This is a genomic window from Lacihabitans sp. CS3-21 (genome assembly GCF_024343675.1).
GTDB lineage: Bacteria > Bacteroidota > Bacteroidia > Cytophagales > Spirosomataceae > Leadbetterella.
In genome coordinates, this window is record NZ_RJUD01000004.1 from 115343 (window position 1) to 173013 (window position 57671).

Here is a 57671-nt window from a genome sequence, read left to right on the forward strand (position 1 = left end):
TCGTGACTTAATTTCTCAACCGAAAGCGTGCTGTCTTTAATATTTTTGTCAATTAAGGCTTCAAATTCTAACAAAAATCTGCGTTCTCCTTTCTGTAATTGATTAGGGTTAATAACTTCATTCGAAAATCTCCGCCTCATTCTATCACGGTTTTCTACCAAACCTTTCAGTTTTTCTTCTAATAATTGTTGGTTAAAGGGCTTCAAAATATAATCGTCTGCACCCGCTTTTGTACCTTCAATTTGACTTTCAATTTGACTCTTAGCGGTCAATAGAATCACTGGAATATGCGAGGTTCTGAAATCAGACTTTACTTTTTGTGTTAAGGCAAAACCGTCCATTCCTGGTAGCATCACATCACAGATAATAACGTCAGGAATATACGACAGGATTTCTTGCCAGCCTTGTTCGGCATTTTCTGTTGCTACGACATTATAGTTTTTTCCTAATTTTTGATTCAAAAACAAGTTTAAATCGCGGTTATCTTCGATGAGAATAATGGTATTTTCAAACGAATGTTTGGTGTTGTTTTTAATTAATGGGGTTTCTATTTCTTCAAATACGCTTGCTTTTTTTGAGGATGAACTCTTAGCACTTTCTTTCAAATTCTGCTTTGATTCCATGAAAGGCAAGATAATCTTAAAAGTTGTGCCTTTGTCTTTTTCTGAATTTATTATGATTTCTCCCCCATGCAGCGTTACAAATTCTTGCGAAAGTGCCAAACCCAAACCTGTTCCCAACGAAATGTTTTTGTTTCCCCTATAAAACAAATCAAAGGCGTGTGCTTTTTCTTCCGCATTCATACCGATGCCATTATCGGCAATGTTAATTTCAATTTTATCTGTATTTTTCAAAATCGAAACATGTATCAAACCACCATCGGGTGTAAATTTGAAGGCATTTGAAATGATATTGAATAATACTTTGTCTAATTTATCGGCATCAAAAGCAAATAATAATTCTTTAAAAGGACTAATAAATTGAAGGTCAATGTGCTTTTGCTTGGCTTTTACACCAAAATCGCCCACAATATCTTTGATAAAAGAAACTAAATCATTTTGACTTAGTTCTAATTCCATTTTGCCAGCATCCAACTTTCTCATTTCTAAAAGTTGATTAACAAGCCGCAAAAGGCGATTGGCATTTTTGTTGATCAATTGAAGCGTGTTTCGGGTTTCTTTTATATCTGTATTTTTTCTTTGAAGTAAATCTTCGGTAGGAGTAAGAATAAGGCTCAATGGCGTTTTGAACTCATGTGAAATATAAGAGTAAAATCGCATCTTATCTTCGGTTGCTTTACGGGCCAAATGAGAAACTTTTTCTATTTCATTTTTTTGTTCAAGAATTGCTAAATTTTGTTCCTCCAAAATCCTGTTGGAATGTTGTTTTTCCTGCAAAAGAAAATATAAAAAAGCTCCCAAGATTACCACAATGGTTAGCAAGGCACTAATAAAATAGAGTCTATTCCGTTGGGTAGAATAAGTTTTATTTAATTCTGTAATTTTTAAAGTTTCTCGCTCAATTTCGACCTGTTGCTCTTTTATCTTCTGAATTTGAGATAACATTATATCCACATTATCAGACGTAATTACATTGGTTAGAAGTTTAGTTTCTTTTTCAAAAGGTTGTTTTTTTAGAATTTTTACGGCAGTTTGAATGGCCTCTGCACCGCCAGTGGGATATAGTAATGTGGCATTTAGGACACCATTTTTTACATCTTGCATACCTTTTGTTACTGGAATGGCATCAATACCAACGAAGAACAAATTTTTACTTTTTCCTTCTTTTTGGGCGGCCAAGTAAGCTGTTACTGCCAGAAAATCGGTATGTGAAAAAATAATATTGGTTTCAGGATGCTCCTTCAAGATACGTGGAATGTTAGTATTGATGTCCTTCAAGCCATTTTTTGTTTCTAGAACCTCTATTATTCTAAGATTTGGAGTTGCAGCAATTGCATCTTTAAACCCCCGATTTCGTTCAGTTGCGGGAGAAGATGTCATTTCTAATTGTACCTCAATGATATTACCTTCACCTTTAAATTGACTAGCAAGGAACTTACCAGCAGTCTTGCCTATTTCATAGTTATCAGCACCAATGAAGGCTGTGTAATTTCTAGATTCGGTTTTTCGGTCAACAAAAACAATAGGAATACCTGCTTTATAAATTTCTTCAATAGCAGCCGTTAGTGGCTTTGATTCATTTGGGGTGATGATAAGTAAATCAATCTTTTGCTTTGCTATGGCTTTGAGCTGCTCAACTTGCTTTTCGGTATTGCTGTAAGATTCAATAGTTTCCAACTTTATATCTGGATGAAAAGCCAATTCTCTTTTCATTTCGCTATTCATCACGTCTCGCCATTCATCGTGGCAGCATTGTAGAAACACTATTCGGAATTGGTGTTCTGGTTGATAAGAACACGAGGTGATTGCAAGTAAAATAAATGCAATGAATGAAACTTTTGAAATTGGAGCCTTCATCTTTCAAAATTATGCAATTACTCGAAAATAGCATTATTAAAAAACGAACAAGTAATATCAAAAATGTTACATTAACATGAATTCGAGTTAAGGATTAGAATAAAAAAAAGGTTCAAAATAGATTTTTGTATAAATTAGAATTTCACAATCTAATAATTAACCCTAATTATTAGATTGTGAACCATGATAACATAAATGAAGTTTTCGTTTGAGTTGATGATTAGTATCGAAAGTTTCAAAAAAGTATCTTAAAAGCAAAAATTTTGGCATTATAATCTAAAAAAATACCTAGAAATAGATTTTCTCAAATGTCGGGTTCTGTAATTATTGCGATAATGATTGGATTTCACCTTGGAGCCCATCGTTGTTTTAAACTTTCCTAATTTCAAGTCATTAAAAAGAAATTCAGCCTTTTGTTTCCACATTTGGTTAATTGGAATCTTTGTATTGAATTACAGTGAAAGTGGCAGTGCCTTTTATGCTTTTTTTAAAGAGTGGAGATAGGAAAGTGTGCCATTTGATGGCTTTCAAGACTACATAACAATAAAAGTTTGTCGAATTCAAAGGATTACAATGATCATTCTATGGCTTTAGTTTATTAAATTCCAAATTGCTGTTGATACTCACTTTTTAGAAAAAACACTAATACCAGATTCTTCAATGACTTTTTCCCATTTGTAAATACTTATATTGCTAATTCTGTTTTTACGAACAGATTCTCTAATGCTATGCTGTCTGCAAAATCTTGCAACTACCTGCGTCTCCACAAAATAACATGCTCAATAACAGCATGTTATTTTTTTTATTCCAATTTAGATCAGCTAAAAAATATTTCACAATAATTTATTATTTCGACTTTCGTTTTCTTAAAGAAGAAACAATCTTGCTTGTATCAAAAAACATTAATCATGTGGGTACATTTCCCTAATTTGTAATAAAATGCCAATATTGAATTATTATTTTGAAATTGATGAATTTGGCACACTATATGATGTAGTCTAAATAATAACTAATGCTTTCAAAAGATTACCTTTTGATTTTTACCTAATAAAATGAATAGTTTAAAACTTTTTCTTCTAATATATCTGCCTTCCGTAGCTTTTTCTGAAGATTATAATCCATCGATTTCAAATTCTAAGTTTGTTTCCCACATTTCTTATGAGATACCCAAGGGATATAACTTAAATTCTCTATCAAATAATAAAATAGTTCAACCAATATCTGAGCCTGATGAGATAGAAGTTGGAAAATGGACTTTACTCCCTGGTAGTATTTTGATCATAAAAAAAACGAATGATACTTATTGGTTGTTGCAGACTGACGAAAACCGAAGCTATTATGTGCTCAGAGGTCTAAATTTCTTGTTTAATTCCGACGTTCAAATTTCCAAACCAATTAATAAAAACAAACTATCTAACGAAATAACAAGTGAAAGAGGATTAATGCCAGCAAAAAATGGTAATTTACCTAGTAAGTGGGAAACGAAATGGTGGACAACGAATGGTTTCTTTAGAAATGCGAAAGGTGAGTTCGTAAAGGCTACAGGGGACAATCAAAACCCGCCAATAACGACGCCACCTGTAAATAACGAGAATGTAGTAGTATCTCCAGTTCCTCCTGTAGTTATAACCACTGTTGATTCCTCTCTCGCTGTAAATGAACCACCTAAAGAAGAAAATATTACACCTTCTAGTGAAAAAATCAAGATTCCAGTTGGTGCTATTATGTGGGACGGCTGGCACAGAGACTACTGGAATGATGAAAATCCTCCTTATGATATATTGATTAATCATGTTTCCAAATCAAGATTAGTAGCAACAGAATGGATGGACAAATTTAGAGTAGTGCCTTTTTATGGTCAATATCAAGAACCCGAAAATATCAAAATAAGATATAATGTAAAGTGGAGTCCAGAATTAGGTAGGAATACTTATGATGAAATGGAAAGAAGTGTTCAAGTGAGATACGATAAAACTCAAGCGGATACCGAAAGAGAAATTCAATATTATGCAGAAGCTGGTTTCGATTTCTTCTGTTTCAATTATTATAATAGCGATAGTCCATTAAGCGAAGCTAGGATTCAATTTGTGAATTCTCCAAATAAAATGGGCATAAAGATGACTTTTATGTTGGCATCCAACAGAAGCAAGGAGGAAATTAATTATATCACTGACTTAATGCTAAAGGACTATTGGTTTAAGATTGACAATAAGCCAGTTCTTTATTTTAATACCCGCGACATGCAAGATTTAGAAAAGTATAAAGCGGCCTATGGATCAAAGGGTGGAGGTGAGATTTATGTTGTTTATTATAGCATGGGCGGATATCCAGGCGAATTTGTCCAATACCAGCAATTTAAAGCAAATGCTGGAAGTTCTTATTCCCTTTTTATAGGTCAGGCCACAGCTGACATGTTGATAAAAGCTGAGGTAGAAGCTAGGAATACTTGGATGGGACAATACAAAAATACACAAATAAACCTAATACCAGTTTTAACTACTGGTTTTGAAAATCTTCATAATAGGAGTAGTTTGGATCTCGTACAAGGTCCTTACGTGGAAAAGGCAACTCTACCACAGATAGAACAAAAACTTGAATTGATGAAGGGATTTATAAAAGAACATCCTGAAAAAGTTCCTGCAATTCTTTGGTACGCAGGTAATGAAATATTAGAGAGTGGAAATCCAATAGTCCCTACAAAAAGAAGGGATGGCAGCATAGATACAAGTATGTTGGATACGATAAAAAAACATTTAGAATAACACAAATTCACTAATCCCATCCCTTAATTAAGGCCATTTAGCACCAATAAGCTAAATGGCTTTTGTTTTATAGTATGGAATTTGCCAAAGTTATTTTTTAATCATAATTTCATGAACATTTATTCAAAACCTTATTATGAATCGCAAATCATTTCTTAAAACTTCTGCTTTGGCGGCAGGGGCAATAATTTCTAGACCGCTGATAACATTGGCGTCTCAATCCAAATATAAATTGGCTCTAATAGGCTCGGGCTGGTGGGGAACCAACATCCTCAGAGAAGCTATTAGGTCAGGAGAATGTCAATTGGTGGCTCTTTGTGATGTAGACGAAAGGCAAGTTAAAAAATGCCTAGAAGAAGTAAATAAACTTACCAATGATCAGCCAAAAGTATATAAAAACTACCAGGAATTGCTTCATAAAGAAAAGCCTGAGATAGTAATAAATGCAACTCCAGATCATTGGCATGCCCTTATAGCAATAGATGCCATGAAAGCTGGTGCACATGTGTATTTAGAAAAACCCATAAGTCATACCGTTAATGAAGGAAAGGCAATCTTGAAAACGGCAAGAGATACACAAAGAATATGTATTACAGGTTTTCATAGACGATATTCACCTCATAATGTGAGCGGTCAAGAATTTTTGAAGTCGGGAAAAGTTGGGCAAATAAAAGAAGTAAAAGCCTTCGTTACTTATAATTTTGGGCAAGGAAAAGTGGTCTCTGATGAACCCATTCCCGAAGGCTTAGATTGGGATACTTGGTGCGGGCCCGCTCCGCTTGTTGCTTATAATCCATCTATTCATCCTAGAAATTGGAGACAAAGAGTAGAGTTTGCCAATGGCCAATTGGGAGATTGGGGTCCGCATTGGTTTGACCAAATACTCTGGTGGTCGGAAGAAACCGCCCCTAAAAAGATTTTTTCGGTGTCAACTGACAAAATAAATACAAATAACAACAATACACCTGAAAGTCAAGTAGTTGTTTATGACTTTGAAGGATTTACTTGTACTTGGGAGCACAGTCAATTAAACGGTCGTCCAACTTCTAAAACTGAAAATGTTGGTGTTTACTTTCATGGAACTGAGGGTACTTTTCATATGGGATGGATTGGTGGTTGGTCATTTTATCCAAAAAACAAAAATGCTGAAGTCATACATGTTGATGCAAAATTGAACCAGCCAGATCAGCAAAATATTGATTTGGTTTGGGCAGATTTCTTGAATTCTATTAAAAGCAAGAAACTCCCATTCGCTGATATTGAGATTGGTTACCAAGCTACAAATATGAGTCTATTGGGTATGGCGGCATTGAAAGCAGGAAAAAGTCTTGATTGGGATGGTAAATTGGGGAAAATAACCAATGATTCGGATGCCAATAAGTTATTAGAAAGGCAGTATCGAAAAGGTTATAATTATCCAAAATACAAATAATGTTTTAATCGATTTTCAAAGATTCCAACCTTTCTTTGACTGAAATAGCCATTCCTTTGTCTAGCAGATTTGGCAGTTCTTGGAGAGCTTTACTTATAAGCTCTCCAACTTTTGTTTTATCGCCATTTAAATTAGCCAAAACTGCTTCTGCAAGAAATATTTGGGCTTTGGGCACAAAAGGACTTGGTTTAAAGTTAGACCAATATTCTTGAGTCTTAGAAAGGTCTTTTCTAGCGAGGCCATAAAAAATACTAGCATCCAACCAAGCTACTCCTCTGAAGGGTTCTGGAATTTCTGTAATGTTGTCTAAGTAATTATTCAAATATATTTCCGCCTTTTCTAGGTCATTTTTGTCAAAAGCAGCATGAAACAAATAACTGATTAGATAAACTTTAAATGGGTCATTGAGCTTATCTGCAAGATAATATGCTCGTTCTAAATCATTTTCATCAATATCCGCATATCGAACTCCAGCATTTGTCTTTGACATTATTTTTAAGAACAGAATCTCCATTTCAGAAGTATCATCATTTTTCATTAGTCTTTTTATTCTTCCTCCATCAGAATAAAAAGTACCCGCTTTGAATGGAATGGCTGTAACTAGGAAAATCAAAAATGAAAGGAATGAAGTGATAATCAAAACTATACCAAAAAACCTGAGAGCATTATTCTGTTCATTTAAGGGAAGAAAATACCATAAAGTAAAGATGAAAAGAGAAAGTAAAATACTGGCTAATGGACCACCTGCGACATAGTTTATAAATCTCTTACGTAAATTTTCCTCAGAAGTGGGCAAACAGACTACCATTCCTCCAGAAAGATTAAGACTTTTATTCCATTTGAATTTCCATTTTTGATTTTCTTTTTCGAAGAAAAATGGTCCGATGATAAACATCCGAAAATCAAATCCCATCATTTTACCAGCAACTGCATGACCAATTTCATGGAATCCAACTACTAAAAAATAGATTGGAATCAAAAAAACGAGCAAACTAAAAACGTATATTTTAGGTAAATCTTTGGGAACAGAACTCAAGCCATACTTGCCAAACAAATACCCCAAAGCCCCACCAACAAGTAGCATTACAGCTATTTTAAAAATTTTATTCATAAACGTCTGGTCTAAAAAATATCACAAATAAAGACAAATGTTTCTGGAGCATAAATTAAATATGTTAACTGGTCGATAATTTACATGAATGATGAATTTGTGAAGACTTTTCTGAAAGGCATTTTTGAAACCTTGGGTAATTAGTTTTCCTTTGTACTTTGAAAAATACATGATGAACGAAAGAAGAAAAATTAAAGAAGAGGAAATCAATCTCATTGTTTTTTTACTAAATAAGGTTGGACTAACTGCAGTTGAGTATCCTATCAATGAGTTAGTAGAAGAGTATGAAGGTTATGTGATGGGAAGTATTGGTTTGGGAAATCCAGAAGTTTGTCCATATGCTGGAGACCTCATTCAAGCAAAATATATTGATACTGATGGCAAAGAAGTGGCCATAACCTTGACAATGGATGAAAACGGCCAATTACTGGATTTGGACTTTTGGAAGGTAGATTTTTCGAAACTTTTAGTATACCCAAAACCTGAGGATTTGTTTTTTGTAGAAGAATAAAAAGCTGTAAACAAAAAAAGTATCAGTAGTGACCTCTATTTTCAGTAGACAATTTTGTCAGCTTTCAATTAGAAAATCGGACTACTAATACTTTCTTTTTAAGCCTTCTAGCTTTATTTAACCACCTTCATTGTTCCATTCATTAATCTCCAGTGACCTGGAAATGTACAAACATAAGGATAATTGCCCACCGTTTCAGGTGCTTTGAAGGTTAACTTAAAACTTTGGTCAGGCGTAATCAATGGCGTAGAAAATAGAACTTCTGACAAAGCCGGAACATAATTTTTCTCTGCTCCTTTTTCATCCATCATCATTTTGTCTGCAGCAATTCCCACTTTTTCCATGGTTTTTGGTTTAACTATCACCAAGTTATGTTGCATAGCGTCTGGGTTTTCAAAGGTAAGTTCTACCGTTTGACCTGGCTTTACTGTAAATTCCGTTACATCATACTTCATAGCCTCTCTAATGGCTTTAATCTTCACTATCTTAACTTCACCATTGGGTTTTGTATCTTCTATTACTTTCCAAGCAGTTAAAAGTCTGGTTAGTCTTGTATCAGGTGTTTTATTGAGATTTGTCAAGAAAACTTTATCCGCAGGTTTTACCTTTACGTCTTTCAACCTGTAATTCCAACCCTCAGAAATGGCCTTCAAAATTGAATTTTTACCGTGTAAGTCTAAACTTTGTGCACGTTTCAGTAAAGCCACCAAAGAATCTACAGGAGCCACAGAGGCATAAGAACGAATAGATCTCTCCAAAGCAAATGCATTCATGTTTGCTGGTGCTCCAAAAGTGATTTTTTTGCTAGAATTGTTGTTTTTTTCATTTCCCTCTGCAATTTCATTGTTTTTGTCCATTGAAACTCTGAGGTTATAATCTCCCACAATGTCGGCAAAGAATGAAATATTACCTACCCAAGGCCCATTGATATTCTTGGTTATCGAAACTGTTTCGCCAGCTTTAATGCCTTCCTTAAAATTTCTACTCAATTGGTCAACTTTTATACCCATTCCTTCAAAAGTCATGTCCAATTGAACAAATTTATCAGCTGGCAAATCTTGTGTTCCCTGATTTTTAACATCTACTACCACTGAAATTCTTTCTCTAGCTGAAGGATTTGCTGGGTCAATTTTTATTTCAGAGATGACCAAATCTACTCCCTCAACCTTGGTTTCTGCTTTGGCTTCCTGCATCATTTTGTTATGGTCATGAGCCATTGGAGCTGCAGCAGTGGGCTTTGCCAATTTAGCGGCTTTGAGCTGATTGCCAAGCTGTTTTTTCATAAGTTTTCCGTTGTTGGCAGATAACACAGTTGCAAAAGCATCTGGAAGCCATCGGTCTTCAACTTCAGTTGACTTGGCCATTCTGTCGAAAAATGCCTTCTCGGCAACAGCATTAAGAGGAGACTTTGAAAGTAACAAAAGGGTATTCAACACAACCAGAGGCTCTTTATCATTCAAAAGATCATTTTTAAGAACAGTTTCAACAGATTTTGCTGAGAAATCCATCACCTTTAAACCATTTTTACGAATATCTGAAGAAGAATGTTTTAATGCAATTTCTATCACATTTTGATCAATCGCATTTAAACCTTTAAGTGTCCAAAGTGCATTGATAGCCGGAGCATTAATACCGATTTCGTCCACAGATTGGTCTCTTAAAATCTCAATTAAAGCAGGCACAACATCTTTTTGTCCTCTTTCTACTAAGAGTCTTTGAGCTTGCATTCTCCAAAACATATTGTTGTTTTTCAAAGCCGCCAAAAGATCAGCACTATTGTTTTTAGAAAGCGACAATGGCTTATATGCTGGAGCTTCTTTTGCTGAAACTCTGTAGATTCTACCATGTGTAAAATCTCTCAAATCAGTGTCGTAGGCATTACCTGCACCATTTTTAAAGTCTCTTGGCACAGGATTGTGCTGAATGATATAGCTGTACCAGTCTGCTACCCAAACCGCCCCATCAGGACCAGTTTCAGCAAAAACTGGTGAAAACCACTCGTCGGCCCCAGCCATCAAGTTGAAACTTTCTTTGTCAAAATAATCCGTTCCTTTTTTTATCAAATTATTTTGGTGAAGAACGTGTCCAGTTGGTTCTGCTACAAATGCTATTTTGTTCCAATATTTTTTAGGGAAAGACCTCGCAGTATAAAAATTATGTCCAGCCGCAGCTGTAAAACCTCCAAAAGCATCCACTTGCCTTACTTTAGGTGTTATTGGTTTCATATCGCGGTGGGTATCTGTACTTCTGCTGCCATTATCCACGTTATTTTTTGAGTTGAAATAGCTATGCGGAATTGCCATATACCAACCATGTGAATTGTTGGCAGTTGAACCAAAAACATCGTTGGTTTCGTTAAAACTCATGCCCCAAGTATTATTTGAGGTAGTGGTCATCCACTCCATTTTGCTTCCATCAGGTAAAAACCTAAAAAAAGCTTGACCAAATTTCAAGGAGTCAGTTTGAGCCAATTTTCCATTAAAGCCAGAATAACCCACGCAACCCCAAATCCAGTTGTCGAATCCATAATGAAGATTTGAAGGCCCAGCATGGGTGTCGAAAGTACCGAAACCTGTGAATAGCACTTTTTTAACATCTGCTTTATCATCACCATTTGTATCCTGCAAGAATATCATATCTGGGGCTTGAGAAACTATCAATCCGCCATTGGCAAAAATCATCCCAGTTGGTATACTCAATCCGTCGGCCCATTTGGTAAATTTGTCAGCCTTTCCGTCTTTGTCTGTATCTTCACATAATAATATATAGTCTGAACCACCCTCAGGTTTACGTTCGTTGGGATAATCTTTGGTTATTAGTACAAACAATCTTCCTTTTTCGTCCCACGAAAGTGCAATTGGGTGCATTACGTTTGGTTCAGCGGCAAACATTTCCAATTTAAATTCTACTGGAATCTGAATATGCTTCATTGATTCTTCTGGTGATAAAGGAAATTGTTGCAATTGAACACCTGGACGTTGCTCATAGTTGGGCAGTTTTGCCTCACGATATCTGAAAGGTTCAGGGTTTCTGGCATTAAAAGCGGCTAAGGCTTCCTCATTTACCGACCACAAAATGGCTTTGTAAAGCATTTCTTGGAAACCTTCGTTTAACCAAGTTCGTTCGTCATGGCCGTAGGCCGTATAAAATACCTTTCCCTTTCCATGGGTTCTTGTCCAAGTGTAAGGCTCCGTTTTTGTATCTGGCTTATCTTTAAACTGGTCAGCTTTTATTTCCCTTGTGGCCAAAATGTTATTGTCAGCCTCTAGTTTAGTATGCAAATAAGTTTCATCAAATGCAGTAAAAGGCTTCAAACCTTGCATAACAGGGTGATTGGGTTGTATGGTCTGCGTAGTGATGGAGTCCATAGTATGTCTCCAAAACTGCCCTCCAACCAATTTTATAAACTCCGGAGAGTTTCTGAAACAATAAGATGCACAGTGAATGGGTAAAAATCCTTTACCTGATGCTACAAAATCAAGCAATGCTTTTTCTTGAGAGGGACTGATTTCGTCCCAATTGGCAAATAGCATTACCGCATCATAATTATTCAGTGTTTGGGGGTTTAAGTCTGCCAAATCATCGGTATAGGTCACATTGATACCTTTAGGACCCAATGCTGCCATCAACGATGGTACACGCTCGATGGGTTTGTGATGACCATTATCGCCTAAGAAAAGAACTTCCAGTCTTCGAGCTTTTTGAGCGAAGGTGGAAACAAACGAAATGGTTAACAGAAAAATGAGTATTTTTCTCATTGTTTTTTATTTATATGTTGAAAAAATCTGGTACTCTAATCAATTCACCTCCTTGCATGGCCGATTCATGAGCCAATATGCCCACAGAGGTCCAGTTTGCAGACTGAGCCGCATTAGGAAATGGGTCACGGTCTTCAACCAAGGCGGTTAAAAACTCATGAGCTAAGTGTGGATGGGATCCACCATGACCGCCACCCTGTGCAAAACTCAAATGGGTATTTTCGTCAGAATCATAAACGCCTTTACCTGTAAACGATTGGATTTCTTTTGGAAGCAAATGAGCATAATCTGGAGTTTCTACTTTCTCAGGAATCTCCGGTTCAGGTTTTTTTGCCGTATGAATCACATTCGGTTCGCCTTCTATCAGTGCCCATTCGAATGATTTTTTTGAACCATACACCTCAAAACTCTCACGATATTGACGGGCCACATCAAAAAGAGAACGATACACATAAGCACTTAAGTCACTGTTTTTGAACTTAATATGTGCCGATTCAACTGCAAATGGCGAGTTGTGTATTTTTACTAAATCTTCCGAAATTGTTCCAGAACCAAAGCAAGAAACATATTCGGCTTCAAGTTTTAACAAACCAGCAACAGGGCCAACGCAATGGGTAGCATAATGCATAGGTGGCAATCCAGGCCAATAGTCAGGCCATCCTTCCATGTCTTGTTGATGCGATGCTTTTAGAAACTGTACCTTTCCCAATTCTCCTTTTTCATACAATTCTTTGACAAACAAAAACTCACGGGCATATACCACAGTTTCCATCATCATGTATTTTTTGCCTGTTTCTTGCGTAGCTTTTACGATTTTCATACAATCTTCCACGCTCGTGGCCATAGGAACAGTACATGCGACATGTTTGCCCGCATATAATGCCTTGAGAGATTGCTCAGCATGATTGGGAATTGGTGAATTGATGTGTACTGCATCAATTTCAGGATCACGCAATAGCTCGTCGTAGTCAGAATATCTTTTTTCGATACCGAATGTATCTCCGATTTTATTCAGACTTTCAACGTTACGTTGACAAATAGCATACATATTAGCGTTTGGATGACGCTGATAAATAGGAATAAATTCTGCTCCAAATCCCAAGCCTACTATGGCGATATTTATTTTTTTACTCATTTTATTATAGTATTAAGATATTCATAACTGTCTTTCATTAATTGCTCTTCTGAGTCGAACATTTTCCTCCAAATATTTGCTGCTGCAAGTTTTTCACTAAATGCTTCAATACTCAGCATTCCTTCGTAATTTATTGATTTTAAAGCTTCTAGAACTTCTGGAATCTCTACTCGCCCATGGCCTAAAGTTCCTCGGTCATTTTCTGAAAGTTGTACATGTACCAATTTATCCCCAATTTTTTTAATGGCCTCGGTCATGTTTTTTTCTTCAATATTGGCATGAAAAGTATCAAACATGATTTTGCAAGCGGGATGATTAACATAATTGACCAAATCTAAAAGCTCGTCAGAACAAGAAACCAAATAACTCTCGAATCTATTCAAATATTCTAATCCGAGTGTAATTCCCATGCTATCCGCATATTCTGATAAATCCCAAAGACCTTCTTTTGCCCAAAGTTTTTCTTGTGCAGTTGCTTTTGAACCCGTAAAAACTCCTAATGCGGAATGAAATGGTCCTGTGAGTAAATCTGAACCCAATATCATGGCACAGTCTAATGCCAATTTATTTCTTTCCAAAGTACTTTTTCTTTCGGCAGGATCAGAACTGATAAAACTTTCACCCGGGCCATTGATGGTAACTGCTATTCTCGCCAATTCCAACTCATCCAATTTTTTTCTCCAAGTGTACCAATGCTCAGGATTTGTATTGAAAATCGGTATTTCCACCCCATCGTATCCGATTTCTTTTATTTGCTCCAATACTGGGAATAAACGCTCATCAATTTCGGTTCCCCAAAGTAAGAGGTTCATCCCGATTTTGTTCTTCATAAGTGTATAGTATATTTAAGTACAATATTATAGAAGAAAATTGCAATTTTGTTCCTTTATATTTGCCAGAACTACCAGTATTTTGACTATTTTTGCATAAATAGTAAATTTGGCGAACAAAAAACAGTACTTAAAATGCCAGTTGTTCTTGAAAAAAATATCGGTAGTCAGCAAGATTCTGTCACAGTTTTAGACTTGAGAGAAAGCTTCTTTGATCCAAATTGGCACTTTCACCCTCATTACCAATTGTTTACAGTTTTGGAAGGCACAGGCACTCGCTTCATTGGCGATAGTATTCAATATTTCGAAGCTGGCGACACCGTTTTTCTTGGGCCCAATTTACCTCATCTTTGGCGGAGTGACAAAATGTATTTCGAAAACAATTCCACCTTGAAAACTCATGGCATTGTTCTTTATTTTACCGAAGATTTCCTTGGAAGTGATTTTTTTGAGAAATCTGAAATGTCAGTTCTGAATGCTTTGCTGAAAAATTCGAGTAGAGGTTTGGTTTGGTCAGGTAAAACAAAGCAACACGTTATTGATAGGCTTTTGGAGTTACGGAACATTAAGGGCTTTAAACGTATTTTAATTTTACTTGATTTATTGCATTCTCTTTCTCAATCGAAAGATTATCAATTTATTACGAACGAAAACTACACCAATCTGCATAAACTCTCAGAAACCGAACGAATGCAGAAAGTTTATGAATATGTGAGCAAAAACTTCAAAGACACTATCAAATTGAGTGATATTGCTGAAAAGGTAAACATGAGCGAGGCTGCTTTTTGTAGGTATTTTAAAAAACGCACAAATCGGTCTTTTGTGGATTTTGTAAATGAAATTCGGATTGGGAATGCTTGTAAACTACTCAGTCAGAATACCCTGAATGTTTCAGGAATTTGTTTTGAAAGTGGTTTTAATACCATTTCAAACTTCAATTTCCATTTTAAGAAAATTGTTGGAAAAACACCTTCTGAATACGCTCGTGCGTTGAAAAATTAGTTTTTATGCCTTGTTTTTGATTTCTCTAATATACAATTGTTCCACTTTTGTTCTAGCCCAAGGTGTTTTTCGAAGAAATGTCAAACTTGATTTTATACTTGCGTCGAATTTGAAGCAGTTTACTTTTACCTCGTCATACATGGCCTCCCAACCGATGTTTTCTACCAAATAATTCAAGATTTTTTCTAGTGTGATACCGTGTAATGGATCCATTTTAAACAAATTTTAAAAGTTTTTGGTAGGCCAAGGCCACGCCAATGGCTATTCCGAAGCTCAATAAGGTGCCTATCAATATATATTCTGTCATTTTTACTTCATGGCTTTTGGTCAAGTCACCGATTCTAAAAACCGACTTGGCCGCCAACAAGAATCCAACGCCTTCCCAATGGTTCAAAACGATAAATACAAAAACCAAAATCCGCTCCATCATTCCAATGTATTTTCCAGCGGTATTTGTGGCTTCATTTTCTTGTTTCCATCTTGAAATCAATATTTTAATGACAACCGACGCTACATAGCTAATGATTATAAATGCAGTAAATAGCAAAAGTGTTTTTGGTTTGAAAAAAAACGGGAAGTTAATTTGAAACGAAAAATACAGTTTTGTGATCAGAAAAATGACCAAAAAATGCAATAATTGATCTAATAAAAATAATCTTCTAGTTTCAATTTTGTCTTTCAATAAAAGTTTTGCTAAGTCAATCAAATAGTGCGAAATAGGTATCAAAAGCAATGCTATCCAATATTTAATATCAAATTGTAAAACTACCAAAAGCAACACAAAATGAATGCAGATGTGATAATACAGGTATTTAGATTTATATGTTTTTCTGTTCTTGTTTTCAATCCATTTGTCGGGTTGAAGCATAAAATCTCCCAAAAGATGTGCGAGTGTGATTTTTAATACCCAAGCTATCATAGTTCACTGATTTTGAGTTTATAATAATTTAAAAGTCTCTGAATTTCGTCGTATCCTGCTCTTTTCAAACCCTCACTTATGGTGCCTTGTGCTGTTTTGTTGAGCAAATTCGCCAAGTCTTTTTGGTTTAAATTCTGGTTTTCAATTTTTAATTTGATCAGTTTTGCTGCGGTCTCTGTCCATCTATCTATGGTTAGTGAGGCCAGTTCTATCATCAAATTCAGCGTTTCGTTCAAGTCTTTATTGGGCGTTTTGATGGCAAGTGTTTGCTTTTTTAATTCTTCAAAGCATTCTCCTGAGTTCAAAAACGCAGTTCCGTTTGATTCTGTAATTTTAGCGGCTTGATAGGTTATTTCTCCAATACCAATTCCAATCCTTACATCCAGGTTTTTCCACTGCTTTATTTTGGCTTTAATGAGAATTGCTGCCATTAAAGCGTCTTCAGGCTTGGTATTTAGTTGAAAACTATCCCCTCTAAATATCTCCCAATTTTTCGGCTCCTTTCCGTACTTTTTGAGTACTTTTTTCAATGCAGGCATCCATTCAGAGGGTTCTACCTGCCTTGAATTAATCAAGTCTCCTGTTATTATTGCTTCCATATTATTTAAAAAACACCCAAATATAATACCATAATGCCTATTTTCAAAAAATATCTGCTAATTAGCAGATATTTATAATTATCGGTCAATTAGCCGATATTTTTAATTATCGGCTTTTAAGCAGATATTTTTAATTATCGGCTCTAAAGCAGATATTATTTAAAAATATAGACTAAAATACACTTTAAAGGATGTTTTTCTATCTAAATATACCCAGAATAGGCATTCGGTAATCTTAACCTTATCTTTGTACCAAAAAACATCCTGAATGGATTATTTCAAAGATTTAGCGGATTTACTAAAAATAGAGAAACTTGAAGATCAAGCACAATATAAAAAACTTACAGAGTCGGCTTCTATCGGCGAAAGGCGGGCAAATGGCCTCACATGGTATCCTGTGGCCATCAGAGGGCAAGAGTTAGGCCGAGGAGACTATCTTACGGTAGAATTTGAACGCACCACACACCAAGACTTACCTCATCAGTTTAGGTTTGGAGTACCAGCGGTTTTGTTCTCCAATCACGACGCAAAGATTGACAGACTCGATGGCACCATAACCTATCAAGGCGGAAATAGGCTCAAAATAAACTTCAGAACGGACGAATTACCAGATTGGAGCAGAGACGGCAAATTGGGTATTGATGTACTTTTTGATAATAATAGCTATGAAGAAATGTTTTCTGCTCTAAAAAAAGCTGAAAATGACGAAGCTGAAATTTCAAAGGTTTTGATAGGAGAAAAAGCCCCAACTTTTCACCTAAAAGAAAATAAATATCATAACGCTCACCTGAATACTTTTCAGAACGAAGCTGTTAATAATGTACTCAATGCCAATCATTTGTCCATAATTCACGGACCTCCAGGAACTGGTAAAACTACGACTATCGTACAGGCAATTAAGGCATTAGTAGATAAGAAAAATGAAAAAATCTTGGTGGTTGCTCCGAGCAATACTGCCGTCGATTTATTGACTGAAAAGTTAAGTGCCGCAGGTTTAAATGTAATTCGACTTGGAAATCCAGCTAGAGTTTCTGAAGATCTTCAAGCACAAACTGTGGAAGGTAAAATAAAAAATCATCCTTCGTTTAAAGATATAAAGACTTGGAAAAAGCAAGCCAATGAATACAAAAACATGGCCCATAAATACAAGCGAAATTTCGGAAAAGCTGAAAGAGACCAACGGAAGGCATTGTTTGATGAAGCACACAAACTGATGAAGGAAGTGGAGAAAATTGAAGAATATATAATTGAGGATCTATCGAATAAAGCTCAGGTAGTTACGGCTACATTGGTGGGTTCCAATCATTATTCTATGAAAAACATCATCTACGACACCGTTGTGATAGACGAAGCAGGTCAGGGAATAGAACCCGCTTGTTGGATTCCTATTTTGAAAGGCAAGAAATTGATTCTTGCTGGTGACCATTGCCAGCTCCCTCCTACTATTAAGTCACAAGAAGCATCAGCGAAAGGCCTTTCAAACACCCTACTTGAAAAATTGACGGTAAAATATCCAGAGGCAGTCACACTGCTACAAACACAATATCGTATGAATGAACAAATTATGGCTCATTCATCAAAAACATTTTACGGCAATCTCTTGAAAGCTCACGAAAGTGTTGCCAGTCATCAATTAAGTGCTGCATATCCTCCAGTTCAATTTATAGACACTGCTGGTTGTGGATTTGAAGAAAAGTTAGAAGGTACAAGCTCCACTAATCCAGAAGAAGCGGCTTTTCTTGTCAAAAGATTAGAAGAACTGGTGAAAGATTTCGTTGAAAAAACGATGCCGAGTATAGCAGTTATCAGTCCATATAAGCAGCAGATTCAGTTATTGAAAGAATTCATCCATGCGTCCAGCATCCTCCAGCCATGGCAAAATAGTATAACCATTAATACCATCGATAGCTTCCAAGGCCAAGAGCGTGATGCCGTTTTTATATCCATGACAAGGTCAAATACCGATGGCGAAATAGGTTTTGTGGCTGATACTCGCCGTATGAATGTGGCCATGACGCGTGCCAGAAAACTATTGGTGGTAGTTGGTGATAGTGCAACAATTGGAAACTTCCCTTATTATTCTGATTTTATAGCTTATACAGAAAAAATACAAGCTTATAAAAGTGCATGGGAATTTATCAATTGAATAGGCATCGCTCGATAAATTTAACACTAAAAAATTGGTATAATTATTGAAACTACAACAAAAATTGTAATTATTGCATTTTAAATATAATTCATTCCCTCATACCATCTTAAGTAAATTAAATGTCGACAACAACTCCGATACCTATAAGTATCTTAATTCCAGCCAGAAATGAAGCCAAAGGGATTAATCGCATGCTCAAATCCCTAGATACCTTAGATTATCCAAAGGAATATTTACAGATATTATTAGCAAATGACAATTCGACCGATGAAACACTTAAGATAATGCAGGATTTTGCTGCTGAAAAACAATGGATTACGGTAGTTGATATTCCTGAAAGAAAACCAGACGAAGATTTAAAAGGCAAAACGAGAGTTTTGGCGATGCTGGCTCATCAAACCACAGGTAAATATTTATTTTTCACAGATGCTGATGTGGCCTTGCCAAGCCAATGGATCAATGGAATGCTTTCAGAACTTCAAAATAACCTCCCTAAAAGAGCCGATAATACGAAAGGGATTGGCGTAATGGTGGGCGTAACGGGCATGAAACACGATAGCTTTGCATCCACTATGCAGGCCTTAGAGTGGTTTTGTGTAGTTACAGTCAATAAATTATTTTCTGATAGAAACATACCCACCACCGGCATGGGCAACAACATGGCTGTGCTAAAGGAAGCCTATTTTGAGGCTGGCGGTTATGAAAAAATCGGATTTAGTATTGTAGAAGATTACACTTTATACAAAAAAATAATCGCTGAAGGTTACGATTTCAGACAAGTTTTTATTCCTGAGGTGGTGGCATACACCGTACCACCAGAAGATTATTTTGAACAGCGAGACAGGTGGATTCAGGGTGCTATAGAATCTAATTCTGGCCCACTGTATTTGGGTATTATGCAAGCAATCTCTCTTCCTTTATATGCCACAATAGCCTTTTTTTCATGGAAAGCTGCTCTGACGGTTTTTCTAATTACTTTTAGTTTTTATAGTTTTTTAGTATTGCGGTTTGAAGCTAGGCTCAAGTTATCTGGATATACTAAATATTTGCCTCTTTTTGCCCTCTATTTACCCACTTCATGGTTACTACAGTTTTTACACTATCTATTTGCTAAAAAAATAGTTTGGAAAGGCAGAGATTATTGAAATATCAAATCTGAAATTGTATTTGATATAAATATTTTCTCTTTTTTTATTCGAAAAAATGAATTCTGAAGTAGATTTTTATCATTTTTGCAAATATTTCCAAAAACGAATGAGGGCATTAGAATTAATCATCGACAATCTTGACACTGTTTTTCGCGGCGACGCATGGCATGGCCCTTCTGTCATGGAAATTATCAATAGTTTACCATTAGAAAAGGTCACGCAGTTTCAGAACTTTTCAAGTCAAACTATAGCTCAGCACATTTATCATTTGGCCGCTTGGAGAAAGTTTACCATCGAAAAACTCAATGACAATATCCACTATAGCCTCGAAACTGAAGAAGACAATTGGGGACCTACGGAATATAATAATCCCGAAAAATTCAATGAATTGGTTGAGTTTTTGAAAAATCAGCATTTTGCTTTGATAACTGAGTTGGAAAAATATGATGATGATATTTTGGAGAAAAACGTACCTGGAGAATACTATAATTTTTATAAACTACTAAACGGATTGATTCAACACGACACCTACCACTTGGGTATGATATGGGTGTTGTGGCAATAAAAACCTTGTTGATATGGCGAACAATACAAACATTAACATCGAAAATTTAAAAAATCTTTTTAATACCGCATTTCATGGTGGAGCTTGGCATGGTCCATCGGTTTTGGAACTAGCCAAAGGTCTAACGGTAAAAGAAGCCTCTTTTTCAGCTGGCAATATTCATAATATAGCCGAACTTTTATATCACATTACAAGTTGGAGGCTGTTTGCAGTAAAAAAAATGCAAGGTGACGAAAATTATAATATTTCAGACGAAAAGGCAAACTGGGGAAATATCGGTAAAATTGATCAGTTTGAGCTGGAGACACTCATGATGGAACTTACCCTCAGCCACGACGAACTCATAAAAGAACTTGAAACAAAGGAAGATTCGTTTTTGCAAGAAATAGTACCTGGTGCTGAATATAACTTCAATACGCTTCTAAATGGAATTATCCACCACGATTTATACCATTCTGGACAAATAGCCATTATTAAGAAATTAGCCAGCAAAGGTGGAAAGGCAGTCGGTGACGATTACACCGAAAGTAGCCGATATTTTGAGGATGATTTAGAAGACGATTTTATCTAATAATAAGAATTCATAAAAAAGCCCTCCAAAGTTTTTATATTTTGGAAGGCTTTTTAGTTTCTGTTGATTTCAAAAATCAATCTGCCTTTGTAAACTTTGAGGTTTTACCAATGAGCGATATTCCAATATATCCTCTTACATCCAATTGAGTCGGACTTACCAACTTCATATTGCTAGAATACGTTTTTCCACTTTTGGGGTCATAAATAGTCCCGTCTGTCCATGCTTTTTCACCATCTTTTTCAAAATTTTTCAAAAAAACCAAACCCAATAGTGGAGCACTCTTAAGTTTGTCATTTGGATTAAATTCGTCCGTACGGGGCTTTCCGTTTTTATTTGGATCTTTTAGCCAAACTATTTTTCCAAATAATTTACCATTTGTTTCATAAAACTGAAGCTTAGCACTTTTTTCGTCGTTATACCAAGTACCTTTGGTGATGTCTTGTGCAGATAACTTAAACACGAGTACTAAAACGAGAACGAACACAGAAAATAATTTTTTCATTTGGTTATTGATTTGTTTATTTCAAAAATAAGGGTTGATATTAAAATTCCAATAAAGCTTCCCAAAAAAACATCTATTGGAAAATGAACTCCGAGATATATACGACTGTAACTAACGATTATTGCCCAGCACAAAAGGAAATATGTCCAGAAATTCCTCTGGCCAAATATTTTATAAATACTAAAAAACAAAGCAAAACTATTGGCTGCATGTGAGCTAACAAATCCATATTTGCCGCCGCAATTTCCTACCAGAATCATTTCACTTAAAAAATCATGACAAGGCCTAAGTCTTTGAAAATAAGGCTTCATTATACCCGAAGCAATAAAGTCACTTAAGCCAACAGCCAACAAAATGAATACTACATATTTCAAACCATCTTTTGAGCCATAGTTTTTGAATAAATATACAACTATGATAAAATACAAAGGAATCCATACTTTAGATTTTGAAAAAAACAGCATTAAAGCATCCAGCCAAGTGGTATGGAATCCATTGAGATATAGAAATAACTGCTTATCAAATTCTAAAATAGTTTCAATCAATTTTATGCGAATTTTAATAGTTTTCTTACTTCATCCATAGTTTGAGCGGCTATTTCTTTTGCTTTTGCTTCACCGTTTCTGAGTTTTGCTTCCAACTCTTCTGGATTTTCCATGTAAAAATCAAAAACCTCTCTTTGTTTTTTGTACCTAGAAAGAATCAACTCTAAGAATTCCTTTTTAGCATGACCATAACCATAACCACCAGCTATATATTTTTCTCGCATGGCAGCAATCTGACTTTCGTCCGCCAAAAAAGAGTATAATTTAAAAACTATACAAGTATCAGGATTTTTCGGTTCTTCCAAAGGTGTGGCGTCGGTTACAATTCTTTTTATTTGCTTGTCCAGTTCTTTCTCAGGCAAAAATATGTCAATGTAGTTGTTATAAGATTTACTCATTTTCTGACCGTCGATGCCAGGAATGGTCATTACTGACTCATTAATCAATGGCTCCGGCAAAACAAATACTTCTCCAAAAACTCTATTGAATGTGGCAGCTATGTCTTTAGACATCTCTAAATGCTGTTTTTGGTCTTTACCAACAGGCACAAAATTCGCCTGATATAGTACAATATCTGCGGCTTGCAACACAGGGTAAGTAAACAATCCTGCATTTACATCCGATAATTTGTCTGATTTTTCTTTGAAAGAATGGGCATTGGCAAGCATTGGATATGGCGTGAGACAACTCAAATACCACAAAAGTTCGGTATGAAATCCAGCTAAGCGAGATTGCCTATAAAAAAAGTTTTTTTCAGCGTCAAATCCACAAGCTAACCAAGCTGAAGCCACAGCCGAGGTATTGGCTTGCAACAAAGCCGCATCTTTTACGGTTGTTAAAGAGTGTAAGTCGGCTATAAAAAGGAAGGACTCGTTTTCGGGATTTTGTGACAAAGCCACAGCAGGCTCTATGGCCCCCAAAATATTCCCTAAATGTGGCCTTCCGCTTGCTTGTATTCCAGTTAAAATTCTAGACATTTTTTATTTTCGCTTTTTTAATCTTACTTTTTCACAAAATTAGACATTTATTATATGATAAGAGAAGCTACTTTTGAATTTTTGAGAAATTTAGAAGAAAACAACAACCGTGAGTGGTTCACCGAAAATCGGACTATTTATGAGCAAGCCAAAGCCGATTTTGCAGAATTCAGCGATACAATGCTTGGAAAACTAAAAGAAATAGAGCCTGATTTTGGTAATACCCAGGTGAAGGACTGTATTTTCAGGATTAATAGAGACATTAGATTTTCGAAAAACAAAGCCCCTTATAAAAATAATTTTTCCGTAGCATTTGGTCCGGGCGGAAGACATTCTGGTAGAATAGACTACTATTTTCAATTACAAAACAACGAGACCTTTATTGGTGCTGGCATGTGGCAGCCCTCTACTACCAACTTGGCAAAGTTTCGTCAGGAATTAGATTATAATCCCGAACTTCTAAAAGGAATAATCGAGGACCCAAAATTCAAACGTACTTTTCCTGTAATCCATGGCGAAAAACTTAAAAGGCCACCCAAAAATTACTCAGAGAATCATCCTGAGATAGAATTATTAAAGTGCAAAGAGTTATTTTTTGTTCGTAAATATCCTAACGTTGAAATTTTAAAAACCGACTTTGCTGACGTACTTTTTGAACACATGAAAGTTATCAAGCCCTACATTCATTATCTCAATGATTTGTTCTTCTCTGAAAATTGTTGAATCAAAATTAAATATTGCTATTGAATCAAATTGCCAAATATATTGTAAAAATGAGCATAGTTTGATTTTAGAACCTGGCAGCCGTTATTTTAACCTCAAAATGGGTAAAATTTAATTTTATTTATAAAAATGACTCATTTTTAATTGCATTATTCCAATTTTTTTATATATTTTTTGAATTATTAGTAATTTTTTAACCTATTTTTTCTTTTTTCACCAAAATTATATTTCGTTTTATTTGGAAATAGCCAAATCAATCGCTTAAATTTGTATCAACAAAACGACATATAAATGAGAAATTCAATTGAAAAAGACGGGTATAAATTATTGTTTGGCATTTTAACTTTCTTCGGTATAGTTCTTGCCATCGTCTCTACTTTATTATTCATTGACTTGAGGGGTTTCGCTCCAAAAACTTTGAGTGTTTCTTCTTCTCTGTTGTTCTTATTAATTGGTGTTACTTTGTGGCTTCGTACTGAATATTTGAAACTTTACAATATCAATCAATATCAAACCAAAAGAATTCCAATGTGGTTTTCGGCTGGTGCTTTTATTTTGGTTGGAATATTTTTATTGGCATAACCTATTTTTACCTATATATTGTACTTTAAAGAGGCTCAGGCCTCTTTTTTTATGCATTTTTTTATGATTTCTTAAACCTACTCTGGAGATATTGGGTTATAATGTTTATAATATTATACATCTAAAATGAAACACTTATTCATCACATTATTTTTAATTACTTCTTTCACAGGCTTTTCGCAAAAAAATGGCAGCATCACAGGGAAGGTCATCGACAAAGGCACCCAGGAGATACTTCCATTTGTAAGTCTACAAATTGTGGGCACTCAAAAAGGTGGCACTACGGACGAAAACGGAAATTTTCGTATCAGTGAGATTCCAGTTGGCACCTACAATATTTTGTTCAGCTATGTTGGCTATCAGAACTTTACCCTTTTCAATGTCGTCATAAATACAGGAAATGAGAGTACTTTTCAAGTAGAATTGGAGCCTCAGAAAAATGATCTAAAGGCTCTTGAAGTAACTGCAAAAAAAGAATCTGCTTTCACAGGCACATTAGAATCTCCTTTGAGTATTCAAAAACTCACTACCGAAGAAATTAGAGCCAATCCTGGCGGAAACTTTGATATCAGTAAGGTAATACAAATTCTTCCAGGCGTGGGTGGCGGCGTGGGTGGCGGTTCATTTCGAAATGACATCATCATTCGAGGTGGTGGATCTAATGAAAACGTTTTTTATCTGGATGGCATTGAAGTTCCTGTAATCAACCATTTCCAAACTCAAGGAAGCAGCGGAGGACCACAAGGGATGCTCAATGTAAGTTTTATTGAAGACGTAAAGCTTAGTTCCTCAGCTTTTGATGCTCGTTACGATAATGCTTTAAGTTCTGTTTTTCAGTTCAAACAAAAAAATGGCAATCCAAATGAACTACAAGGCAACATCAGATTAAGTGCCACTGAATTAGCCACTACTTTTGAAGGACCTATTTCAAAAAATACTACATTTTTGGCTTCAGCTCGAAGGTCTTATTTACAATTATTATTCAAAGCCATCGATTTGCCAATTAGACCAAATTACTGGGATTTTCAAACAAAAATTAGCCATCAAATTGACAAAAAAACTTCGTTGACATTTGTAGGTCTTGGTGCAATTGATGAGTTCAGTTTTGCTATTTCGGATGAATATTCAGCTGAAAAAGCACAAACTATTAATTCTGCACCAAATATTAATCAGTGGAACTATACCGTTGGGGCATCACTTAAAAGGCTGATAAACAATGGCTATTGGAACTTAGCACTGAGTAGAAACATGTTTAACAACGACATAGTAAAATACGAAGACAATGAATCTCCTGAAAGCTCACCTAAAACATTAGATTTAAATTCTCGAGAAGCCGAGAACAAATTACGTTTTGATGTAAATCAAACTTTGAATGGCTGGAAACTGGCTTATGGTTTGTCAACGCAGCTTGTAAAATACACGAATGAAACTTTCAATGTGATACGAAAACAGATTCTTGACGCTAACGGAAAGGTTGTTCAGCCTGAACTAAGTATCAATTTTGAAAGCCCAATCAATCCTTTCATGAAATATGGAGCATTTGTACAAATAGGTAGAAGATTTCAAAAATTAGGTCTTAGTGGGGGAATTAGAACCGATGGTAACAGTTTCACCGACAATGGAATGAATTTATTGAAAACGCTATCACCAAGAATTTCTTTGAGCTATTTTCTGAATAGCCAATGGTCCGTCAATGCATCGGCTGGTAGGTATTTCAAATTACCACCCTATACTATTCTAGGTTTTGCAAATACATCGGGTACTTTATTAAATCAAGACGCTGAATATCAAATCAGTAACCATTTGGTTTCTGGCGTTGAATTTATTCCAAATGAAAGCTTGAGATTTACGCTTGAGGGATTTTATAAATTTTACCAAAATATGCCGGTTTCTAAAAATTCAGGTATTTCTTTGGCCAATTTGGGAGCTGATTTTAATGTTTTAGGCAATGAAGAAGTTTTATTTACTGGAGATGGTAAGACTTATGGAATTGAGTTTTTTGCCCAAAAGAAACTTACAAAAAGGTTTTTTGGTGTCTATTCTTACACTTACTACAGGAGTCTTTTTAGTGGTTTGGATGGCAAACTGATTTCGAGTTCATGGGACAATAGACATTTGATGAGTTTTGCCGTAGGTTATAAATTCCGAAGAAACTGGGAAGCAGGCTTGAAGTTTCGTTTGCAAGGTGGAGCTCCATACTCACCAATTAATGAAAATGCCTCAAGGCTCAATTATATAACCCAAGGCACTACCGTATATGATTATTCACGATTAAACACACTTCGATTGGGTTCATTTAATAGCAGTGATATCAGAATTGACAAGAAAATTAACTTCAAAAGAACTGCCTTAGATTTGTATATAGATGTAACTAACTGGTATTTAGCCAAATCTCCAACTGTTCCAGAATTTACCCTAAAAAGAAACGAGACCAACACAGGTTTTGCAACAACTGATGGTGGCCAAATTAAACAAGATGCATCGAATGGAATTCCAGTAATTTTAAACGAACCATCGGCTTTGGTAACACCTACTATTGGATTTATTTGGGAATTTTAATATTAGAACTTGTTTAATATGAAAAAGCACTTGAAGTTATACTACAAGTGCTTTTTTATATAAATATTTATCAGAAATTCTTAATTCGAGCCTTCAATGGCTTGAGTAAAATCTTCAATTAAATCTTCAATATCCTCCAGGCCAACAGAAACTCTCATACTTCCTTCAAAAATACCCAATTTGGCTTTATCCTCCTTCGATACTTTGGCATGCGTTGTTGTATCAGGGTTTGTAATCGTCGTCCTGCTATCACCAAGATTAGAAGTTAATGAAACTATTTTTAGTAGTTTGGTAAACTTCACAACACGGTCAAATCCCCCTTCTAGTTCGAAAGTTACTAATGCACCTCCTGCTGTCATTTGTTTTTTGGCCAATTCATATTGTGGATGAGAAGGCAAAAATGGATAATTGACTTTTTTAACGCCTTTAATAGTTTCTAATGCCTTGGCCAATTTTAGTGCGTTTTCACAATGTCTATCTAATCTCAATCCAAGGGTTTCTAAACCTTTTGTAAGCACCCAAGCGTTAAATGGTGCCAAAGAAGGTCCAGTTTGACGACAGAAAAATCTAACTTTTTCTATCAAAGCCTTTGTGCCAACTATAATTCCACCCAAAACTCTTCCCTGACCATCAAAAAACTTGGTTGCTGAATGTACTATAAGATTTGCACCATAATCTGATGGTGTTTGGAGCATTGGAGTGGCAAAACAATTATCTACAAAATATATCAAATTGTTTTTTTTCACCAATTCCCCAATCATTTCCATATCCACCAATTCAAGACCAGGATTAGAAGGCGTTTCCAAGTAGATCATTTTTGTATTGGGCTGAATGGCATTTTCCCATTCCTCTTTCGGTGCAGATGCATCGATATATGTATGTGTTATTCCCCAATTGGGAAGAATTTGCGTAATAATCTGATGTGCAGAACCAAACAATGCTTTAGACGAAACAATATGATCTCCTGAAACCAAAGTAGCAGCAAATCCTGCAAAAACAGCAGCCATGCCAGTAGCTGTTGCAATACCTTCGTCTGCATCTTCTAACATACAAACTTTATCCACAAATTCTTGAACTGTTGGGTTCGAAAAACGCGAATAAATATTGCCTTCGAGCGTATTGTCAAACAAATCTTTACCCATTTGAGCATCTTCAAAACAAAAGCTACTGGTCAAGTAAAGAGGCGTAGAATGCTCTCTAAATTGTGTTTTTTCTGTTTGAATACGAATCAATTTGGTCTGCTTTTTCATCAAAAAATATCGTTTTTATAATTATTTATCCAGTTTTTCTGAATTCCTCCCATTTTCCCAAAAAATGGAAGAAAGTACGTTTTCATATCAGCTGCAAAATCACCACTTGGAAAAAATGGATCTGCAATGATTACTTCTTTTTTTACTAGGTCAAAACCAACTCTAATAATTGGAATATTAGCACCGACTGCAATATAATAAAACCCTGTTTTGAGTTTATCCACATTTTTTCGGGTACCTTCGGGGGCAATACCAATCAAGATTTTTTCAAATGAATTGATCACCGCCACCTGACTATCCACCATATTCATTTTTTCGGACCTGAATACGGGTGTTCCGCCCAAAGCTTTAAAAATAAACCCGAATGGTGGCTTAAAAAGTTCTGCTTTACCCAGGTATTTAATTTCTAATCGCATTTCTGCTCTTGCACTTATTCCAACTAAAAAATCCTTCCAACTATTGTGAGGAGCTACTGAAAGTATGGCTTTTTTGATTTTAGGATCAACTTCCCCAATCACTTTCCAACCCAAAAGCCTAAAGCAAATTCGTAATAAGAAGTTCATTTTCAATTAATTGGGTTAGGTGAAAAACAAATAAAGAAAATAAATATTGCCAACCAGCCTAGAATCTTTCTTGTTATTCCCAGTGGTTTACTATCAATTGTCTCAGGATGGTAGACACCCAAAACACGACCAATTAAAAAGCCAAATGCTAGGAATCCTGAATAGCCTGAAATTTGTGGAGCGTATTTTGAAAAAGTCAACTGAAAAAGAATAACCGCAAGTGCAAGTATCAAACCATTCAATTTTTTATCAAATATTCTCGAAAAACACAAATAGTTAAAATAAACAAAAAATAAAAATTGCAAAAGAAGCATGCCTTGCTCTTCCGAATATGCCATTGTAAAGTCCGTCAATTTAAACATACCCAAACCCGAATAAGAAACCAATAAAACCAGAAAAACAGGGGATACTATGTCAAAAGCTTTTTTCCCGATAAGGGCAAAAAGTATATGGCCACCGTCCAGTTGGCCAATTGGTAATAGATTAAGAGCGGTAAAAAGCAAACCCAAAAATCCTGCTAAAATTAGCGGATAATGGGTAAGTTCAAATTTATGTGGTATCAAAGATGGATCGGCAAGATTACTTTCTAAAAAATTATATATCAGGCTTTTACCCAAAGTTATTATCTCACCGTTGGTCTGATATGTATCCAAAAACGCTCTATAATTTCCTTGAAAATTTTTGTATTCGGGATGAATAGTGTAGATGTAATCGTCGGCTGGCAAATAGTAAAATCCACAGGCCAAAACAACTACGGCAACAACGAAACCCGCCAATGGCCCAGCTATACCAATATCAAAATAATCGTTCTTTGAGTTAATTTTTTCCTTGATTTTTATGAAAGCTCCAAATGTTCCAATTGAGGTTAAAACCACAAACCATCCAGGGATATAGTAAGGTAACGTGACATCTATTTTACGGATTTTGGCCATAAAATAATGTCCAAACTCATGGGTAGTAAGAAAACCCAAGAATGGAATAGAAAACCAAAGCCCCTCCTTAAATTCTGCTAAACCCATCATGTCGCTTTGAAAAAAGAAGGATTTACCGTAAATCCACTCGGCCCCAGCAAGTGTGGTGGTAATGATTGTAACCACAAAAAGAATGATATTAATATAAGGGCTTTTTAGCATTTCTAAAGTATATGTTCTAAGATTTCAGTAAAACACTCGGGCGGATTAATTTTTATACATTGTATACCTAAATCTGATGCAGCATCTATATTGTCCTGATTATCATCAAGAAACAAAATTTCATGAGGTTTCAAACTTACTTTACTAATAACAGCATCATAAATTTTGTAATCTGGTTTCCAAAGCCCCATTTTGTAAGACAAAAATGTCTCATTAAAAATAGACTCGAAGTTTGCTATTCCGAATCTTGTCCTGAAATATTGTTTGCACTGCTCAATATGAATATTATTGGTATTGCTGAGCAAATAAATCGGGTATTTCATTTTCAAAGATTCCAAAAAGTCTAACCTTTTTTTGGGCACATCTAACAACAAAGCGTTCCACGCTTGATCAATCTCTTGATCATTAAGCGGATAACTAAGTATTTGTCGGATTACATCTCTAAATTCATCATCGGAATAAAAACCTGTTTCATATTTTTTGAAAACTTCTGCATCTGCAAAAAGTTGCTTTATTCTTGCAGGAGACTTAAAAGTCAATTCTGAAAAAGCCAAAATAGTTTTTTCAACATCAATATTGATGATTACATTTCCAAAATCAAATACAACGGCTTTTATGGTAGATTTAGAACCCATACTATTCTACAACAACGCCCATTGAACAAAATTTATCAATTCTTTCCGAAATTCGCTCTTGTGGAGTCAATTTCTCAAGCTCGGTTATTTCCTTAATAATGGTTTTTTTCAAGGTTTCTGACATTTCATCCCACTTTAAATGTGCTCCGCCTTGAGGCTCAGCTATGATTCCATCTATTAAGCCATTTTGTTTCATATCCACTGCAGTCAGTTTGAGTGCTTCAGCCGCTTGTTCTTTAAACTCCCAAGTTCTCCAAAGAATAGTTGAGCAGTTTTCAGGCGAAATTACTGAATACCAAGAGTTTTCAAGCATTAATACTCTGTCACCTATGGCAATCCCCAAAGCTCCTCCAGATGCTCCTTCGCCTATTATTATACAAATAACAGGCACTCTTAATGTCATCATTTCTTTCAGATTTCTTGCAATGGCTTCTCCTTGACCTCTTTCTTCTGCTTCTAAACCTGGAAACGCCCCTGGAGTGTCTATTAAAGTTACTATAGGCAAACCAAATTTTTCAGCCAATTTCATCAACCTCAGAGCCTTTCTATATCCTTCTGGATTTGGCATTCCAAAATTCCGATGTTGCCTTTCTTTGGTTTTTCTTCCTTTTTGCTGACCAATAATCATCACACTTACACCTTCGATGTTGGCTATTCCACCCACAACAGCCGGATCGTCTCTAACTGTTCGGTCTCCATGCAATTCATGAAATTCGGTGCAAATTCTTTCTATATAATCTAAGGTATAAGGTCTTTCTGGATGCCTTGAAAGCTGGACTCTCTGCCAACGGGTGAGATTCTGAAAAGTTTCAGCTCTCAAAGAATCAATAGCGGATGAGAGGTTTCTCACGGCGTCGCTTACATCAACATTGTTGTCTTCGGCCAATTTTTTCATGTCTTCTAATTTGGCTTCAAGTTCTGCTATCGGTTTCTCAAATTCTAATAAAGTTCTCATTGAAGTCTATTTATAATTCAAATGATTGGTTTTGATTGGGTAATACTACGTTTTCGTAACCTTTCGTTTCTAATATTTCTTTAAAATTTGTCATGGCATCAAAGTCGCCATGAACCAAAAATAACTTTTTTAACTTAGTTTTATCTTGGTTTTCTGCAAAGCTAATCAAATCGTTTAAATCTCCATGCCCACTAAACACATCTATTTTTTTAATGTTGGCATTTACGGCAAATTTCTTGTTTCTGATTTGTAAATCTTTCAAATCCCCTGACAATAACCTACCTCCTACCGAGTCTTCGGTAGCATAGCCTACCATCAATATTGTGGCATAAGGATTTTCGATGTTTTTCTCTACATGATATTCTACTCTTCCACCTTTTATCATGCCCGAAGACGAAATGATAATACACGATTCTGTATGCGTTGAAGCAGCTTTACTTTCTAAATCAGTTTCAAGATAATGGAGATTCTCAAAGTCGAATATTGAATCTGTTTCTTCATAAAAATCTCTGGCCTCTTTGTTTAGTTGTTTTCTGTATTTTTCATAAACCTTTGTACTCACTCTTGCTAATGGACTGTCCGTAAATACTTTAATGGGCTTAATATCGTAGTTTTGATAAAGTCTATTGAGGGTATAAAGCAAACATTGGGTTCGGCCAACGCTAAAAGATGGAACAATCAATCTTCCCGTAATGTCCACACAGGCCTCCTGAATAATCTGTCTCAACACTTCCTCTGGTTCACCAGCATCTGAGTGGTTTCTATTGCCGTAGGTCGATTCCATGACCAAATAATCTACCTCAGGCATAGCTACTGGGTCAACTAAAAGTGGAAAGTTTTTTCGGCCAATATCTCCAGAAAAACCGATTTTTTTGAAAACTCCGTTTTCCTTAACTTCAATAACTATATGAGCAGCACCTAATAAATGACCAGCTGGATAAAATGTCACATATCCGTCGTCTTTAAACTTAAATCTATTGCCAAAAGCTATAGGTACAAAGTTTTGAATAGCTTCGTCGACCTGTTTTCTCAAATAAAGCCCTTGTGTTTCTATGCTTTTCCACTTTTTAGATTTCTTATGGCTTTTCTCTATACTTTTTACGATTTTCGAGTTCAGATTGGCGGCATCGTGCAACAGCAATTCAGACAGTTCCATGGTTGGACTTGTACACAAAACTTGTCCTTCAAAACCAGATTGGTAAAGATTTGGAACTTGACCAGAGTGATCTATGTGGGCATGTGTCAGGAGAACAATATTTACGAGAGAAGCATCAAAAGGAAAATTTCCATACTGAAAGACCTCTCGGTGATTTTGAGAGCCATCCAATGTTGAACCGCAATCAATAAGAATACGATAATCATCCTCTAGTTCTAAGAGAAACATACTACCTGTCACTTTTCTGGCTGCACCATAAAATGTAAGCCTCATTGAATACTGTTTTTTAAAAAATTCATGTAAAAGGACTGCAAAGATAGTATATTGGAGTACTATTAAAGAAAATTTTAGAAATTCATGAAAATATTTTGCATAATAATCTTACAAATAAGCACTTATTCAAGTCAATTAAATACCATTATTTCACAATTTCTAGGAAATTCCTCAGCCGAAAATACAAATATTTCCATCAGCATAAGAAAAATATCAGATGAAAAGGAAATATTTAGCTATCAACCCAAAATGGCTCTACCGCCAGCTTCTACCTTAAAATTAATTACTACAGGAACAGCCCTTGATACTTTGGGGGCAGACTTCAAGTTTCAAACTTTAGTAAAAATTAGTGGCCAAATAACCAATGGCGTTTTGGATGGAAATATCATTATCGTGCCAAATGGAGACCCTAGTTTTGGTTCGAAAAGACTAGGCCTAAACTCGATCAACCAAATAGTGGATGCATTAAAGGTAAAAAAAATTAAGCAAATAAATGGGAGCGTACTGATTGAAGAAAAAAGCAAACATGTGATTCCGAATGATTGGCTTTTAGGTGATTTAGGAAATTACTATGGTGCATTCCCTAAAGATTTTAATTACAATGAAAACTTTTATACCGTTTATTTCAATGGTGGAGATAAAGTCGGTGATTCAGCAAGCATTAAAAATGTTTCACCAAGTTCGATTAAATGGAAAATAAAAAACAACGTAACAACGGCAGATAAAGGCACAGGCGACATGGTCAATATCTTAAACTTAGCTCCTTATAATGAAATAGTTATGACTGGAACCGTGCCCTTAAAGAGTACGAATTTTGAGGTTAAAGGCTCAATTCCAAACATAAACGACGTTTTTGAAGATTTGCTTATTTTGGAATGTTCAAAAAATGGAATTACAATCTCCAACCAACTTTTCATAACTGGTACTCAAATGGATACCTTAATTGTTTTAAACTCTCCTAAACTTTCCACTATTACTGAGCATTGCAATTTTAGGAGTATAAACTTCTACGCAGATGGCTTATCCAACTATTTGATAAGCACAATAGCTGATTCTTCTCAGGACTTTAATTTATTTTTGAAAAATTATTGGTCAAAAAAAGGTTTGAATCTTAACAATTTCAATTTTTTGGATGGAAGTGGCTTATCCCCGATGAATACATTTTCTTGCCAAACCATGACTTCATTTTTATCTAAAATGGCCATAAGTAAAAGCTTCGACTCTTTTTTAGCCAGTATCCCAAAAGTTGGAAAGTCAGGAACTGTAGCTTCATTAGACCCATCAGGAATAACTCGTGGGAGAATTCATGCCAAAAGTGGTTCTATTTCAGGAACTAGAAATTATTCAGGGTATTTTTTTAACGAAAAAAATGAGATTTATGCATTCAGCATCTATCTGAATGGGATAAATGATACCATTCAATTATTTTCTCGACAATTTTTGCAAAATTTATTGTTTAAAATGATTGATTTAAATCAATAGTAATTTTATTTGCCAGTGTTTTAAACGTGTTCCCAAAAAATATAAATTTAACGAAAATACTATCCCAATGCAAAAATGGATGGTATTCTATGTGCTTTTTTAAAAATACAATTCACTCTCTCATATTTTTCACCATAAAAAAAGAAAACAATGGGAGTATCCATCTTTGACAAAATTTCTAAGGATTCAGGTCCGCTGGGTGCCATTTCACATTTTGGTCACCACTATTTTAGCTATCCAATTCTTGAGGGTGAGATAGGCCCCTATATGACCTTTAATGGAAATAAAATCCTCAATTGGTCATTGAATAATTACCTTGGATTGTCAAATCATCCTGCGGTTAGGAAGGCAGACTCCGACGCAATTGACCAGTTTGGACTTAGCTATCCGATGGGTTCAAGAATGATGAGTGCAAACTCTTACCACCATGAAAAATTCGAAAAAGATTTGGCAGAATTCTCTGGCTATGAAGACGCTTTTCTAATGAATTTTGGTTATCAAGGAATTATGTCTGTGATAGAGGCCGTTGTGGATCATCGAGATGTAATCGTTTTTGATGGAGATTGCCATGCTTGTTTAATAGATGGTATCAGACTTCACAAAGCCAAAGGAGGGGCATATTATAGGTACAACCACAACGATATGGCCAGTCTTGAATTGAACCTAAAAAGAGCAACCAAACTTTCCGCTCAAAACGGTGGAGGCATTTTAGTAATAACCGAAGGTGTTTTTGGGATGACAGGGCAAATTGGCAAAATTGATGAAATAGTATCCTTAAAGGAACGGTTTGATTTTAAACTCCTTGTCGATGACGCACATGGCTTCGGCGTTTTAGGTCCCAATGGTAGAGGAACTCCAGAACACTTTAATTGCCAAAGTGAAGTAGATTTGTACTTTGCCACTTTCACAAAAGCCATGTCTGCAATGGGGGCGTTTGTTGGAGCTAGTGCAGAGGTAGTCAAATATCTCCGTTATAATGTTCGATCACAGATTTACGCCAAAGCTCTGCCAATGGGCTATGTTTTGGGCGGTATCAAAAGATTAGAGGTAATTAGAGAGAATCCTCAATTTCGAGAAAAATTGTGGCAAATTGCTATGAGGCTGCAGAATGGCTTGAAAGCAGAAGGCTTTAACTTAGAAACAACCAATAGCCATGTAACGCCAGTTTATTTCAATAAAGATTTTACTCAAAATGAAGTTGGAAATATGGTTATAGACTTAAGGGAAAACCTGAAGATATTCTGTTCAGTAGTCATTTATCCAGTGGTAAACAAAGGTGTCGTGATGCTAAGACTCATTCCTACTTCGATGCATTCTTTTGAGGATGTAGATTATACGATAGAAGCTTTCAAAAAAATTAGAACAAAACTTCAAAACGGTGAATATAATTTTACCATACCTTTAAGAAGTGAAATGTATTCAAACTAAAATATTTTATGCCAATTATTGAGTTAAAAAACGCTTCCTGCAATTATATACTGGAAGGAGAAGGTCAAGAAACCATAGTATTTGCTCACGGCCTATTGTGGAGTCATTGGCTTTTTCATAATCAAATTGCTTTCCTAAAATCCAAGTACCGTATTCTTGCTTTTGATTTCAGAGGTCAAGGTAAATCCACCTCTAAAAATGGCAAGTACGATATGGATAGTTTGTTCGACGATACCGTTGAGCTAATTGAAACTCTCGTTGGCAAGCCCGTCATTTTTGCGGGTTTATCTATGGGTGGCTATGTTGGTATAGCTTTAGGAGCCAAACGACCCGACTTGGTCAAAAAGTTAATTTTGATGGAAACCACCACTGATGCAGAAACCGTGGATAGTATTTCTAAATACAAAATGCTGAATAATATGGTGAAAACTGTTGGGTATTGGCCTGTTGAAAAATCAATAATGGCTATTATGTTTGGTAAAAAGTTTCTGGAAGATAAATCAAGATCAAACCAATATGATGCTTTTTTAAAGAAGCTCAAAGAAAATAACCGGTCGCTGATTGTAAAAGCCACGGAGGGAGTCATTTTAAGAGAGTCAACAGAATATCATTTGCCCAATATCAAATGCAAAACTTTGATATTGGTTGGTAGTCAAGATGTTCCATGTCCTGTGGAAAAGTCGCAACACTTAGCAGATAATATAATAAACTCACAGCTAATAATTATTGATGGGGCTGGACATACCGGAACTTTAGAGGAGCCTGAGAAATATAACATGGCTATCAAGAACTTTATTGAAAATGATTGATACTTTTGGGTTGTTTTTGTTTAAAAAATGATTCAAAATAAAGTCAAAACGGTTTTTCAATATATTTCATTTTCCAGCTTAAATGTAGTGCTGGCTACTCTTGTTTGTTTTATAGCATTCTATAAACTCCCAAACAATCAGCCATTTAAAGACTTTTTATCGCTTGCCCAGCTAGGTTTGACCTGCTGGGCAATTTATATTTTAGATAGACTTCGAGATAATATCTCATCCTTAGAAATTATTACAGATCGCCATAAATTCCATTTTGAACATCAATTTATACTACAAATATTATTGATTTCTTCAGTGTCAATCACAGCGATAATAGCTCTATTTCAACCTTTTATACTCAATATATATGGAATATTACTTTTAGTGGTTGTAGTTTTTTATGTTTATTTTATCTCGCCAAAATATCCATTTCTGAAAGAGCTTTTCATGCCAATTATCTATACAGCAGCGGTGGTAGGTGTGCCGTTTGTTTTAAATTCAAGCATAAGTTTTAGTTCGTGGATTTTAGCTCTCATGTTTTTCGGTGTAGTAATTCAAAATGCCTTTTCATTCTCTTTATTTGAATCGGAGGAAGGCCAAAACACAGAAAATATTTGCAGTAAAATTGGCCAAAAAAATACAAGAAAAGTAATTAACTACGTGACGAGTCTTAATATATTTTTGGTTATTTTCTTTTTTGGAAATCAATTCCACTACCCAAATTTGCTTTCGTTTATCATAGTTACCATTTCAATAGCTACCTCTCTGATTGTTGCAAATTCAAATCGATTCAGAGATAGTTATCGTTGGATCATTGATTCCTTACTTTTTCTTCCCTTGATGGTCTTTTAGTTTTTGTATCCCTCTTCTGTAAAGAGCAAATAAAACTCCACCTATGCCTAGCATCAACAAAAAATAAGTATCCGAAAAAGGGACATCTTTGTAGATAAATTGGTCTACCCAAATTACTAAAAAGCCAATGCTTCCAAAAAATATTAATACATCTACCAGTTTCATATTAGTCAATTAGTTTACCAATTATTTTCATCTTATCAAAAACAGCTTCAGTATGTGGTGCATCCTTAAGTTCAGCTGTCAAATCTTGCCCAGCCCAATGCTCGTAGTGTTTACCGTTTTTCCAAAGTCTCGAATTTGAAACATCATACACCATTCCTTTGTAGGCCACCCAAATTTCTGGTTTGTCAGTCCCATTTCTAAGCGACAAAGCCCTTTTTTTAATTTCTTTTAATTCCAAAAGCTGAAAATTTAATTTCAAAAGTAATACAATTGTTGTTTTTGGTATGTTTTTCAAAGAAAAATGTGGCATTTTTTTTGCCTTATACAACGAATCAAGATATATTTACGTTTTATAAAGAAAACAATTTTATTATGAACAAAAGGTTACTATTTTCAACTATAATCACTTTTGGTGTTTTTGTTATATTTTCTTGTAAGCCTAAAGTTGCTCCAGTTTCTGAAAGAATTGCAAAAATATGGACAGCAAGTTCAGTTAAAGAAAATGGTACTGAGGTATACAAAACTGGTGGAACAGCCAATACGAAACCTGGTTACAGTACTTATAAATTAGACCTTTCTACCCCACCAAATGTCACTATTAGAGAAATTGATGGTGGAACATACACCGGTACATATTCAGTAACGGCCACAACATTGTCAATTAAAGGGCTTACTCCACAACCAACCGGTACAGGTGGAAATTTAGATTTTACGATTACCTCACTTTCTGATGAAGGCACAAACTTGGTTCTTACTGCTACTACTCCTTATCCAAAAACTGGAAATACCACGAATACTTACACTTTAACGACCAGTAATTAATCTTAGTTAAATATAGTCATTGAAGGTGTTTCGAAAGAAACACCTTTTTTTTGTATATAGCTTCTAATACCTTAATTTTGTTAAATGGAAAAAGAAACAATTGAAAGTCTTGGAGAATTTGGACTTATAGATAGAATAAAAAGTAATGCGGTTATTTTCAATACCAACACCGCTTTGGGAATTGGTGACGATGCCGCTGTAATAGATAATGGCAACACTTTTACACTTATCAGCACTGATTTATTGCTCGAAGGTGTTCATTTTGACTTAACCTATACCCCACTTAAACATCTGGGTTATAAGGCTGTTGCTGTTAATGTTTCAGATATTGCCGCCATGAATGGCACACCAAAGCAGATAACGGTTTCAATTGCCATAAGTAATCGTTTTGATTTAGAGGCCATTGATGAGTTTTATGAGGGTGTAAATGCCGCTTGTGAAGCCTATCACATAGATCTTGTGGGAGGTGATACGGCCTCAAGTCGCTCAGGATTAGTTATTTCTGTGACTGCAGTTGGAGAGGTTGACAAAGACAAAATTGTTTATAGATCAGGAGCTGGTGAAAACGACATCGTTTGTGTAACGGGTGATTTGGGAGCCGCATACATGGGTTTGCAAGTATTGGAGCGTGAAAAACAAGAATTTCTTGGCAATCCACAAATGCAACCTAAAATAGATGATAAAACATATGTTGTTGGAAGGCAACTAAAACCAGAAGGTCGTACAGATATTGTACATGATTTAAACGAAATAGGTGTAGTTCCTACCTCCATGATCGATATTTCAGATGGTTTGGCTTCAGAAATCCTTCACCTTTCTAAGCATTCTCAAGTTGGATTTACTGTATTTTTTGATAACATCCCGATTGAAAATATCACTTTGGAAACTTGTACTGAATTCAATTTGAATCCAATTGCCAGTATAATTAGCGGTGGAGAAGACTATGAACTGTTAATTACTTTCAAGCAATCTGATTTTGAAAAGATAAAATCGATACCTGAAATTACACCTATTGGCTTTGTGACAAAAGAGATAGAAAATTGGTTGGTGTTAAACTCCGGAGAAAAAACTAAAATAGTAGCCCAGGGTTGGAAATGAAAAGACTTTTTTTAATATCCTTCATATTATTAAGCTATTGTACATCAGCACAATGTGACGAAGATATTGAAAAAAACAGGAAAATTTATGCCCCTGATAAAAGGACTGTGATTTTCGAAATAAGCTACAATGCTCAATTTAATTCAATTCGAGGAAAGACCAATTCATTAAATGCGAAAAAGGCACTTTCAGAACTATGCCTGCAACGCAATGTCATAGATTCTATTCAATTTTTACCAGCTAAGGAAAATAATTTAAAAAAATACGGAATTGTCCATGTTTCGGTAGCGAATCTTAGGACAAAACCTGAGGAATCTGCTGAGTTAGCTTCACAGATGTTGATGGGAATGCCACTTCGAATACTCGAAAAAAATAGAGGCTGGTACAGAGTCCAATGTCCAGATGATTATATTGGATGGATAGACGGCTCTACGATGACCCAATTCTCTGAAAATGAATATGCTATTTACCAGTCTGCAAAAAAAGCAGTATTTACAAAGCCATTTGGATTTGCATTATCGGATACTTCATCTATAATTCGTCCCATTAGAGATTTAAGTTTTGGGAATCTATTAACGCTTCAAAAAATAGAAAAAGGTTTTGCAGAAGTAATTTTCCCTGATGGAAAAACTGGATTTTTACCAGCTAATGAAATACAGAATTCAGAAGATTGGCTAAAAACTCGCAAAACTGATACTGAGTCTTTGGTTAATAATGGATATCAGATGTTAGGAATTCCTTATTTATGGGGAGGTACATCTTTCAAAGGAGCCGATTGTAGTGGTTTTACCAGAATGACTTTTCTAGCCTCAGGAATGTTATTACCAAGAGATGCCTCTCAGCAAGCATTATTGGGCGAAACTGTTTCGATAGATTCTGAATTCACTAAACTATCAAAGGGTGATTTGTTGTTCTTTGGAAATCTCCAAACTTCAAAAGTAACACACGTGGCTATATGGGCTGGAAACAAATCCTTCATTCATTCTTCCGGAATGATTCAAGTAAATAGTTTTGATATAAATTCTCCAAATTATGATGAATATAATCTTAAAAGACTACTTTTTGTAAAAAGAATAGATCATAAACAATTATATTTATCAGGAAAAAACTTTTACAAATTCTAAATATAGATTTTGTAGATTTACTTATCTATTTAATATTCAACTCTCGATGAAAAAACTTTCAATTTTATTGGCGATTTCGCTATGCTCTTTTCTTTCTGACCAAAGAGAACCCCTGACTTCCGAAGCATATGCCAAACTCACAGAATCTCAGAAAAGGACTGTTGAACATGCCTTAGATGGTATAGAATTAAAAGATCCTGAATTAGAAATTAGTCTTTTTGCATCAGAACCTATGATGACCAATCCTACCAACATGGACATTGACGCCAAAGGTAGAGTTTGGATTTGTGAAGCCTATAATTACAGGAATGCCCTCAATCCAAGAAATCCTTATAACCCTAAAGGCGACAGGATTTTGATTATGGAAGACACTGATAAAGATGGCAAAGCCGATAAATCAAAAGTATTTTATCAAGGCGAAGATATCAATGCAGCCCTCGGTATAGCGATTTTGGGAAATAAAGTCTATGTATCATGCAGTCCCAATGTTTTTGTTTTTACAGATGAAAACGGCGACGATATACCTGATAAAAAAGAAATTCTTTTTTCTGGAATTGGTGGCCTCCAACATGACCACGGTATGCACGCATTTGTTTTTGGACCCGATGGTAAGCTTTACTTCAATTTTGGCAATTCAGGAAATACTTTAATTTCGAAAAATGGAAAATCGTATTTGGATGATAAAAATAAAGTTATTACGGGAGATGGAAAACCATATCGAGAAGGCATGGTCTTTCGAGCAAACGAAGATGGAACAGATCTAGAGCCATTGGCCTGGAATTTTAGAAACAACTATGAACTTGCCTTAGACAGTTACGGAAAAATGTGGCAGTCTGACAATGATGATGATGGAAATAGGAGTACGCGAATAAACTATGTAATGGACTATGGAAACTACGGCTTCAAAGATGAAATGACTGGTGCCGACTGGAGAGTCCGCCGAACAAATATGGAAGATTCAGTATATCGCAAACACTGGCACTTAAATGATCCAGGAGTAGTACCCAATTTGTTACAGACTTATGCTGGTTCTCCAACCGGAATTATTTTCTATGAAGGTTCTCTCCTACCTGCTAAATATCGAAACCAAATAATACATTGTGATGCTGGGCCTAATATTGTGAGAGCTTATCCAGCAGTAAAAAATGGTGCTGGATTCTCAGCCACTGTCTTGAATATTTTGGATGGTTCAAAAAGAGATAAATGGTTTCGACCATCTGATGTCACAGTAGCTCCAGATGGTTCCTTATTTGTGTCAGATTGGTACGATCCAGGCGTGGGAGGCCATGCCATGGGCGATTCATTGAGAGGAAGAATATATCGAATAGCACCTAAAGGAGTCAACTATAAAGTACCTGTTTATGATTATGCCAACGCCAAAGGAGCCACTGAAGCTCTTCAAAATCCAAATCAATCAGTTAAGTATTTAGCTTATCAGTCATTAAAAAATATGGGATCTAAAGCTGAAAATTCACTTAAAGAATTGGTGAATGATTCAAATCCTGTAATGGCAGCGAGAGCATATTGGCTTTTAGCAGATCAAAATAGCCTATGGATTAATCACGCAGCTGAAAGTCAAAATGAAGACTTGAGAGTTTTGTCGGTCAGAATGGCTAGGAAATATTTCAAAAACCCCTATGAGTTTTTAAAAGAAATGGCCAGTGATGCCTCTATACAAGTCAAAAGAGAGGTCGCATTGGCTATTAGACACAAAAATTATTCCGATATTTGGGTAAAATTGGCTTCGGAATATAAAGGGGAGGACCGTTGGTACTTAGAGGCCCTTGGTATTGCCGCCAACGAAGATTGGGATAAATCCTTGGAATTGCTTCAAGGAAAAGAGGGAAAAGAGTGGTTGAGCAAACCACACGTAAAAGAACTGGTGTGGCGAAGTAGAGGAACCAAAACGATGGAATATTTGGCTGAGATTATTCAAAATGAAAAGTCTGAAGCCAATAAATGGAAATATTACCGAGCTTTCGACTTTCAAAAGGGAACAAACAAAAACGACATCCTTTTCAAACTTATAAAATCAGCTAAAAGTGATGAGGAAAAAGTGACCATTTTTAAACTTCTGGATCAGAATACTATTCAAAATAATACCAATTTCAAGGTCGAATTTCCGAAACTATTGGCTGGAATAAAAAATGATTTAGACTTTCTCGATTTGGTATCCAAATATAATGTGAAATCTCAATTTACGAGATTACACCATTTAACATTGAATTCTGTGGATCGCCAAGTTTCTGCTGAAGCAGGCAATGCCAGTGTAAAAATGCATGGATCTAAAGGGCTTTTATTAGAACTGAATAATCCAAAAAATATAAAGAAAGCAATAGACAAATATGGAAATGTCGACAATGCCTTGATAGCCAACGAACTCATTAAAATTTACACCAATAAAAAATATTCTGAGGAAATTAGAACTTTGGCACTTAATGAAATGGGCGGCTGGGAGTCTGAAGCTATCCTTTGGGAACAGTTTAAGGCAAAGAAAGTCCCAGTAGAATTTGTAGATATGGCCTTGAGCATTCTTAAACGCACGTGGCATGGAGATATCAGAAACGAAGTCAATAAAATAATAGCAACGGGTGGCGGTGAAACCATCAACATTGATAACGTATTGAATGGAAAAGGTAACCAATCAGCTGGAAAAGAAGTATTTGCGGCATATTGTGCATCTTGTCATCTAGCCAAAGATTCAGGGATTGACTTTGGGCCATCTTTGTCGCAAATCGGAAATAAATTGAGTAAACAAGGACTTCTAAACGCCATTGTCAATCCAAGTGAAGGCATTGGATTTGGTTATGAAACCCAAGAAATTACCATGAAAAATGGAGATGTTTTGCAAGCCATAATCACTTCAAAAACTGAAATTGATTTAATGATAAAATATCCTGGCACTTCAAATGTCACAATTTTGAAATTAAAGGATGTTCTAAAAATTGAACAAAAAAATGATTCCTTGATGCCTAAATTTGCTTTAAACGAAGCAGAATTAAAAAATCTTATTTCTTATCTAGAAATACTAAAATGAAATATCAAATCACTATCGAGTATTGTCCAAAATGCAACTGGATGATGCGTGCGGCATGGATTGCTCAAGAACTTTTGGTTACTTTTGAAGAAGAAATTGAACTGATGAGTTTGAAACCAAGCCCATCGTCGGGTAGTTTTATAATTTGGATTGGTGATAAGGCTGTCTATGATAGAAAAACCTTTGGGGGATTTGCAGAACCCAAAGTTATCAAACAATTAATCAGAGACTTCATTGCTCCAGATAAAAATTTGGGACATGCTGACCATAAATAAACAACATTTCGGTCAAATATTTGACTATTTTAGAATTTGAAAAACTATGTTTTCAATTTCTTTTTCTTAGCGGCAGGAAACAATACATTATTTAAAATAAGACGATAACCAGCAGAATTTGGATGTAAATTCAAATCTGTTGGTTCTTCATTGACCATATGTTGATAATCCTCTGGGTCGTGGCCTCCATAATAAGTCCAAAAACCTTTTCCAGCGGTCCCGTGTATATATCTTGCTTCATTTGAAAGCCTATTTTCGGCCAAAACCAAAACCTCTGATTTTATAAATTGTTTCTTAAATGCGGTTGTTTGACCCATAAATCCCTTTATTAGATTCTGATGATTTTGCGTTAACATCGTCGGAACAGGATCATATTTTGCAGAAAATTCAAATAAAGTAAAATAATCATTCGACTCATTTACACCACGCTCTGTTGGCTGATTGTCAATATCGGAAAATTCCACTTCGTAAGGATCAGGTTCTAAACTAAAATTCTTAAAAGCAAAGGTTCTATCAAAATTAAGTTTTGAATTTGCCTTAGGATCAGAGCCATCACCATCATATACCGATTCCACAATATCAATTCCTTGAGCCGCCAGTGCAACTTCATAAGTATCGGTAGCGTTACACATCGCAAACATATATCCACCTCCTAAAACAAACTCACTTACTTTTTTCGCAACGGCTCCTTTCAATTCTGAAGCCTTTGAATAGCCAAATTTTTGTGCTATACTTTCGACCTCACGCTTTTGTTCTTGGTACCAAGAAGCACTTTTCATTCTTATAAACTTACCATACTGGCCAGTAAAATCTTCATGATGTAAATGCAGCCAATCGTATTCTGGCAACTTTCCGCTCATAACTTCATCATCATAGACTTTATCAAAACTTATCTCTGCGTAGGTCAAAGCCAAGGTTACCGCGTCATCCCAAGGCTGGGCACTTTTAGGTGTATATACAGCAATTTTCGGTGCTTTTTGGAGCTTAACAGCGTCCATGTTCACGTCGGGATTTTTTACCAATCGAATAATATTAGCAGCCTCAGCTTCAGAAATCACATCATAACTGATTCCTCTTACCACACATTCATTGATAAATGTTTGACTAACTGGAAACATAAAACTTCCACCTCTATAATTTAAAAGCCAATCTATTTCAGTTTCATAATTTTTTAAAACCCAAAATGCCAAACCATAGGCTTTTAAATGATTCTTCTGAGAATCGTCCATAGGAATAAAGACCTGATTTGCAAAAATCCGACTGCTGAAAGTCAAAAAAATGATAAACGGCAAAATGGCTTTCCTCATTGGCTTGCTTAATTATTTTCGAATATGGTAATTTGCATTAAAAACAAAAATACCTTACAATTATTGTTTTAGTATATTTAAAATAAGGTTTTATTAAAAAATAATTCCAAAAAGTTTTACCAAAAGAAAATGAATTTAAGAGAAAATATATCTGAGGGACTTAGGTCAATAAAATCAAATTTACTGAGAACAGTTTTGACGGCAGCCATAATAACGTTTGGTATAATGTCTTTAGTAGGGATTCTTACAGCAATTGAAGGCATGCAAGGCTCTGTAAACAAGAGCTTTGAGGGTTTGGGAGTGAATACTTTTGATATAAAAGTCGAACAAAATAATGGAAGAAGAAGAAGGGGAATTGTAAAAAAACAACCTAAACCAATTTATTTTAGGCAAGCTCTTGACTATAAGGAGAACTTCTCAAAAAAAACTAGGGCCGTCGTTAGTATTTACACGGTAGCCTCTCAAGGTGAAACCGTAAAGTATGAAACTGAAAAATCGAATCCGAATATTTTAGTTATCGGTGCTGACGAAAATTATCTTAATCTAAAGGGTTATAAAATTCAATCAGGTAGAAACATAACCGAAAATGATAGATTCTATTCAAATAAGATGGTTTTGATAGGATTTGAAGTAGCCCAAAAGTTTTTTCCAGAAACGAGCCCAATTGGTAAAAACATAACATTGATGGGTGAAAAATTTAATATTGGTGGTGTATTAGAAAAAAAAGGAAGTATTACTGGCGGTGATGACGACAGAGTAACCATCATTCCGTTGGAAGTTGCCCGAAACTTTGACCAGAATGGCAAATTCTCCTATGAAATTACCACCTCAGTGCCAGATGCCATAGATTTGGATTATACTTTGGCGGAAGCAACTTCTGTAATGAGAATTGTCAGGGGCGACAAAGTTTATAATGAAGACTCTTTCAAAATAGAAAGATCAGATGCCCTTTTGAACGACTTAAATGAAGTTACAGGATACTTGCGTATTGGTGGATTTGGAATTTCTATCATAACACTTCTAGGAGCTTCTATTGCACTCATGAATATCATGATGGTGTCTGTAACTGAAAGAACCCGAGAGATAGGCATAAGAAAAGCTCTGGGAGCTTCTCCAAACAAGATTCGTCTTCAGTTTTTGATAGAAGCCATTGTAATATGTATCATAGGAGGTTTGGCTGGCGTGTTTTTAGGCATAGCGGCTGGAAACATTGTTTCGTATTTTATGACGGGAGGCGGCAGCTTTGTTGTACCATGGAACTGGATAACCCTCGGTCTTGTCGTTTGTATAGTTGTAGGTTTATTATCAGGATATTACCCTGCTTACAAGGCATCCAAATTAGACCCAATCGAGTCTCTAAGGTATGAGTAACACGATTTGTGATTGATTTCTCTGAATATTTTTCACATTTTTTTTGAAAAATAATTACAAAAAACTTGTACTCTTGGGAATCATATTCTACTTTTGCACTCCCAACACGAAGACACGCCCGGATGGCGGAATTGGTAGACGCGTTGGTCTCAAACACCAATGAGGTTACACTCGTGCCGGTTCGACTCCGGCTCCGGGTACAGAAGGCTCCTAAAGAAATTTAGGAGTCTTTTTTTTTTCTACTCCAATTATCTCGTTTTACATCCTAAGCTATTTCACAAAGAAAAATTATTCTCGATAAACCCTGTTTAAAAATTTTGTAAGATTATTCCACGGCAGGTCATTGTACAAGAATAATGGATGGATTTGTGGAAAATTTAAAATACTAGCGTAGATACAAAAAAAAAGGACTGGAACAATTGTTCCAGCCTTTCCCGCTACTAAATCCACACAACTTTTATCTTAAATTTCTTTATTTCTGATTCGATTGCTATCCTATTCTCTGATAACATTACAAAAGTAATCCTTTTTTTTAAATCAAAAAAAAAAACAAAATAATTTTTTTTAATATTTCGCAAAACAATAAATATAAATTCAGATTCTTAAATGATATTTTAGTGCTTTTTCGCTCAAGTCCTTTTGCAATTAACTATTAGTTAACTACATAAATAAAGGATTGAAAAAAAACTGAATGTTAAAATTTATATATCTTTAAAGATATTTTAAACCAACGAAATTGATATATATCAATTTTAGCCTTCCATTTCTCCCCTTTTTTATTTTTTTGAGTTAAAATTTCGCAATTATTCTGACCGTTAAATAAAAATGCTTGCTTTTTTTATGAAATTTATTGTAAGAGGTGTCTAAAATTAGACTCAGTAAAAAATTAAACAACCTTATCTCCTACAGCTATGCCTCCGGTTTTATGAACTACCACATTTTGTCCGAATAAAATCCTATGTTCAAACTTCCTAAACTTTGATAAGGTTAAAATGGGCTCTTTAGATTTTTCGAAAGTCTCCTGATTGATTGTAGTCATTATGCATCTGGCACAAGGCTTGACCCCGTATAGCACTGTGCCACCTATTTTTATCTCCCTGAGTGTATCTTCAAAAAAAGCATCACAATTTTTAATAACAACATTGGGGCGAAATCTTTCCATCGGTATTTTCTCAGGACATTTTGAATTCAGCTCCTCAAGTGAGGCTTCACTGATGATCAAAATCGGATATCCATCAGAAAAACTGGTATGCTCCACTCCATTCACTGCATATTTATAATAAATCATTCTAATCGATTCTTCGGATTGGTAAACCAAATTAACCTCTTGTCCAAGTTGCTGACTAAACCAATCGCTGATATCCTTACCAACTATTTCTGCCATTAATTCATCATCCCATACTTTTACCAGCATTTTAATTCCAGATTTGGGCTGAAATGGTATATTAATTTTACTTTGAGTAATTTTATTTAAAACACCTAAAAACTGATCATTAATAGATAGTGAAAAAGCTGCCAGTTTTGGCAAATTCCGTTGTGTAAGAAATAAGCCTTTATCATCCACCAGCATCCATCTTCTGTCATGTTTGAGACCTCTCATTTCCACTTCAGATTTTTGTAAAGAAATACCACCAAGCGATTTTATGGGGAATATGAACAATTTAGAAATTTCCATTTAGTAAGTAGTATTTGAAAAATAATTCCTAAGTTATAAAAAATATAATGGAGAGAATATCTTTTTATCTAAAAAACCCGCTCCCTTTGCAAGTTTGGGCAACATAGAGAAGTACGTTTATCAAACAATCCAAATTGGTTTGAAGACAAAAAAGGAAAATACAAATGAACTTTAATGTTTTGGAAGACAATACCTATGCTTAGTTCAAGAAAAATTACTTACAAAACATTTAAAATATAATCCTTGGGAGTGTAAACAGGGATTTCTGAAAAGAAAAAATCGCCAATATTTTCTGTAATAATCATATCACATTTGGCATTCAATGCGGCATAATATTGAAGACCACCCTCGTAATCATTTATTTTATTATTGATGTTCACAGCGTATACCTCATCAGGACCAATTGAAGTAATTTGAATTTGGTTTGACAAGATTTTTATTTTTTCGATTGCTTTTTTATTTCCACATTTTTTCTCTGCAAAATAATAGGCAACGGCCAAACAAATTGGAGATGTGAATAATTTAAAATTCTAACGAAAATTAGGTAAACTCATTACCCATGCAGAATAACTAAAAGTCGGCATTTCGTGGTTCAAAACGGAAACCAGTATATTAGCGTCTAAAAATAAATTCATTTTCTTGACTCGTAATACGCTTTCTTCAGAGACTTTGAGCTTTTAGCAGTAGTTTTGTAAGTTACTTGTTCTTCAGCGATCATTCGAATGAAATCAGCAATAGGAATATCCTCTAATGAAGCATAAGACTTAGGTGTAGAGGTTATTTTTTCATATAAAAACTCTGTTAACCGACTCAAACTCATTCCTTGAGAAGCAGCAAAATCTTTGGCTTTTTCTATAATATTTTGATCAAAGCTTAATGTGATTTTAGTATCCATTTTTGCATTTAGATTTTATACGTACAAAAAAATATTTCAATACGTGGACTATCAAGTATTTTGCCATTTTTATATTTAATCATTTAACCAACCTACTATTAGTCCATTCGTAAATTATTTTGCTTCATTCCTCACGAATAGATTGGAAAGTGTAAAATAGTTTTTGAATATTTGAAGAAAAAAACATAAAATGACACCTGTCAAAACAAATACATTTTTAAAAAAAGTAAAAGACATAACCATAAGCGGCTCATTGACAATGCTGATTTTAAGTTCTGGTCTTTACAGTTGCACTTCATCTGAGAGTACCGAGGGTGACTATGAACAAACTGAGGTATATACCCAAGGTGTAAGAACCTATATCAAAGAAACTTCCAAAGGAGAATTTAAAATAACAGAAGAAATAGCTGTACCTGCGGATAGCTCCAAAGCCATTGTAACCTATTTGGATGGTAGAGTAGAAACGCTTACGAAAGAGCAATCAAAAAAGTTGATTGATGAAGAAATCACCCGAAACGAAAACACCATTGGACATAACAATGGCCTTTCAAACGTACTTCTTTATGGTGGTATGGGATATTTTCTAGGTAGAACGATGAGCCCCAATTATGGCTTTTACCGTCCTGATTTCCGTCAAAATAATAATGGAGGTTTTACATCAACTGGTGGAGTAAAAAACACTGCTGATATGGGTAGATATTATTCTAATCCTGAGACTTTTACAAAATCTACAGAAGTAAACAGAAATATCACCAAATCAAGAACAATGGTTACACGCCCGAATAGCAGTAGAAGCGGTTTTTTTGGTAGTAGAAGTAGGTCAGGATCAGGTTTTGGAGGATGATTAGGTTAAAAACTTTAGCAAATTCTCCGCTCCAAACTTTAAAGGATGAAGGCTGGAAATGGATGTTGGGAGAAGATACCCTCCCCTATGTAACCAATGACATGGTAATTGTATCAGAAAAGACTGCTGAGGACTATTATAATGCTGGCAATGAACTCTATGAAATGTTCATAAAAGCTGCGGAACATGTCATAAAAAACGATTTATATGAAGAATTGGGCATTCCACCCCATCTTGTTCCGCTCATAAAATACTCGTGGGAAAACGATAAAGGCTGGCATTTATATGGACGGTTTGACTTGGCAGGTGGAATCGATGGCAAGCCCATAAAACTCATAGAATATAATGCAGACACAGCCACTTGCATTCCCGAAACGGCCATCGTTCAGTGGGCTTCCTTAAAAGCTAATGGTTTTGATGATTCCTTGCAATTCAACACTTTATACGAAAGTTTGGTGGGTGCTTTTGAATCTTTAAGAGAAGAAAATCCAGAATTTCACCCATCTTTATTGATAAGCACAATGGCCGGATTTCCGGAAGATGACACCAATATGGAAATTTTGGCCGAAGCTGCCAAAGAAGCTGGATTTGAAGTAGCCTTTGAAAATATTGAAAAAGTCGATTTTTCGCCAAATGAGGGCATTTTTAAGCATAGTCTAACTGATGGAAGTTTCACGAAATTCGATTATTGGTTTAAACTGATTCCATGGGAATTTATAGCTTGGGACGAGCCTGAACTCTGCAAAATCATTACAGATATTTGTATGGATGAAAAAGCCATAGTGCTCAATCCAGCCTATACCCTGCTTTTTCAGTCAAAAGGGATATTGAAAATTTTATGGGATTTATTTCCGAATCATCCCTTACTGTTAGAAACAAAATCAAGCCCAATTTCTGGTAAAAATTGTATCGAAAAAGTGATGTTTGGCCGAGAAGGAGCAAACGTTAGAATTATTAATGGTAGAAACGAAACTGTTACTTTTTCGAGTGGTGAGTATGCGGAACAAAACAAAATCTACCAAGAATTTATAGATTTCCCGATGGACGATAGTGGAAATTATTACCAAGCTGGCGTGTTTTATGTAGGAGAATCTTGTGGACTAGGCTTCAGAAAAGGTGGGAAAATATTAGACAATACTGCTCAATTTTGTGGGCATTTGATAGCGTGAGTTTGAATATCTCCATTTTATATTTTCCAAAATATAAAGAAGACCAAAAAGCTGTAAAACTTGAATAGTTCCGAATAAAATTCGGGGTTTAAAGTTCAAAAAAAACTGGCACTGAAATGGTCAAACTTTTCATTTCTTATACAAGGGAAGTACTCAACTACGATTTATCGCTTAATTGATATTCTTTAGTCAAATTTGTGGTTATTAAAATTTTATATATAATTTTATTGTAATCTAAAAAAATGTGATTCAACCAAAATCCGTTTACTAATGAAAGCACTAAAATTACTCTCCATTTTGTTTTTAATTTCCCCTATCGTCAGTTTGGCAAAACTTCCATCTGAGGAGGAGGCTAACCTTGGCTGGAAAATAGGTTACACAGCCACCAATTATGGAAAGAAGAAAGACCGAAATGATGGTTTCTTCAAACAATTCGATTTTGTGTGGAAACAAAATGAAAACCTTTATGTGGTAAAGAAAAAAATAATTCTCAAAAATGGTGACGAAACTCAAAACGCCTGGCTAGTAGACAAAAATGGTAGATTTCTTGCAAAAAAAACCTACACTGACATTGGAGATTTTTCAGAAGGAATGGCAGAGGTAACCTTTGGTCCTCATGACTTTTGCCATAGCTGTTATTTTACTGGAAGATATGATTTTGTAGTACACCTTAGCAACACACATGGATTCATCAATGAAAAAGGAGAAGAAGTAATATCACCTAAATATAGATTTATTAGAGGCAGCTTCAAAAACGGCGTTTGTTTGGTTGGTGTTTGGGATGATCAATTGTATTTCGTGGACAAAGTAGGCAAACAAAAGTTTAATAAAATTTTCAAAGAAGGTGAACAATTCAAGGGTCATGTTGCAGGTGTAACTTTCAAAAATGGGGCAAAAAACTTCATTGACAAAAATGGCGAGGTTTTAGTTCCTAAGAAATATCTATACATTCAACCATTTAGTGAGGATTACACAGGCATGATAAGAGCCTATAAAACTTTGGGCAAAAAAGTTGGCTTTTGGACTTCGAATTGTGAAAACTTGGTTGCTCCTCTGTACGATTCTTTCAACTACGCAATGCTTAATGGAAACATAATGGTGGAGAAGAATGGCAAATTTGGCTTCATAGATATGTTTACAGGGCTGGAAACTATTCCAAATTCCTATAGCCAATATCGCTCTGACAAAAACAGAAATTATGTGCTTTTAAAAAATAATTCAGATTGGTACAGACTTGACACTTTATATAAGGCTCAAAAAATTGGAAAAGGTGATGATATTCTCAGTTTAGGTTTTGGTCTTTACAAATTAAAAAGAAACGAAAAATGGGGTGTTGTAGATAGCCTTGGTGTTGTAAGGTCTGATTTTATTTTTGACCAAATTACTGATTTGTACGCTGGAGAGTATTATATAGCTATGAAAGATCAGAATTATGGATTTATCAACGCAACTGGGAAAGTTTGCGTAGAACCAAAATATGACAATGTTGGTTTTCTAAAAGATGGCAATATTTATGGTCAAAAAGGGTTTTACCAATTCTCTTTAGACACCGAAGGCAAGATTTTAGATAAACAATTTAAGCCTGAAATTATCAAAAATGCCTTTTTTGGAATTCTGATAACTTTGATGCTGGGCTTGACTGTTTATGTTTTCAAAGTAAAATAAAGTATTTTTTACAAAATCTAAACAATGAAACCTCTGGTTAAATACTTATTTTCTTCGATATTCATTTTCGCATCTTATTGGACTATTGCCCAATCCAACACCTTCAAAATTTCAGGAAAAGTTGTAGACGAAGACAATATACCGCTAGAATTTGTAACAGTTTACATCAATTCTAGTTCTATTTTTACTCAAACTGACTCCTTAGGAAGTTTTACGCTCAATATTCCGAGCAATAAAATTGATTTTGAATTAGTAGTTTCTATGGTAGGATTTACCATACAAAAACAAAAATTCACGAGATATACAGTTCCAAAATTCTTGATCGTAAAACTTGCAAATAATTCATTAAATGAGGTAGTTATTAAAGCCAAACAAGACAGATATTGGAGTCGAAAATGGCAGGTTTTCAGAAATGGGCTTTTAGGTGAAAATCAATTTGCTCGACAGTGCTCTTTTGAAAATAAAGAAAATATCCACCTAAGTTTAGATTATCGCAAAAAAACAGTTTTCGCCAATTCTTCCAAAACCTTCGTGGTTATTAATAAAGCCTTGGGTTATAAAATTCACATCGATCTTCATTCATTTAGTTCCGACGGTGTAAAAACAAACTATGCAGCATCTAAATTCTACGAAGATAATTTGTCAACTGAGGAAAATAAGAGAAACGCTCAGTTGAATAACAGAAAAAAGGCTTTTGAAGCCACACCGAATTTATTTCTGCACAGTTTAGCCAAAAGAAACTTGGTCGATGCCAAGTTAGAAGTCTTCAAGATAATAAGTATGGTGGATGTTTTTTTAGGTAGAACTACTGTAAAACAACAAGTAGAAGAAGGTAAACTTGTAAAGGTTGCAGATTCTACCATTTATAGGTTTGATTCATTATCAAAAAGACATATTTTGTATTCTGAGTTACCCTTGTTGGTCTTTAACAAAAACGTACTTAATTATTTCCGAAATCCTTTCATCGACTACAACTATATGTTTTCTAAAATTGATCTTCCAAATCAGTTTGCAGTATTCACCGACAATGGATTTATTTCGGGACCTAACGGTATTACTTTTTATTATCAATGGGGCAACGAGGGACTGGCTTCTGCCCTACCTGAAAATTACATTGTACCTTCTGAATCACCGAATGACACTGTTGAACCTCTAATACAATTGGTTTTTGAAACTAACCATACCAACGATACATTAAATTTTAACAGCTCTGTTATCAATAGCAACCAAACTATAGCCTATGAAAAATCTGTATTTGAAACAAAAGAGTCTGATAAGAACGATTTTGTAAAGCCCGATTTCGCATTCAAACCAAGTGAACTTGAAAAAGGAATGGACATTTTTACATTATTGAAAAGAATACCAGGCCTAAGGGTAACGCAAAATATGGAAACCGGAGATTACAGCATTTCACTTACTGGTTCCAACACCAACCTTGGGCAAAATGCAAATCAAGACAATACGCCTGCTTTACTTTTCAATAACCGAATCTTTTCAGGCCGAAGGGAGGTAATGTCCGTGTTAGAGTTTATAGAAACCAACAGAATTACCGAAATTGGGCTGGTAAAATATGGCAACGGTGCCATGATGGGAGCCCGTGGTGGGGCCGGCACCATCATTATAAAAACTGAATAATACCTATTAAATCAACTTTCCTTTTCCAAAAACTCCTTTATTCTTCGGGCTTTGTCTTTACCCAATAGCGTTATCAATTCCTCGTCTGGAGCATTTTTAATGTTTGGAATCGACTTAAAATGATTCAATATCTTAGTAGCTGTATTTTTGCCAATGCCTGGAGCCGACTCTAAACTACTGATAAGGAAGTTTTTACTCCGACGATTTCTGTGATGTGTAATGCCAAATCGGTGTGCCTCGTCTCTACATCTTTGGATGAGTTTTAAAGATTCTGATTTCTTATCAATATAAATGGGAAGTGTATCTTCAGGAAAATAAATTTCTTCAAGTCGTTTGGCGATGCCTATAATTGGAATTTGCCCATATATGCCCAACGACTTTAGAGCATCACAAGCCGCAGAGAGTTGGCCTTTGCCACCGTCGATGATGATTAAATCGGGCAAATCGGCTTTTTCTTCCAACAATCTTGCGTATCTTCTACCCACTACCTCGTTCATGGTAGCAAAGTCGTCAGGACCAACGACTGTCTTAGGAATGTAATGCCTGTAATCTCTGGTCGAAGGTTGCCCATTCATGAAACATACCATAGCAGAGACCGGATTTGTACCTTGAATGTTAGAGTTATCAAAACACTCAATATGCCTTGGCAGATTTTTGAGCTGCAAATCTTGCTTTAACTTTATTAAAACCCTGTCTCTTTTATTGGTAGTTCCGCTAGCTGCTGCAGCATCTCTTTCAGCTTTATCATGTCTAAAATACATGATATTCCTGAGCGACATCTCAATTAATTTCTTCTTATCTCCTATTTGTGGAATAATGATATTGGCTTTAAAATCAATATCAGGGTTGATATTGCTAATGATTTCCTTAGCTTCGCTTTCGTATGTATGTCTTAAATCAAAAATCACAATTCCCAAAATCTCTTCATCGGTTTCATCCAAACGTTTTTTGACTTCCAGTGTTTGGGTACGGATAATGGTGCCATTAACTACCTTCAAATAATTCACATAACCCGCCGACTCATCAGATTGTATCGTAAAAACGTCGGCATCCTGAATAGTTGGTGTAACAACGGTGGCTTTTGATTGATAATTCTCTAAAAACTCAAGTTTCAACTTATATTGATGAGCGTCTTCAAATGCCATTTTCGCTGCAGATTCGCTCATTTTCTCCTGAAAATACTTCTTTGCTGGCGAAAGATTACCTTTTAGTATTTGATGAATCTGATCTATTTCTTTTAAATAATCAGCTTCGGATTGAAGGTTTTCACAAGGTCCTTTACAATTGCCAATGTGATATTCAAGACAAATTTTAAATTTCTTTGCCCAAACATTTTCTTCACTGAGGTTGTATTTGCAGGTACGGATTGTAAACAAACTCGTGAACATATCCAACAATGCATACATTGCTTTGGCGTTTACATAAGGACCATATAATTTCCCACGGCCTTTATCTTCTATTCTCCTGGTTGTAATAACTCTAGGAAAACGTTCATTCGTTATACAGACATAAGGATACGTTTTATCGTCTCTTAATAGAATATTATATTTTGGTTGATGTTCTTTTATAAGGGTATTTTCGAGCAAAAGAGCGTCCCATTCAGTTGGAACTACTGTATATTCCAGCCTATGGATGTTCAAAATCAACCTTCTAGTTTTTCTATCTACCCTTTCAAAATTATAGAAATAACTACTGATACGATTTTTCAGACTTTTGGCCTTGCCTACATATATTATAGTCCCTTCCTCATCGAAATATTTATAAATACCCGGCTCGCCAGGCAATCTAGAGATAATGTCTTTGTAGTCAAATTTAATATCGGCCATTATATCTTTTGAAAGAATAGAATTGTTTGAGCGAAAAAAAACGTGTAATTGATATACAAACAAGCACAACCTGATTTAAGTTTTTCAGATATTTAAACCTCTGAAAAACAAAATTAGATTTTAATAATTGAAAGAATGTTTAATTTCTATTTCTTAGAAAAAGAAACTAAAATCAAGACCAAAGCCGTAAATCCGAGGCCCAAAGATTCACGGCCCAGCTCAATATTGATAGTTTTCATGCCCAAAGTATTGAGCATAACGCCTTCCCACTCAGGTGGAAACTGATTAACCGCCCAAAACAAGTAAGGAATTCCCACCAAAAGCAAAGTATTTCCAGAGAGTTTTCCTTTTGATTTTTGAAACAAAAGATAAATCGGGAACAAATATGTGGGTATCCAAAGCCAAGGATCAGGGTCATTATATTGCACAGCTGTGAAATAAACGAACACCAACATTAAAAAATAATATATGAATTTCATAAAGGTTTTGTTAAAAGGTCGAAGTAATTACATTTAATCCAACAAAGCAAAAAAAAGAAACTGATTGTAATCAGGATTAAAAAAATATCTAAATAATTGGCTGAGCGTTTGTCAAACCGAAGAAACTTCGTACTTTTGTGACGGCAAATTACCAGCTCCTGCTGAATCCCCCAGGACCGGAAGGTAGCAAGGGTAGGCGGTTGTAGCGGTGAATTTGCCATTTTTTTTTGACTCTTCCTTAGTTTTTCAATCAAATATTATATCATGAAGTTTTTTATTGACACCGCAAGCCTTTCAGAAATCAAAGAGGCTCAGGATTTAGGTATTTTAGATGGCGTTACGACCAACCCTTCGCTTATGGCGAAAGAAGGAATTGGCGGTGAAGAAAATGTCAGAAAACACTATAAAGCAATCTGCGAAATCGTAGACGGCGATGTTAGTGCTGAAGTGATCTCTACTGACTACGAAGGCATGATTCGCGAAGGTGAAGAATTGGTAAAGATTGACGATCAGATTGTGGTCAAAATACCCATGATAAAAGATGGTATTAAAGCCATCAAATATTTTTCAGAAAGAGGTATAAGAACAAACTGCACTTTGGTATTTTCGGCTGGTCAAGCACTTTTGGCAGCCAAAGCAGGTGCTACCTATGTTTCACCTTTTGTGGGCAGATTAGATGATATTAGCACAGATGGTCTTGGGTTAATTGAAGAAATTAGAACGATTTACGACAACTATGGATATGAAACGCAAATATTGGCTGCCTCTGTAAGACACCCAATGCATATTTTAGGTTGTGCAAAAATCGGAGCTGACGTTATGACTGGACCACTTTCGGCCATTCTAGCCCTCTTGAATCACCCTTTGACAGATAGTGGCCTTGCAAAATTCCTTTCG

General features: G+C 35.4%; 51 protein-coding genes, 1 tRNA gene and 1 other RNA gene (2 of these 53 running past the window's edge). 28 read left to right on the forward strand and 25 right to left on the reverse strand.

Annotated elements, in window-relative coordinates:
- Window positions 1–2477, reverse strand: the 5' portion of a protein-coding gene (locus EGI24_RS04130) for a substrate-binding domain-containing protein (protein ID WP_255047063.1). The gene continues 232 nt to the left of window position 1, outside the view; only the first 2477 of its 2709 coding nucleotides appear in the window; the start codon lies at window positions 2475–2477; the stop codon falls past the left edge of the window.
- A 1052-nt stretch (window positions 2478–3529) separates the two neighbouring features.
- Between EGI24_RS04130 and EGI24_RS04135 the strand changes: the two genes are divergently transcribed.
- The gene (locus EGI24_RS04135; protein ID WP_255047064.1) at window positions 3530–5239 is read left to right on the forward strand and encodes a hypothetical protein; all 1710 of its coding nucleotides are present in this window, start codon (window positions 3530–3532) and stop codon (window positions 5237–5239) included.
- A 136-nt stretch (window positions 5240–5375) separates the two neighbouring features.
- Window positions 5376–6671, forward strand: a complete 1296-nt coding sequence (locus EGI24_RS04140) for a Gfo/Idh/MocA family protein (protein ID WP_255047065.1) — start codon at window positions 5376–5378, stop codon at window positions 6669–6671.
- 4 nt (window positions 6672–6675) lie between these two features.
- Here the strand turns inward: EGI24_RS04140 and EGI24_RS04145 are convergent, their stop codons facing one another.
- On the reverse strand, window positions 6676–7782 hold the full coding sequence (locus EGI24_RS04145) for a M50 family metallopeptidase (protein WP_255047066.1): 1107 nt from the start codon (window positions 7780–7782) through the stop codon (window positions 6676–6678).
- Between the two features lie 169 nt (window positions 7783–7951).
- On the opposite strand from EGI24_RS04145, the gene EGI24_RS04150 reads away from it, so the two are divergent.
- Window positions 7952–8293 (forward strand): DUF6984 family protein, encoded by a 342-nt coding sequence (locus EGI24_RS04150; RefSeq protein WP_255047067.1) that lies wholly within the window; start codon window positions 7952–7954, stop codon window positions 8291–8293.
- A 113-nt stretch (window positions 8294–8406) separates the two neighbouring features.
- On the opposite strand, the gene EGI24_RS04155 is transcribed toward EGI24_RS04150, so the two are convergent.
- From EGI24_RS04155 to EGI24_RS04165, 3 genes are read right to left on the reverse strand one after another with little or no spacing between them, the layout of a single operon-like run.
- A complete protein-coding gene (locus tag EGI24_RS04155; RefSeq protein ID WP_255047068.1) occupies window positions 8407–12051 on the reverse strand; it encodes a PVC-type heme-binding CxxCH protein in 3645 nt (1214 codons plus the stop codon).
- A gap of 10 nt (window positions 12052–12061) precedes the next feature.
- Entirely contained in the window at window positions 12062–13186 is a 1125-nt protein-coding gene (locus tag EGI24_RS04160) for a Gfo/Idh/MocA family protein (RefSeq protein WP_255047069.1), read from the reverse strand.
- Window positions 13183–14016, reverse strand: a complete 834-nt coding sequence (locus tag EGI24_RS04165) for a sugar phosphate isomerase/epimerase (protein ID WP_255047070.1) — start codon at window positions 14014–14016, stop codon at window positions 13183–13185. Before EGI24_RS04165 ends, EGI24_RS04160 begins: the two co-directional genes overlap by 4 nt.
- A gap of 135 nt (window positions 14017–14151) precedes the next feature.
- Between EGI24_RS04165 and EGI24_RS04170 the strand changes: the two genes are divergently transcribed.
- Window positions 14152–15018 carry an AraC family transcriptional regulator gene (locus EGI24_RS04170; RefSeq protein WP_255047071.1) on the forward strand — a complete coding sequence of 289 codons (867 nt, stop codon included), beginning with the start codon at window positions 14152–14154 and terminating at the stop codon, window positions 15016–15018.
- 3 nt (window positions 15019–15021) lie between these two features.
- On the opposite strand, the gene EGI24_RS04175 is transcribed toward EGI24_RS04170, so the two are convergent.
- The 3 genes from EGI24_RS04175 to EGI24_RS04185 are packed head-to-tail and all read right to left on the reverse strand — an operon-like array spanning window position 15022 to window position 16536.
- Complete coding sequence (locus EGI24_RS04175) at window positions 15022–15231, reverse strand: VF530 family DNA-binding protein (protein ID WP_255047072.1); 210 nt, start codon at window positions 15229–15231, stop codon at window positions 15022–15024.
- Window position 15232: 1 nt separating this feature from the next.
- On the reverse strand, window positions 15233–15937 hold the full coding sequence (locus EGI24_RS04180; RefSeq protein WP_255047073.1) for a DUF3307 domain-containing protein: 705 nt from the start codon (window positions 15935–15937) through the stop codon (window positions 15233–15235).
- Window positions 15934–16536, reverse strand: coding sequence for a SatD family protein (locus tag EGI24_RS04185; protein WP_255047074.1), 603 nt, complete (start codon window positions 16534–16536; stop codon window positions 15934–15936). Before EGI24_RS04185 ends, EGI24_RS04180 begins: the two co-directional genes overlap by 4 nt.
- Window positions 16537–16804: 268 nt before the next feature.
- Between EGI24_RS04185 and EGI24_RS04190 the strand changes: the two genes are divergently transcribed.
- The 4 genes from EGI24_RS04190 (at window position 16805) to EGI24_RS04205 (ending at window position 20969) form a co-directional block, all read left to right on the forward strand.
- Window positions 16805–18682, forward strand: a complete 1878-nt coding sequence (locus tag EGI24_RS04190) for an AAA domain-containing protein (RefSeq protein WP_255047075.1) — start codon at window positions 16805–16807, stop codon at window positions 18680–18682.
- Window positions 18683–18804: 122 nt separating this feature from the next.
- Window positions 18805–19830 carry a glycosyltransferase gene (locus EGI24_RS04195; RefSeq protein ID WP_255047076.1) on the forward strand — a complete coding sequence of 342 codons (1026 nt, stop codon included), beginning with the start codon at window positions 18805–18807 and terminating at the stop codon, window positions 19828–19830.
- Between the two features lie 58 nt (window positions 19831–19888).
- Entirely contained in the window at window positions 19889–20398 is a 510-nt protein-coding gene (locus EGI24_RS04200; protein ID WP_255047077.1) for a DinB family protein, read from the forward strand.
- Between the two features lie 13 nt (window positions 20399–20411).
- Window positions 20412–20969: a DinB family protein gene (locus EGI24_RS04205; RefSeq protein ID WP_255047078.1), complete on the forward strand. Its 558-nt coding sequence runs from the start codon at window positions 20412–20414 to the stop codon at window positions 20967–20969.
- Window positions 20970–21045: 76 nt separating this feature from the next.
- Here the strand turns inward: EGI24_RS04205 and EGI24_RS04210 are convergent, their stop codons facing one another.
- The 3 genes from EGI24_RS04210 to trpS are packed head-to-tail and all read right to left on the reverse strand — an operon-like array spanning window position 21046 to window position 22996.
- Window positions 21046–21474: a DUF2147 domain-containing protein gene (locus EGI24_RS04210; protein WP_255047079.1), complete on the reverse strand. Its 429-nt coding sequence runs from the start codon at window positions 21472–21474 to the stop codon at window positions 21046–21048.
- Complete coding sequence (locus EGI24_RS04215) at window positions 21471–22019, reverse strand: phosphatase PAP2 family protein (protein WP_255047080.1); 549 nt, start codon at window positions 22017–22019, stop codon at window positions 21471–21473. The genes EGI24_RS04210 and EGI24_RS04215 overlap by 4 nt, the downstream gene beginning before the upstream one ends.
- Before the next feature lie 2 nt (window positions 22020–22021).
- On the reverse strand, window positions 22022–22996 hold the full coding sequence (trpS, locus tag EGI24_RS04220; RefSeq protein WP_255047081.1) for a tryptophan--tRNA ligase: 975 nt from the start codon (window positions 22994–22996) through the stop codon (window positions 22022–22024).
- Window positions 22997–23050: 54 nt separating this feature from the next.
- Between trpS and EGI24_RS04225 the strand changes: the two genes are divergently transcribed.
- The 3 genes from EGI24_RS04225 (at window position 23051) to EGI24_RS04235 (ending at window position 26860) form a co-directional block, all read left to right on the forward strand.
- Window positions 23051–23719: a DUF2461 domain-containing protein gene (locus EGI24_RS04225; protein WP_255047082.1), complete on the forward strand. Its 669-nt coding sequence runs from the start codon at window positions 23051–23053 to the stop codon at window positions 23717–23719.
- A 291-nt stretch (window positions 23720–24010) separates the two neighbouring features.
- Entirely contained in the window at window positions 24011–24301 is a 291-nt protein-coding gene (locus tag EGI24_RS04230; protein ID WP_255047083.1) for a hypothetical protein, read from the forward strand.
- Between the two features lie 126 nt (window positions 24302–24427).
- Window positions 24428–26860 (forward strand): TonB-dependent receptor, encoded by a 2433-nt coding sequence (locus tag EGI24_RS04235; protein ID WP_255047084.1) that lies wholly within the window; start codon window positions 24428–24430, stop codon window positions 26858–26860.
- Between the two features lie 80 nt (window positions 26861–26940).
- Here EGI24_RS04235 and EGI24_RS04240 read toward each other — a convergent pair whose 3' ends face one another.
- From EGI24_RS04240 to EGI24_RS04265, 6 genes are read right to left on the reverse strand one after another with little or no spacing between them, the layout of a single operon-like run.
- Entirely contained in the window at window positions 26941–28110 is a 1170-nt protein-coding gene (locus EGI24_RS04240) for a PLP-dependent aspartate aminotransferase family protein (protein ID WP_255047086.1), read from the reverse strand.
- Entirely contained in the window at window positions 28110–28673 is a 564-nt protein-coding gene (locus EGI24_RS04245) for a 1-acyl-sn-glycerol-3-phosphate acyltransferase (protein ID WP_255047087.1), read from the reverse strand. The genes EGI24_RS04240 and EGI24_RS04245 overlap by 1 nt, the downstream gene beginning before the upstream one ends.
- Window positions 28674–28675: 2 nt before the next feature.
- Entirely contained in the window at window positions 28676–29806 is a 1131-nt protein-coding gene (locus EGI24_RS04250) for a site-2 protease family protein (protein ID WP_255047089.1), read from the reverse strand.
- Window positions 29807–29808: 2 nt separating this feature from the next.
- Window positions 29809–30441 (reverse strand): HAD family phosphatase, encoded by a 633-nt coding sequence (locus EGI24_RS04255; RefSeq protein ID WP_255047090.1) that lies wholly within the window; start codon window positions 30439–30441, stop codon window positions 29809–29811.
- A 1-nt stretch (window position 30442) separates the two neighbouring features.
- Window positions 30443–31396 carry an acetyl-CoA carboxylase carboxyltransferase subunit alpha gene (locus EGI24_RS04260; protein WP_255047091.1) on the reverse strand — a complete coding sequence of 318 codons (954 nt, stop codon included), beginning with the start codon at window positions 31394–31396 and terminating at the stop codon, window positions 30443–30445.
- Between the two features lie 10 nt (window positions 31397–31406).
- Complete coding sequence (locus EGI24_RS04265) at window positions 31407–32825, reverse strand: MBL fold metallo-hydrolase RNA specificity domain-containing protein (protein ID WP_255047092.1); 1419 nt, start codon at window positions 32823–32825, stop codon at window positions 31407–31409.
- Between the two features lie 84 nt (window positions 32826–32909).
- On the opposite strand from EGI24_RS04265, the gene dacB reads away from it, so the two are divergent.
- From dacB to EGI24_RS04285, 4 genes are all read left to right on the forward strand, one after another.
- Window positions 32910–34307, forward strand: a complete 1398-nt coding sequence (gene dacB, locus EGI24_RS04270; protein WP_255047094.1) for a D-alanyl-D-alanine carboxypeptidase/D-alanyl-D-alanine-endopeptidase — start codon at window positions 32910–32912, stop codon at window positions 34305–34307.
- Window positions 34308–34457: 150 nt separating this feature from the next.
- Complete coding sequence (locus EGI24_RS04275; protein ID WP_255047095.1) at window positions 34458–35735, forward strand: pyridoxal phosphate-dependent aminotransferase family protein; 1278 nt, start codon at window positions 34458–34460, stop codon at window positions 35733–35735.
- Between the two features lie 8 nt (window positions 35736–35743).
- Window positions 35744–36544 (forward strand): alpha/beta fold hydrolase, encoded by an 801-nt coding sequence (locus EGI24_RS04280; RefSeq protein WP_255047096.1) that lies wholly within the window; start codon window positions 35744–35746, stop codon window positions 36542–36544.
- A 27-nt stretch (window positions 36545–36571) separates the two neighbouring features.
- Window positions 36572–37387 (forward strand): hypothetical protein, encoded by an 816-nt coding sequence (locus EGI24_RS04285; protein WP_255047097.1) that lies wholly within the window; start codon window positions 36572–36574, stop codon window positions 37385–37387.
- Here EGI24_RS04285 and EGI24_RS04290 read toward each other — a convergent pair.
- Both EGI24_RS04290 and EGI24_RS04295 read right to left on the reverse strand, forming a co-directional pair.
- Window positions 37358–37552 carry a hypothetical protein gene (locus EGI24_RS04290; RefSeq protein ID WP_255047098.1) on the reverse strand — a complete coding sequence of 65 codons (195 nt, stop codon included), beginning with the start codon at window positions 37550–37552 and terminating at the stop codon, window positions 37358–37360. The genes EGI24_RS04285 and EGI24_RS04290 overlap by 30 nt on opposite strands.
- Window position 37553: 1 nt before the next feature.
- Window positions 37554–37790: a cytochrome b5 domain-containing protein gene (locus EGI24_RS04295; protein ID WP_255047188.1), complete on the reverse strand. Its 237-nt coding sequence runs from the start codon at window positions 37788–37790 to the stop codon at window positions 37554–37556.
- Between the two features lie 134 nt (window positions 37791–37924).
- Between EGI24_RS04295 and EGI24_RS04300 the strand changes: the two genes are divergently transcribed.
- The 5 genes from EGI24_RS04300 (at window position 37925) to EGI24_RS04320 (ending at window position 43908) form a co-directional block, all read left to right on the forward strand.
- On the forward strand, window positions 37925–38374 hold the full coding sequence (locus EGI24_RS04300) for a hypothetical protein (protein WP_255047099.1): 450 nt from the start codon (window positions 37925–37927) through the stop codon (window positions 38372–38374).
- 84 nt (window positions 38375–38458) lie between these two features.
- The gene (thiL, locus tag EGI24_RS04305) at window positions 38459–39472 is read left to right on the forward strand and encodes a thiamine-phosphate kinase (RefSeq protein WP_255047101.1); all 1014 of its coding nucleotides are present in this window, start codon (window positions 38459–38461) and stop codon (window positions 39470–39472) included.
- Window positions 39469–40596, forward strand: coding sequence for a C40 family peptidase (locus EGI24_RS04310; RefSeq protein WP_255047102.1), 1128 nt, complete (start codon window positions 39469–39471; stop codon window positions 40594–40596). Before thiL ends, EGI24_RS04310 begins: the two co-directional genes overlap by 4 nt.
- Before the next feature lie 46 nt (window positions 40597–40642).
- On the forward strand, window positions 40643–43633 hold the full coding sequence (locus EGI24_RS04315) for a PVC-type heme-binding CxxCH protein (RefSeq protein ID WP_255047103.1): 2991 nt from the start codon (window positions 40643–40645) through the stop codon (window positions 43631–43633).
- Window positions 43630–43908 carry a SelT/SelW/SelH family protein gene (locus EGI24_RS04320; protein WP_255047104.1) on the forward strand — a complete coding sequence of 93 codons (279 nt, stop codon included), beginning with the start codon at window positions 43630–43632 and terminating at the stop codon, window positions 43906–43908. The genes EGI24_RS04315 and EGI24_RS04320 overlap by 4 nt, the downstream gene beginning before the upstream one ends.
- A 44-nt stretch (window positions 43909–43952) precedes the next feature.
- Here EGI24_RS04320 and EGI24_RS04325 read toward each other — a convergent pair whose 3' ends face one another.
- On the reverse strand, window positions 43953–45215 hold the full coding sequence (locus EGI24_RS04325; protein WP_255047105.1) for an asparagine synthetase B: 1263 nt from the start codon (window positions 45213–45215) through the stop codon (window positions 43953–43955).
- A gap of 129 nt (window positions 45216–45344) precedes the next feature.
- Between EGI24_RS04325 and EGI24_RS04330 the strand changes: the two genes are divergently transcribed.
- Window positions 45345–46586 (forward strand): ABC transporter permease, encoded by a 1242-nt coding sequence (locus EGI24_RS04330; RefSeq protein WP_255047106.1) that lies wholly within the window; start codon window positions 45345–45347, stop codon window positions 46584–46586.
- A 116-nt stretch (window positions 46587–46702) separates the two neighbouring features.
- Window positions 46703–46786, forward strand: a tRNA-Leu gene (locus EGI24_RS04335).
- A 686-nt stretch (window positions 46787–47472) separates the two neighbouring features.
- Here EGI24_RS04335 and EGI24_RS04340 read toward each other — a convergent pair.
- The 3 genes from EGI24_RS04340 to EGI24_RS04350 all read right to left on the reverse strand — a co-directional run bounded on the left by EGI24_RS04340 (window position 47473) and on the right by EGI24_RS04350 (window position 49156).
- Window positions 47473–48261, reverse strand: a complete 789-nt coding sequence (locus EGI24_RS04340; protein WP_255047107.1) for an MOSC domain-containing protein — start codon at window positions 48259–48261, stop codon at window positions 47473–47475.
- A gap of 218 nt (window positions 48262–48479) precedes the next feature.
- On the reverse strand, window positions 48480–48692 hold the full coding sequence (locus EGI24_RS04345; RefSeq protein ID WP_255047108.1) for a hypothetical protein: 213 nt from the start codon (window positions 48690–48692) through the stop codon (window positions 48480–48482).
- A gap of 200 nt (window positions 48693–48892) precedes the next feature.
- A complete protein-coding gene (locus tag EGI24_RS04350) occupies window positions 48893–49156 on the reverse strand; it encodes a DUF6364 family protein (RefSeq protein ID WP_255047109.1) in 264 nt (87 codons plus the stop codon).
- Between the two features lie 190 nt (window positions 49157–49346).
- Here EGI24_RS04350 and EGI24_RS04355 point away from each other — a divergent pair, with 190 nt between their 5' ends.
- The 4 genes from EGI24_RS04355 (at window position 49347) to EGI24_RS04370 (ending at window position 54469) form a co-directional block, all read left to right on the forward strand.
- The gene (locus EGI24_RS04355) at window positions 49347–50000 is read left to right on the forward strand and encodes a hypothetical protein (protein ID WP_255047110.1); all 654 of its coding nucleotides are present in this window, start codon (window positions 49347–49349) and stop codon (window positions 49998–50000) included.
- Entirely contained in the window at window positions 49997–51169 is a 1173-nt protein-coding gene (locus EGI24_RS04360) for a glutathionylspermidine synthase family protein (RefSeq protein WP_255047111.1), read from the forward strand. Before EGI24_RS04355 ends, EGI24_RS04360 begins: the two co-directional genes overlap by 4 nt.
- Window positions 51170–51439: 270 nt before the next feature.
- Window positions 51440–52834, forward strand: coding sequence for a WG repeat-containing protein (locus EGI24_RS04365; protein WP_255047112.1), 1395 nt, complete (start codon window positions 51440–51442; stop codon window positions 52832–52834).
- A gap of 24 nt (window positions 52835–52858) precedes the next feature.
- The gene (locus EGI24_RS04370; RefSeq protein ID WP_255047113.1) at window positions 52859–54469 is read left to right on the forward strand and encodes a carboxypeptidase-like regulatory domain-containing protein; all 1611 of its coding nucleotides are present in this window, start codon (window positions 52859–52861) and stop codon (window positions 54467–54469) included.
- 11 nt (window positions 54470–54480) lie between these two features.
- Here EGI24_RS04370 and uvrC read toward each other — a convergent pair whose 3' ends face one another.
- A complete protein-coding gene (gene uvrC / locus EGI24_RS04375) occupies window positions 54481–56295 on the reverse strand; it encodes an excinuclease ABC subunit UvrC (RefSeq protein WP_255047114.1) in 1815 nt (604 codons plus the stop codon).
- Window positions 56296–56441: 146 nt separating this feature from the next.
- Window positions 56442–56774 carry a transmembrane 220 family protein gene (locus tag EGI24_RS04380; protein ID WP_255047115.1) on the reverse strand — a complete coding sequence of 111 codons (333 nt, stop codon included), beginning with the start codon at window positions 56772–56774 and terminating at the stop codon, window positions 56442–56444.
- 139 nt (window positions 56775–56913) lie between these two features.
- Here EGI24_RS04380 and ffs point away from each other — a divergent pair.
- Window positions 56914–56999, forward strand: an RNA gene (gene ffs, locus EGI24_RS04385) — signal recognition particle sRNA small type.
- Window positions 57000–57038: 39 nt separating this feature from the next.
- A protein-coding gene (gene fsa, locus EGI24_RS04390; RefSeq protein WP_255047116.1) for a fructose-6-phosphate aldolase crosses the window boundary here: on the forward strand, window positions 57039–57671 show its 5' portion. 24 nt of this gene lie beyond the right edge of the window; 633 of the gene's 657 nt are visible here — the first part of the coding sequence; the start codon lies at window positions 57039–57041; its stop codon lies beyond the right edge, outside the window.

Excerpts from the sequence above, each read along its gene's own strand:
- EGI24_RS04135 (WP_255047064.1), top strand. The coding sequence starts at position 3,530 with ATGAATAGTTTAAAACTTTTTCTTCTAATATATCTGCCTTCCGTAGCT.
- EGI24_RS04140 (WP_255047065.1), top strand. The coding sequence starts at position 5,376 with ATGAATCGCAAATCATTTCTTAAAACTTCTGCTTTGGCGGCAGGGGCA.
- EGI24_RS04145 (WP_255047066.1), bottom strand. The coding sequence starts at position 7,782 with ATGAATAAAATTTTTAAAATAGCTGTAATGCTACTTGTTGGTGGGGCT.
- EGI24_RS04150 (WP_255047067.1), top strand. The coding sequence starts at position 7,952 with ATGATGAACGAAAGAAGAAAAATTAAAGAAGAGGAAATCAATCTCATT.
- EGI24_RS04155 (WP_255047068.1), bottom strand. The coding sequence starts at position 12,051 with ATGAGAAAAATACTCATTTTTCTGTTAACCATTTCGTTTGTTTCCACC.
- EGI24_RS04160 (WP_255047069.1), bottom strand. The coding sequence starts at position 13,186 with ATGAGTAAAAAAATAAATATCGCCATAGTAGGCTTGGGATTTGGAGCA.
- EGI24_RS04165 (WP_255047070.1), bottom strand. The coding sequence starts at position 14,016 with ATGAAGAACAAAATCGGGATGAACCTCTTACTTTGGGGAACCGAAATT.
- EGI24_RS04170 (WP_255047071.1), top strand. The coding sequence starts at position 14,152 with ATGCCAGTTGTTCTTGAAAAAAATATCGGTAGTCAGCAAGATTCTGTC.
- EGI24_RS04175 (WP_255047072.1), bottom strand. The coding sequence starts at position 15,231 with ATGGATCCATTACACGGTATCACACTAGAAAAAATCTTGAATTATTTG.
- EGI24_RS04180 (WP_255047073.1), bottom strand. The coding sequence starts at position 15,937 with ATGATAGCTTGGGTATTAAAAATCACACTCGCACATCTTTTGGGAGAT.
- EGI24_RS04185 (WP_255047074.1), bottom strand. The coding sequence starts at position 16,536 with ATGGAAGCAATAATAACAGGAGACTTGATTAATTCAAGGCAGGTAGAA.
- EGI24_RS04190 (WP_255047075.1), top strand. The coding sequence starts at position 16,805 with ATGGATTATTTCAAAGATTTAGCGGATTTACTAAAAATAGAGAAACTT.
- EGI24_RS04195 (WP_255047076.1), top strand. The coding sequence starts at position 18,805 with ATGTCGACAACAACTCCGATACCTATAAGTATCTTAATTCCAGCCAGA.
- EGI24_RS04200 (WP_255047077.1), top strand. The coding sequence starts at position 19,889 with ATGAATTCTGAAGTAGATTTTTATCATTTTTGCAAATATTTCCAAAAA.
- EGI24_RS04205 (WP_255047078.1), top strand. The coding sequence starts at position 20,412 with ATGGCGAACAATACAAACATTAACATCGAAAATTTAAAAAATCTTTTT.
- EGI24_RS04210 (WP_255047079.1), bottom strand. The coding sequence starts at position 21,474 with ATGAAAAAATTATTTTCTGTGTTCGTTCTCGTTTTAGTACTCGTGTTT.
- trpS (WP_255047081.1), bottom strand. The coding sequence starts at position 22,996 with ATGTCTAGAATTTTAACTGGAATACAAGCAAGCGGAAGGCCACATTTA.
- EGI24_RS04225 (WP_255047082.1), top strand. The coding sequence starts at position 23,051 with ATGATAAGAGAAGCTACTTTTGAATTTTTGAGAAATTTAGAAGAAAAC.
- EGI24_RS04230 (WP_255047083.1), top strand. The coding sequence starts at position 24,011 with ATGAGAAATTCAATTGAAAAAGACGGGTATAAATTATTGTTTGGCATT.
- EGI24_RS04235 (WP_255047084.1), top strand. The coding sequence starts at position 24,428 with ATGAAACACTTATTCATCACATTATTTTTAATTACTTCTTTCACAGGC.
- EGI24_RS04240 (WP_255047086.1), bottom strand. The coding sequence starts at position 28,110 with ATGAAAAAGCAGACCAAATTGATTCGTATTCAAACAGAAAAAACACAA.
- EGI24_RS04245 (WP_255047087.1), bottom strand. The coding sequence starts at position 28,673 with ATGAACTTCTTATTACGAATTTGCTTTAGGCTTTTGGGTTGGAAAGTG.
- EGI24_RS04250 (WP_255047089.1), bottom strand. The coding sequence starts at position 29,806 with ATGCTAAAAAGCCCTTATATTAATATCATTCTTTTTGTGGTTACAATC.
- EGI24_RS04255 (WP_255047090.1), bottom strand. The coding sequence starts at position 30,441 with ATGGGTTCTAAATCTACCATAAAAGCCGTTGTATTTGATTTTGGAAAT.
- EGI24_RS04260 (WP_255047091.1), bottom strand. The coding sequence starts at position 31,396 with ATGAGAACTTTATTAGAATTTGAGAAACCGATAGCAGAACTTGAAGCC.
- EGI24_RS04265 (WP_255047092.1), bottom strand. The coding sequence starts at position 32,825 with ATGAGGCTTACATTTTATGGTGCAGCCAGAAAAGTGACAGGTAGTATG.
- dacB (WP_255047094.1), top strand. The coding sequence starts at position 32,910 with ATGAAAATATTTTGCATAATAATCTTACAAATAAGCACTTATTCAAGT.
- EGI24_RS04275 (WP_255047095.1), top strand. The coding sequence starts at position 34,458 with ATGGGAGTATCCATCTTTGACAAAATTTCTAAGGATTCAGGTCCGCTG.
- EGI24_RS04280 (WP_255047096.1), top strand. The coding sequence starts at position 35,744 with ATGCCAATTATTGAGTTAAAAAACGCTTCCTGCAATTATATACTGGAA.
- EGI24_RS04285 (WP_255047097.1), top strand. The coding sequence starts at position 36,572 with ATGATTCAAAATAAAGTCAAAACGGTTTTTCAATATATTTCATTTTCC.
- EGI24_RS04290 (WP_255047098.1), bottom strand. The coding sequence starts at position 37,552 with ATGAAACTGGTAGATGTATTAATATTTTTTGGAAGCATTGGCTTTTTA.
- EGI24_RS04300 (WP_255047099.1), top strand. The coding sequence starts at position 37,925 with ATGAACAAAAGGTTACTATTTTCAACTATAATCACTTTTGGTGTTTTT.
- thiL (WP_255047101.1), top strand. The coding sequence starts at position 38,459 with ATGGAAAAAGAAACAATTGAAAGTCTTGGAGAATTTGGACTTATAGAT.
- EGI24_RS04310 (WP_255047102.1), top strand. The coding sequence starts at position 39,469 with ATGAAAAGACTTTTTTTAATATCCTTCATATTATTAAGCTATTGTACA.
- EGI24_RS04315 (WP_255047103.1), top strand. The coding sequence starts at position 40,643 with ATGAAAAAACTTTCAATTTTATTGGCGATTTCGCTATGCTCTTTTCTT.
- EGI24_RS04320 (WP_255047104.1), top strand. The coding sequence starts at position 43,630 with ATGAAATATCAAATCACTATCGAGTATTGTCCAAAATGCAACTGGATG.
- EGI24_RS04325 (WP_255047105.1), bottom strand. The coding sequence starts at position 45,215 with ATGAGGAAAGCCATTTTGCCGTTTATCATTTTTTTGACTTTCAGCAGT.
- EGI24_RS04330 (WP_255047106.1), top strand. The coding sequence starts at position 45,345 with ATGAATTTAAGAGAAAATATATCTGAGGGACTTAGGTCAATAAAATCA.
- EGI24_RS04340 (WP_255047107.1), bottom strand. The coding sequence starts at position 48,261 with ATGGAAATTTCTAAATTGTTCATATTCCCCATAAAATCGCTTGGTGGT.
- EGI24_RS04350 (WP_255047109.1), bottom strand. The coding sequence starts at position 49,156 with ATGGATACTAAAATCACATTAAGCTTTGATCAAAATATTATAGAAAAA.
- EGI24_RS04355 (WP_255047110.1), top strand. The coding sequence starts at position 49,347 with ATGACACCTGTCAAAACAAATACATTTTTAAAAAAAGTAAAAGACATA.
- EGI24_RS04360 (WP_255047111.1), top strand. The coding sequence starts at position 49,997 with ATGATTAGGTTAAAAACTTTAGCAAATTCTCCGCTCCAAACTTTAAAG.
- EGI24_RS04365 (WP_255047112.1), top strand. The coding sequence starts at position 51,440 with ATGAAAGCACTAAAATTACTCTCCATTTTGTTTTTAATTTCCCCTATC.
- EGI24_RS04370 (WP_255047113.1), top strand. The coding sequence starts at position 52,859 with ATGAAACCTCTGGTTAAATACTTATTTTCTTCGATATTCATTTTCGCA.
- uvrC (WP_255047114.1), bottom strand. The coding sequence starts at position 56,295 with ATGGCCGATATTAAATTTGACTACAAAGACATTATCTCTAGATTGCCT.
- EGI24_RS04380 (WP_255047115.1), bottom strand. The coding sequence starts at position 56,774 with ATGAAATTCATATATTATTTTTTAATGTTGGTGTTCGTTTATTTCACA.